Origin of the sequence: Pseudoduganella sp. SL102 (genome assembly GCF_027856995.1) — a bacterium.
GTDB classification, from domain to species: Bacteria; Pseudomonadota; Gammaproteobacteria; order Burkholderiales; family Burkholderiaceae_D; genus Rugamonas; species Rugamonas albidiflava.
In genome coordinates, this window is record NZ_CP115554.1 from 3,729,056 (window position 1) to 3,786,726 (window position 57,671).

Annotated in this window: 46 protein-coding genes and 1 pseudogene (2 of these 47 running past the window's edge); 17 read left to right on the forward strand and 30 right to left on the reverse strand. The window is 67.9% G+C overall.

Annotated features, from left to right (window positions below):
* Nucleotides 1-1,757 carry the 3' portion of a xanthine dehydrogenase family protein molybdopterin-binding subunit gene (locus OU994_RS15775; RefSeq protein ID WP_281606618.1) on the forward strand. It extends 433 nt beyond the left edge of the window, so only the last 1,757 of its 2,190 coding nucleotides appear in the window; its start codon lies beyond the left edge, outside the window; its stop codon occupies nt 1,755-1,757.
* Nucleotides 1,758-1,933: 176 nt separating this feature from the next.
* On the opposite strand, the gene OU994_RS15780 is transcribed toward OU994_RS15775, so the two are convergent.
* Complete coding sequence (locus OU994_RS15780; protein WP_281606619.1) at nt 1,934-3,571, reverse strand: catalase; 1,638 nt, start codon at nt 3,569-3,571, stop codon at nt 1,934-1,936.
* Nucleotides 3,572-3,692: 121 nt separating this feature from the next.
* Here OU994_RS15780 and OU994_RS15785 point away from each other — a divergent pair, with 121 nt between their 5' ends.
* Nucleotides 3,693-5,876, forward strand: a complete 2,184-nt coding sequence (locus OU994_RS15785) for an NHL repeat-containing protein (RefSeq protein WP_281606620.1) — start codon at nt 3,693-3,695, stop codon at nt 5,874-5,876.
* A 42-nt stretch (nt 5,877-5,918) separates the two neighbouring features.
* On the opposite strand, the gene OU994_RS15790 is transcribed toward OU994_RS15785, so the two are convergent.
* From OU994_RS15790 to OU994_RS15855, 14 genes and pseudogenes are all read right to left on the reverse strand, one after another.
* Nucleotides 5,919-6,935 (reverse strand): IS110 family transposase, encoded by a 1,017-nt coding sequence (locus OU994_RS15790; RefSeq protein WP_281606621.1) that lies wholly within the window; start codon nt 6,933-6,935, stop codon nt 5,919-5,921.
* 363 nt (nt 6,936-7,298) lie between these two features.
* Nucleotides 7,299-8,258, reverse strand: a complete 960-nt coding sequence (locus tag OU994_RS15795; RefSeq protein ID WP_281606622.1) for a diacylglycerol kinase family protein — start codon at nt 8,256-8,258, stop codon at nt 7,299-7,301.
* 96 nt (nt 8,259-8,354) lie between these two features.
* A complete protein-coding gene (locus OU994_RS15800; protein WP_281606623.1) occupies nt 8,355-10,193 on the reverse strand; it encodes a rhamnogalacturonan lyase in 1,839 nt (612 codons plus the stop codon).
* 308 nt (nt 10,194-10,501) lie between these two features.
* Nucleotides 10,502-12,007 carry an amidohydrolase family protein gene (locus tag OU994_RS15805; protein WP_281606624.1) on the reverse strand — a complete coding sequence of 502 codons (1,506 nt, stop codon included), beginning with the start codon at nt 12,005-12,007 and terminating at the stop codon, nt 10,502-10,504.
* On the reverse strand, nt 12,004-12,939 hold the full coding sequence (locus OU994_RS15810) for a MurR/RpiR family transcriptional regulator (protein WP_281606625.1): 936 nt from the start codon (nt 12,937-12,939) through the stop codon (nt 12,004-12,006). The genes OU994_RS15805 and OU994_RS15810 overlap by 4 nt, the downstream gene beginning before the upstream one ends.
* Nucleotides 12,940-12,947: 8 nt before the next feature.
* Nucleotides 12,948-14,276 (reverse strand): amino acid deaminase, encoded by a 1,329-nt coding sequence (locus OU994_RS15815; RefSeq protein WP_307731705.1) that lies wholly within the window; start codon nt 14,274-14,276, stop codon nt 12,948-12,950.
* The gene (locus OU994_RS15820) at nt 14,273-15,322 is read right to left on the reverse strand and encodes an ABC transporter ATP-binding protein (RefSeq protein WP_281611648.1); all 1,050 of its coding nucleotides are present in this window, start codon (nt 15,320-15,322) and stop codon (nt 14,273-14,275) included. Before OU994_RS15820 ends, OU994_RS15815 begins: the two co-directional genes overlap by 4 nt.
* Nucleotides 15,323-15,375: 53 nt before the next feature.
* Nucleotides 15,376-16,425: an ABC transporter ATP-binding protein gene (locus tag OU994_RS15825; RefSeq protein WP_281606626.1), complete on the reverse strand. Its 1,050-nt coding sequence runs from the start codon at nt 16,423-16,425 to the stop codon at nt 15,376-15,378.
* On the reverse strand, nt 16,422-17,255 hold the full coding sequence (locus OU994_RS15830) for an ABC transporter permease (protein WP_281606627.1): 834 nt from the start codon (nt 17,253-17,255) through the stop codon (nt 16,422-16,424). The genes OU994_RS15825 and OU994_RS15830 overlap by 4 nt, the downstream gene beginning before the upstream one ends.
* 9 nt (nt 17,256-17,264) lie before the next feature.
* Nucleotides 17,265-18,209: an ABC transporter permease gene (locus tag OU994_RS15835; RefSeq protein ID WP_281611649.1), complete on the reverse strand. Its 945-nt coding sequence runs from the start codon at nt 18,207-18,209 to the stop codon at nt 17,265-17,267.
* 355 nt (nt 18,210-18,564) lie between these two features.
* Nucleotides 18,565-19,950, reverse strand: a pseudogene (locus OU994_RS15840) (ABC transporter substrate-binding protein); the annotation flags it as partial.
* Nucleotides 19,889-22,615, reverse strand: coding sequence for a TonB-dependent receptor (locus OU994_RS15845; protein WP_281606628.1), 2,727 nt, complete (start codon nt 22,613-22,615; stop codon nt 19,889-19,891). The pseudogene OU994_RS15840 and the gene OU994_RS15845, both read right to left, overlap by 62 nt.
* A 270-nt stretch (nt 22,616-22,885) precedes the next feature.
* Complete coding sequence (locus tag OU994_RS15850; RefSeq protein ID WP_281606629.1) at nt 22,886-24,598, reverse strand: beta-N-acetylhexosaminidase; 1,713 nt, start codon at nt 24,596-24,598, stop codon at nt 22,886-22,888.
* Nucleotides 24,599-24,700: 102 nt separating this feature from the next.
* Entirely contained in the window at nt 24,701-25,096 is a 396-nt protein-coding gene (locus OU994_RS15855; RefSeq protein ID WP_281606630.1) for a RidA family protein, read from the reverse strand.
* Between the two features lie 321 nt (nt 25,097-25,417).
* On the opposite strand from OU994_RS15855, the gene OU994_RS15860 reads away from it, so the two are divergent.
* Together OU994_RS15860 and OU994_RS15865 are read left to right on the forward strand one after the other, a co-directional pair.
* Entirely contained in the window at nt 25,418-26,614 is a 1,197-nt protein-coding gene (locus OU994_RS15860) for an acyl-CoA dehydrogenase family protein (protein WP_281606631.1), read from the forward strand.
* Between the two features lie 9 nt (nt 26,615-26,623).
* Nucleotides 26,624-27,751 carry an acyl-CoA dehydrogenase family protein gene (locus OU994_RS15865; protein WP_281606632.1) on the forward strand — a complete coding sequence of 376 codons (1,128 nt, stop codon included), beginning with the start codon at nt 26,624-26,626 and terminating at the stop codon, nt 27,749-27,751.
* 239 nt (nt 27,752-27,990) lie between these two features.
* On the opposite strand, the gene OU994_RS15870 is transcribed toward OU994_RS15865, so the two are convergent.
* The 14 genes from OU994_RS15870 to OU994_RS15935 form a co-directional block, all read right to left on the reverse strand.
* A complete protein-coding gene (locus tag OU994_RS15870; RefSeq protein WP_281606633.1) occupies nt 27,991-28,569 on the reverse strand; it encodes a prepilin-type N-terminal cleavage/methylation domain-containing protein in 579 nt (192 codons plus the stop codon).
* A 53-nt stretch (nt 28,570-28,622) separates the two neighbouring features.
* Complete coding sequence (locus OU994_RS15875) at nt 28,623-29,336, reverse strand: hypothetical protein (protein WP_281606634.1); 714 nt, start codon at nt 29,334-29,336, stop codon at nt 28,623-28,625.
* Entirely contained in the window at nt 29,336-30,097 is a 762-nt protein-coding gene (locus OU994_RS15880) for an ABC transporter permease subunit (protein WP_281606635.1), read from the reverse strand. Before OU994_RS15880 ends, OU994_RS15875 begins: the two co-directional genes overlap by 1 nt.
* A gap of 131 nt (nt 30,098-30,228) precedes the next feature.
* The gene (locus tag OU994_RS15885) at nt 30,229-30,942 is read right to left on the reverse strand and encodes a prepilin-type N-terminal cleavage/methylation domain-containing protein (RefSeq protein WP_281606636.1); all 714 of its coding nucleotides are present in this window, start codon (nt 30,940-30,942) and stop codon (nt 30,229-30,231) included.
* A 31-nt stretch (nt 30,943-30,973) separates the two neighbouring features.
* A complete protein-coding gene (locus tag OU994_RS15890) occupies nt 30,974-31,693 on the reverse strand; it encodes a hypothetical protein (RefSeq protein WP_281606637.1) in 720 nt (239 codons plus the stop codon).
* On the reverse strand, nt 31,683-32,147 hold the full coding sequence (locus tag OU994_RS15895; RefSeq protein ID WP_281606638.1) for a hypothetical protein: 465 nt from the start codon (nt 32,145-32,147) through the stop codon (nt 31,683-31,685). Before OU994_RS15895 ends, OU994_RS15890 begins: the two co-directional genes overlap by 11 nt.
* Nucleotides 32,144-32,833, reverse strand: a complete 690-nt coding sequence (locus tag OU994_RS15900) for a hypothetical protein (RefSeq protein ID WP_281606639.1) — start codon at nt 32,831-32,833, stop codon at nt 32,144-32,146. Before OU994_RS15900 ends, OU994_RS15895 begins: the two co-directional genes overlap by 4 nt.
* On the reverse strand, nt 32,821-34,413 hold the full coding sequence (locus OU994_RS15905) for a hypothetical protein (protein ID WP_281606640.1): 1,593 nt from the start codon (nt 34,411-34,413) through the stop codon (nt 32,821-32,823). Before OU994_RS15905 ends, OU994_RS15900 begins: the two co-directional genes overlap by 13 nt.
* A 1-nt stretch (nt 34,414) precedes the next feature.
* Nucleotides 34,415-35,620, reverse strand: coding sequence for a type II secretion system F family protein (locus OU994_RS15910; protein ID WP_281606641.1), 1,206 nt, complete (start codon nt 35,618-35,620; stop codon nt 34,415-34,417).
* Nucleotide 35,621: 1 nt separating this feature from the next.
* Entirely contained in the window at nt 35,622-37,316 is a 1,695-nt protein-coding gene (locus tag OU994_RS15915) for a GspE/PulE family protein (protein WP_131146039.1), read from the reverse strand.
* A gap of 5 nt (nt 37,317-37,321) precedes the next feature.
* The gene (locus OU994_RS15920) at nt 37,322-39,217 is read right to left on the reverse strand and encodes a tetratricopeptide repeat protein (RefSeq protein ID WP_281606642.1); all 1,896 of its coding nucleotides are present in this window, start codon (nt 39,215-39,217) and stop codon (nt 37,322-37,324) included.
* Nucleotides 39,214-41,154 carry a pilus (MSHA type) biogenesis protein MshL gene (mshL, locus tag OU994_RS15925; RefSeq protein WP_281606643.1) on the reverse strand — a complete coding sequence of 647 codons (1,941 nt, stop codon included), beginning with the start codon at nt 41,152-41,154 and terminating at the stop codon, nt 39,214-39,216. The genes OU994_RS15920 and mshL (OU994_RS15925) overlap by 4 nt, the downstream gene beginning before the upstream one ends.
* A gap of 208 nt (nt 41,155-41,362) precedes the next feature.
* Complete coding sequence (locus tag OU994_RS15930; protein WP_281606644.1) at nt 41,363-42,301, reverse strand: ExeA family protein; 939 nt, start codon at nt 42,299-42,301, stop codon at nt 41,363-41,365.
* Complete coding sequence (locus tag OU994_RS15935; RefSeq protein ID WP_281606645.1) at nt 42,298-43,014, reverse strand: ABC transporter ATP-binding protein; 717 nt, start codon at nt 43,012-43,014, stop codon at nt 42,298-42,300. Before OU994_RS15935 ends, OU994_RS15930 begins: the two co-directional genes overlap by 4 nt.
* Nucleotides 43,015-43,181: 167 nt before the next feature.
* Here OU994_RS15935 and OU994_RS15940 point away from each other — a divergent pair, with 167 nt between their 5' ends.
* The 10 genes from OU994_RS15940 to OU994_RS15985 all read left to right on the forward strand — a co-directional run bounded on the left by OU994_RS15940 (nt 43,182) and on the right by OU994_RS15985 (nt 54,083).
* On the forward strand, nt 43,182-44,885 hold the full coding sequence (locus tag OU994_RS15940; RefSeq protein WP_131146035.1) for a GspE/PulE family protein: 1,704 nt from the start codon (nt 43,182-43,184) through the stop codon (nt 44,883-44,885).
* Nucleotides 44,885-46,111 carry a type II secretion system F family protein gene (locus OU994_RS15945; RefSeq protein WP_131146034.1) on the forward strand — a complete coding sequence of 409 codons (1,227 nt, stop codon included), beginning with the start codon at nt 44,885-44,887 and terminating at the stop codon, nt 46,109-46,111. Before OU994_RS15940 ends, OU994_RS15945 begins: the two co-directional genes overlap by 1 nt.
* Nucleotides 46,111-46,629, forward strand: coding sequence for a hypothetical protein (locus OU994_RS15950; RefSeq protein ID WP_281606646.1), 519 nt, complete (start codon nt 46,111-46,113; stop codon nt 46,627-46,629). Before OU994_RS15945 ends, OU994_RS15950 begins: the two co-directional genes overlap by 1 nt.
* A 71-nt stretch (nt 46,630-46,700) precedes the next feature.
* Nucleotides 46,701-47,159: a type II secretion system protein gene (locus tag OU994_RS15955; protein ID WP_281606647.1), complete on the forward strand. Its 459-nt coding sequence runs from the start codon at nt 46,701-46,703 to the stop codon at nt 47,157-47,159.
* Between the two features lie 124 nt (nt 47,160-47,283).
* Complete coding sequence (locus OU994_RS15960) at nt 47,284-47,757, forward strand: Tfp pilus assembly protein FimT/FimU (protein ID WP_281606648.1); 474 nt, start codon at nt 47,284-47,286, stop codon at nt 47,755-47,757.
* The gene (locus OU994_RS15965; protein ID WP_281606649.1) at nt 47,754-48,305 is read left to right on the forward strand and encodes a hypothetical protein; all 552 of its coding nucleotides are present in this window, start codon (nt 47,754-47,756) and stop codon (nt 48,303-48,305) included. The genes OU994_RS15960 and OU994_RS15965 overlap by 4 nt, the downstream gene beginning before the upstream one ends.
* A gap of 8 nt (nt 48,306-48,313) precedes the next feature.
* Nucleotides 48,314-49,171, forward strand: coding sequence for a prepilin-type N-terminal cleavage/methylation domain-containing protein (locus OU994_RS15970; RefSeq protein ID WP_281606650.1), 858 nt, complete (start codon nt 48,314-48,316; stop codon nt 49,169-49,171).
* A gap of 101 nt (nt 49,172-49,272) precedes the next feature.
* Entirely contained in the window at nt 49,273-49,758 is a 486-nt protein-coding gene (locus OU994_RS15975) for an agglutinin biogenesis protein MshP (RefSeq protein ID WP_281606651.1), read from the forward strand.
* Nucleotides 49,759-49,774: 16 nt separating this feature from the next.
* Entirely contained in the window at nt 49,775-52,942 is a 3,168-nt protein-coding gene (locus OU994_RS15980) for a DUF6701 domain-containing protein (RefSeq protein ID WP_281606652.1), read from the forward strand.
* Nucleotides 52,943-53,129: 187 nt separating this feature from the next.
* The gene (locus OU994_RS15985; RefSeq protein WP_281606653.1) at nt 53,130-54,083 is read left to right on the forward strand and encodes an agglutinin biogenesis protein MshI; all 954 of its coding nucleotides are present in this window, start codon (nt 53,130-53,132) and stop codon (nt 54,081-54,083) included.
* Between the two features lie 46 nt (nt 54,084-54,129).
* Here OU994_RS15985 and OU994_RS15990 read toward each other — a convergent pair whose 3' ends face one another.
* Nucleotides 54,130-54,387: a hypothetical protein gene (locus OU994_RS15990; RefSeq protein ID WP_281606654.1), complete on the reverse strand. Its 258-nt coding sequence runs from the start codon at nt 54,385-54,387 to the stop codon at nt 54,130-54,132.
* A gap of 398 nt (nt 54,388-54,785) precedes the next feature.
* On the opposite strand from OU994_RS15990, the gene gspM reads away from it, so the two are divergent.
* The 3 genes in view from gspM to mshL (OU994_RS16005) are tightly spaced (at most 23 nt apart) and all read left to right on the forward strand, a layout consistent with a single transcriptional unit that may run on beyond the window.
* The gene (gene gspM / locus OU994_RS15995; protein WP_281606655.1) at nt 54,786-55,535 is read left to right on the forward strand and encodes a type II secretion system protein GspM; all 750 of its coding nucleotides are present in this window, start codon (nt 54,786-54,788) and stop codon (nt 55,533-55,535) included.
* Nucleotides 55,520-55,921: an MSHA biogenesis protein MshK gene (locus tag OU994_RS16000; RefSeq protein ID WP_281606656.1), complete on the forward strand. Its 402-nt coding sequence runs from the start codon at nt 55,520-55,522 to the stop codon at nt 55,919-55,921. The genes gspM and OU994_RS16000 overlap by 16 nt, the downstream gene beginning before the upstream one ends.
* 23 nt (nt 55,922-55,944) lie before the next feature.
* A protein-coding gene (mshL, locus tag OU994_RS16005; RefSeq protein WP_281606657.1) for a pilus (MSHA type) biogenesis protein MshL crosses the window boundary here: on the forward strand, nt 55,945-57,671 show its 5' portion. 49 nt of this gene lie beyond the right edge of the window; 1,727 of the gene's 1,776 nt are visible here — the first part of the coding sequence; its start codon is at nt 55,945-55,947; its stop codon lies off the right edge, out of view.

Below are 57,671 nucleotides of genomic sequence, written 5' to 3' on the forward strand. Positions count from 1 at the left end.
TGGAGATGGCCCCGGACGACGAGCCCGAGGTCGTCACGGAGCGGGGCGACCCGGAGGCCGCATACGAGCAGGCTGCCGCACAGGTCGATGAAACCTACCGCACGCCGGTCGAAACGCACAATCCGATGGAATTGCACGCCACCGTCGCCCGCTGGGAAGGCGACCGGCTGACGGTCCATGAAACCACGCAGGCCGTCGTCAACCACCGCGGCGTGCTGGCCGCCATGCTGCAGGTGCCGGAAGAGCGCGTGCGCGTCGTCACGTCATACCTGGGCGGCGGCTTCGGCGGCAAGCTGTGGCCCTGGACCCATTCGCTGCTGGCGGCGCAGGCGGCGCGGGTGGCGGGACGGCCCGTCAAGCTGGTCGTCACGCGGCAGATGATGTTCCGTAACGTTGGCCACCGCACCAATACGCAGCAGCGCATGCGGCTTGCCGCCGGCGCGGATGGGCGGCTGCTCTCGCTGCGCCAGGATTTCCTGTACCACGACTCGCGGGCCGGCGTTTCCGAGGAATCGTGCGGCGAGGCGACCGGCTACCTCTATTCCACGCCGAACCTGCGCGTGACGGGGGCATCGTGCCGCCGCGATCTCGGCGTGAACACGGCGATGCGCGGACCCGGCGTGGTGCCCGGCATGTACGCGGTGGAATCGGCGATGAACGACCTGGCCGACCGGCTGGGCATGGACCCGCTGGCGCTGCGGCTGCTGAACGACACGGCGCGCGACGAATCGAAGGACGTGCCGTTCTCGTCGCGGCACCTGAAGGAATGCCTGGAGCTGGGCGCCCGGCGCTTCGGCTGGGAGCGCCGCGGTCCGGGCATCGGCGCAATGAGCGACGGGGCTACGATCCTTGGCTGGGGCATGGCCAGCGCCACGTGGCCGGGCATGCGGACCAGGGCGCAGGTGTCGATCAGCCTGCACGACGACGGCACCGTGCGGGTGCGCTCGGCCACGCAGGACATCGGCACCGGGACGTACACGGTGCTGGCGCAGATGGCCGCGCACGAGACGGGCGTCGACATCGCGCGGGTCAAGGTGGAGATCGGCGATACCGACTTCCCGGCCGGGCCGGTGTCCGGCGGTTCGATGGCCACCGCGTCGCTGGTGCCGGCCGTGGCGATGGCGGCGCGCCATGCGATCCGGCAGCTGCTCGACGTGGCGGCCCGCCTGGACCCGGATGGCGAGCCGGCATTCGAAGGCGGGCGGGTGATGCCCGCCGGGCTCGCGTTCGGCGAGGTCCTGCGGCGTGCCGCTGTCGAGGTTGTGGAGGGGCAGGGCATCTCGAAGGGCAGCTCGGCCGACCCGCAGGCCAAGGCCGTGTCGATACGGTCGTTCGGCGCCCATTTCGTGGAAGTGGGCTGGCAGCCGTCCATCGCGCGCCTGGCCGTGCGGCGGGTGGTTTCCGTGATCGACGGCGGCAGGATCGTCAACGCCCGCACCGCGCGCAACCAGATCGAGGGCGCCGTGCACATGGGCGTGGGCATGGCGCTGTTCGAGGAAACGCATTACGACCCCCGCTACGGCGCGCCCGTGAACGGCAACCTGGCCGACTACCTGATGGTCACGCACGCGGATGCGCCCGACGTCGACGTGACGTTCCTCGATTATCCCGACACCGCGCTGAACGAGTACGGTGCGCGCGGCGTGGGCGAGATCGGGCTGGTCGGCGTGGCGCCGGCGATCACCGCCGCCGTCTACCACGCCACGGGCAAGCGCATCCGCTCGCTGCCGGTGAAGATCGAGGATTTGCTGGAATAGGTTTCCGGGACAGGGGCGGACACGAGCAGAGTGCTGTCGCCGATGTACTGAAATCTAGATATCGCATGCCTGCACCCCAACGGCAAGCGCTGGGGTCTGACCCGTCGGGTCAGACCCCAGATTTTGCACCTGGGGTTGGCTTATCGAAACGGCATTTTAGCCGCCCCCTCGGCATCCTACTTCGCCGGCGCCTCCTCCCGCGCACTTTCTTCCGGTTCGCCATCCGTATAGGTCGGCACCGGCCGGTGCTGGTTGGGCGCCGGCTTGCCGGCCAGCGGCGGCAGGGCGCGGGCCCGCTCCAGGTCGATGCCGGCGGCTTCGGCCACGCGGCGGCCATAGTCCGCGTCGCAGTGCCAGAAGTGCCACACCATGCGCAGCGCGATCGGCTCGGGGCACTGGCGCAGGTCGTCGCCCAGGTTCTTCACCAGTTCGTCGCGTTCCCAGTCCTCGAAGGTGCGCCAGCGCTCGCCCGCCTGGCGGTAATCGTCCAGCGTGCGGCTGGTCTGGTAGCGGCCCAGGTGCCCTTCGACCCATTGCCGGTATTCCCTGGCGGGCCGGGGCGCTTCCTGGAGGCCGCCCATGCTGCTGGGTTCATAGTTGATGTGCCGGTCGAGTTTGCCGCCGTTGCCCGCATCGTCGACGTAGTACGCCATCTGCGCGTCGCGCTGGTTGGTGCGGGGCCTGGCCGCTTCCTGCGGCGCATTGATGGGCAGCTGGAGGTAGTTCGGCCCCACGCGGTAGCGCTGGGTATCGGAGTAGGACAGGGTACGGCCCTGCAGCATCTTGTCGTCCGAAAAATCGACGCCGTCCACCAGCACGCCGGTGCCGAAGGCCGACTGCTCGGTTTCCGCGAACACGTTGTCCGGATTCCGGTCCAGCACCATGCGGCCCAGCGGCAGCAGCGGGAACTGGTCTTCCGGCCAGCGCTTGGTATCGTCCAGCGGGTCGAAGTCGAGTTCTGGATGGTCGTCGTCGCTCATGAGCTGCACGCAGAATTCCCACTCGGGGAAGTCGCCGCGCTCGATGGCTTCGTACAGGTCCCTGGTGGCATGCCCGGTGTCGTTTGCCTGGATCTCGGCGGCCTGCGCGGCGGTGAGGTTGCGCACGCCCTGTTTCGGCACCCAGTGGAATTTGACCAGGTGGGCGACGCCTTCGTCGTTGACCAGCTTGTAGGTGTTCACGCCCGAGCCTTCCATCTCGCGGTAACTGGCGGGAATACCCCACGGGCTTTTCACCCAGGTGACCATGTGCAGCGCTTCCGGCGAGTTGGAGACGAAATCGTAGAAGCGCCACGGCTCCTGGCGGTTGGTCACGGGGTCCGGCTTGAAGGCGTGGATCATGTCCGGGAACTTGACGGCGTCGCGGATGAAGAAGATCTTGAGGTTGTTGCCGACCAGGTCCCAGTTGCCGTCGACGGTCTTCAGCTTGACGGCGAAGCCGCGCGGATCGCGCGCCGTTTCCGGCGAATCCTTGCCGCCGATCACGGTGGAAAAACGCACGAACACGGGGGTGCGCACGCCGGTTTCCGTGAGCACGCGGGCGCGCGTGTACCGGGCGGCCGGCTCGTCGCCGATCTTGCCGTAGGCTTCGAAGTAACCGTGCGCGCCGGTGCCGCGCGCGTGCACCACGCGCTCCGGAATGCGTTCGCGGTCGAAGTGCGTGATCTTTTCGATGAACTGGTAATTCTCCAGCGTGGCCGGGCCGCGTTCGCCGACCGAGCGCAGCGCCTGGTTGTCGCGCACGGGGTGTCCCTGGCGGGTGGTGAGGATGGGGCGCTCGCTGCCGGCTCCCTCTGAAGTTGGCTTGCTGCTCATGGCTTTCCTTTCAGTGTGATTGACTGTGCGGGGCGCCCACATGCTACCTTCGGCCGCCGTGCTCCGGCGCGCGCATGGCGTTCCTGCTAAGCTTGCGCTTCCTGTAACGAAGAGCGCTCTCGTGAATCGAAAACTCATCGTCGGCATGCTGTCCGGCGCCCTCCTGCTGGCCGGTGCCGGCGCCCTGTATTACACCCTCCAGCCCGCGGAGCCCGGCGGCAAGCCGGCCGCCGTTCTCGCGGTGCTGACGCCGGCCCAGGCCCGCACCGAACGGTTCTGGAGTGCGCGCGTGGCCACGCTGGGCGGCATCGGGGCAGCCGGCTTCGCCGATGGCGCCGCGGCGCGCAGTGCCTTCGCCGACCCGTTCGGCGTGGCGGCCGGGCCGCGCGGCACCGTCTACGTGGCCGACGGCGGCGACAACAACCGCATCCGCACCATCGCTCCGGACGGCACCGTGGCCACCCTGGCCGGCGGCCGGGAAGGCTACGCGGATGGCAAGGGAGCCGCCGCCATGTTCCACACGCCATCCGGGCTGGCGCTCGACCATGCGGGCAACCTGTACGTGGCCGATACGGGCAACCACGCGATCCGCCGGATCGCGCCGGACGGCACCGTGACCACGCTGGCCGGCAATGGCCAGCCCGGCTACGTGGATGGCCGAGGCAATGCCGCGCGCTTCAATGGGCCGGTGGGCATCGCGGTGGACGATACCGGCGTGGTGTATGTGGCCGACACCTACAACGACCGCATCCGCCGCATCGCGCCGGACGGCACCGTGACCACGGTGGCGGGCAGCGGGCAGCCCGGCCTGCTCGATGGACCGGGCACCGCGGCGTCGTTCGACACGCCGAGCGGCATCGCGGCCGCGCGCGACGGTACGCTGTTCGTTGCCGACACGGGCAACCATGCGGTGCGGCGCATCGATGCCGCGGGCACCGTGTCCACCGTGGCGGTGCCGGCGGAAGGGGAACGGCGCTCGCCGCTGCGGCGCCCGGTGGGCATCGCCGCCACGCGCGACGGCTACCTGTACGTGACGGCGGGTTCGGGCCGTGTGCTGCAGGTCACGCCGGAAGCCACCTTCCAGCCGCTGGCCGACTTCGACAGCCCGGCCGAACCGGGCTACGGCAGCGATGGCACGGTGAACCTGTCCAGCCCGCGCGGCGTGGCCGTGGCGCGCGACGGCAGCGTGATCGTGAGCGAGGGCCTGGGATTCACCGTGCTGCGCCTGGCGCCCGCGGTCGATGGTGGTGCCGCACCGGTACGCCGTGCGCGGGCGCCGGCGCCGCGCCGCGAACAGCCGATGCCGTGGCCGGTGCTGCCCCAGGATGGGCCGCACGAGGTGGTGGGCGTGATGGGCGAGGTGCGCGGCAATTTCGAAGGCGACAGCCGCGACCACTTCCACATGGGGCTCGACGTGCGCGCCGACGTGGGCGCGCAGGTGGTGGCCGTGGCGGCCGCGAAGGTGACCGACCCCTATCCGAACTGGGGTTACGCCAGCCTGAGCGAAGGCATGACGGTGGGCACGCTGTCCTACATCCACATGAAGGTCGGCCGCGACAGGCGCGACAAGCCGCTCGATGCGCGCTTCACGGTGCTGCCGGACGCGCGGGGCAAGCCGGCGCGGGTGCGCGTGCAGCGGGGCACCCGCTTCGCCGTGGGCGACACGCTGGGCACCATCAATGGCATGGCCCATGTGCACCTCGACTATTTCCCCACCGGTGGCGTGGAAAACCCGTTGACGCTGCCGTTCGCCGGCCTGCGCGATACCGTGCCGCCGCGCATCCAGGGTGTGGTGCTGCTGGCCGGCGGCGGCAAGCGGCTCGGCGCCCCTCCGGTCGCGCGCGGCAAGAAACGCAAGGCTCCGCCGCCGCCGCGCCGCGTGACGGTACCGCGCGCGGTGGGCGAGGTGGACATCGTCGTCGATGCGTGGGACCAGATGGACGGCAACCTGGCGCGGCGCCGGCTGGGCCTCTACAAACTGGGCTACCAGTTGCTGAAGGAAGACGGCTCGCCGGCGCCCGGCTACGAGCAGCCCCGCATCACGCAGGTGTACGACCGGCTGCCGCGCAACCAGGATGCGGTGAAGGTGCTGTATGCGGCCAGCAGCGGCATCACCGTGTACGGCAGCAAGTCCACCCAGTTCGCCTACGCGTTGAACAATACGCTGGCGGACGGGCAGGTCAGTCCCGGTGCCTGGGATGTGTCGGGCATCGCGCCGGGCAACTACACGCTGCGGATCTACGCGGCGGATTATGCGGGCAACGTGGCGGTGGAGGGGCGGGACGTGGCGATCACGGTGGAGTGAGGATCAGGCCCGGGAGGATAAACCTCAGTGCAGAATCCGGGGTCAGATACCGTCTTGTTTTGCAAGGCCCGAATTCAAAAAATTCGGGTCGAATGGCTTGCCAGAGCAAACCACGCCGTAAATCAGATGAACCAGCTTGCGCATGACGGCGCCGGTGACGGCCTTGGGAGCCATGCCATTGGCGCTCAGGCGCTCGGCAAAGGTCTTCAGCAAGGTGTTGTACCGCTTGGCGACCATGCCAGGCATGTACAGTGCACTACGCAGATCATTGTTGCCGATCTTGCTCATGCTTGTCCGACCGCGCACTGATGTTCCAGAGCTTTTTTGCTTTGGACTGACTCCAATAAATGCCGCAAGTGCCTTGGCCGATCCGAAGCGCCTAATGTCACCAATGTGGCCCAGGACCTTAGCTATCGTAGTGCTGCCAATGCCCGGAATACTGCGCATCAGATCGGCGTCATGTTTCAGGCCAGGATGCCTGTCGATGTGATCGTCGATCTCCTTTTCCAGCTCGGTGATCTTTTGATCGAGCCATTTTACGTGCTCATCGACGTTTTTCACCAAGTCGGCCTGACCGGCAAAATCATGAGCTTCCATCCGGTTCTTTTCCTGTTGCCTGATGTCCTTGAGCGCAAGCAGCCGATCGCTCAAACCCTTGAGTTCACGCTGTTCCTTTGGAGGTGGCACCCAAACTGGCGGCCTCTTCGCAGCACAGAATCGGGCGATCAGCCCGGCGTCAATTTGATCGTTTTTGTTGCGGATGTTTTCGGACTGCCCAAAACCTTTGATGCAGCCTGGATTGATGACGCTCACCATGATGCCCGCATCGTGCAACCACAGAGCAAGCGGCTCGCTATAGACACCGGTCGCTTCCAGACACACGTGAGCGCTGTCTGGAGAGACCTTCTGCTTGACCAACCATTGAACCAGTTCCTGGTAACCCTCCGGCGTATTGCTGAGCGTCTTCGATTTCGCTTTGCCACTGACCAGCAGAACAATATCGAGCTTCTTCTTACTCACATCAACGCCAACTACCGGGGTTACTGCCATTTCCATCATTTCCTCTCTCGTATGCGGGCTTAGCGTAAGAACGCCGTCCCAAGATACCGTACGGACTTCAATGAAAAAACAGGCAAGGCCACCTATCTGACCCACAGGCTCGAAGCCTTAATCCCGAGCGGTGTGACCTTGCCTGGCCGGAACTGCAGCGGAAGTATCCACTGAATTGTCGGTATGCTCAAGATACGAGACCCACCGGGGTGAAGCAGGGGTTTCGCGAAGCATGCTTCGCGCCTGCGGAACGATGCTGGCATGCAGGCCAGCATTCCTTCCTGACCCCAGCCCTTCGCTTTGGGGTGAATGCTTGCGCTTTCATGTGCTGGGTAACGCCTAACTGAACGGCATTGGGGTACGTCCCCATTTTTACGACAATGCTTCCGCAGGGGAGCCCGATGGCACCAGCAGCCGCAGCCGTCCGTCGAGTGCCTCGAAATGCAGCGGGGTGGACAGGGTCAGCACTTCGCCGTCGACGGCGGCCTTGATGCGCTTGCGGCCATAGAACGGCGTGCGCACCGTCATGCGGCGGAAGCCGAAGGTGACGACGTCGCCCGTGTCGCCCAGGCGCCCCAGCACGCCGTTGAGCACGATGCCCAGCATGCCCAGCTTGCCGGCCGGCTTCGGCGCCACGGCGGCCAGTTCGCCATCGGCCACGTCGGGCGCCTGTTCGGTCAGCCCCACCTGTTCCATCTGCAGCCGATTGTTGCCCACGAAGAGGGTATGGGTGCGCAGGTGCAGCGTGCGGTCTTCCGCCTCCAGCGTGAGGCGCAGGCGGCGGTGCGGCAGGAAGATGGTCTTCAGCGCGGACAGGAAGGCGACCACGCGGCTGCGGCCATAATGCCGCTTGTCCTGCTCGCGCTCCTCGAGCAGCTTCGGGTACAGCCCGATGCTGGCGTTGACGAGGAAAATGCGGCCATTCACGGAACCGATCTGCACTGGCCGGATCGTCGCCCCCAGCAGCGCATGGACGGCTTCCGTGAGGTCTTCCGAAATGCCGTGCGTGCGGCCGAAATAATTGAAGGTACCCTGCGGCAGCGCGCCGAACGGGCAGCCGTGCAGGACGGCCTGGCGGGCCACGGCGTTGATGGTGCCGTCGCCGCCGGCGGCAACCAGGATGCCGCCGTTGGCGCAGGCCTTGCCGGCATGGGCGATGGCCGCTTCGTCGAGCTCGCCGCCATCTTCCACCAGGTGCAGGTGAAAACGCCGTCCCGCTGCGGTCAATACTTCCTCGATGGCGGCGCGGCGTTCGTCTTTTTCGGACGCGCCGGAACCGGCATTCAGGACGATGTACAGCGGCGCGTCGGCGGGTAGCGTGGTCTCGGTCATGGTGACCAACTGTAACACCGAGCGGGCCGCCACGCGCGCACGAACGGCTGAGCGTGGCGGCCGCGCATCGGCGGCGATGGCGCCGCGGGCCCTGGCTTACCGCGCCACTTCCACCGTGGCCGCTGCCGCCGGCGCCGCCCCTTCACCCAGGTAGAAACTGGTGTGCGGCGGCTGGTTGTAGCCGGCGTTCTGGCCCGCCACCTGCACGCGGTACTGCGCATCGTGCATCAGCGTCGGGATCCGGTGCGCGGTCGGGATGGTGGTGGAAAACACCAGCAGTCCGGTATTGTCCGCCGTGCGCCACACCACTTCCTCGCGCCAGTCGCCCAGGATGTCGGCCGACAGCACCGGGGTGGCCTTGGTGCCGTTGTTCGACGCCGCGTTGTACGCCGCGCCGTCGAGCAGGTTCTCGAAGGCGAAGGCGGCCGGATTCCACTTGGCGATCGCCACGCCGTCCAGCGATTCGCGCAGCAGGTCGCCATCCCACCAGCTGGCGAAGTTCATGCTGCCCGGCCGGTTGGTGGAGATCTGCTGGCCGCTCACGTTGAACAGGCCGCCACGCGACGCCCAGCACTCTGCGCCCGGATAGGCGGGATCGATGTCGTAGCACACGCCGCGGCCCACGTCGACGGTGGCCGGGGCGCCCCACAGCAGCGCGCCGGTGGCGGCGTCATGGAAGCTGGCGCCATTGCCCTTGTAGCAGGAGGGGCTCTCGTGCACCATGTAGATCTGCTGGCCGGGGCGGGCCGGATCGAGCTTGCCCACGTGCAGCGCATCGCCGTGGCACAGGCCGGTGCTGTACATCAGGTGGCCGTCGCTGCCGATGGTGGCCGCGCCATAGACGATGTCGTCCTTGCCATCCTCGTTCACGTCCGCCACCGAGAACCAATGGGCGCCCTGGCCGCGCGCCTCGGCGCCTTCGTGGTCGGTATCGAACACCCAGCGGCTGGTCAGCTGGCCGTCGCGGTAGTCCCACGCGGCGATCACGGCGCGCGTGTAGTAGCCGCGCGAGAAAATGGCGCTGGGCCGCTTGCCGTCCAGGTAGGCCACGCCACCCAGGAAGCGGTCGACGCGGTTGCCGTAGTTGTCGCCCCACGAGCCGACGGTGCCGCGCGCCGGCAGGTAGTCGGTGGTGGCCAGCGCCTTGCCGGTGCGGCCATCGAAGACGGTGAGGAATTCCGGACCGGTCAGCACGTAGCCGGCGCTGTTGCGGTAGTCCGCGGCCGGATCGCCGATCACGGTGCCACGGCCATCGACGGTGCCGTCGGCCGTCTTCACCATCACTTCGGCCTTGCCGTTGCCATCCAGGTCGTACACCACCATCGTCGTGTAGTGGGCGCCGGCGCGGATGTTGCGGCCCAGGTCGATGCGCCACAGCCGCTTGCCATCGAGCCGGTAGGCATCGAGGTAGGTATTGCCGGTGTGGCCGCTCTGCGAATTGTCCTTGGCATTGGTGGGCTGCCACTTCACCACCAGCTCGTACTTGCCGTCGCCATCCAGGTCGGCCGTGGCGCCGTCGTTCATCTCGTACGTGTACGCCACGCCGGCGGGTGTCACGCCGCCTTCCGGCTGCTGCAGCGGAATGCGCAGCACCGGCTCGCTCCAGGTGGCCAGCGCGTACTCTTCCTGCCCCTTCTTCTCCTTGCCCTCGACCACCGGCCGGATCAGGTAGCGGGCGCCGCTGGTGCCTGCCGTGTCGGTGAAATTACTCGCCACCAGCGGTTCGGCGTTCAGTTTCACGTCGTCGCGGTAGATGTTGAAGCGGGTCGCGGGATCGTCGGTGCCGAGCACGCGCCAGCTGATGAAGACGGTGCCGCCGGTGGCGATGGCGACGGCGCCGCGATCGAGTTTCTCGAGCTGCCTGCCCTGGGCGGCGAATGCCGGCTGCGTCAGCGCGAGCGCCAGCAGTGCGATCGGTGCAAAGGTACGGTTCATTGATTCCCCATTGTTATGGTTGGCGAAAGAGCGGTGATCGGCTGCGCCGTGCGCCGTGCGCATCTGCGTAGCCGTACTGCGCGGTGCTGTGCATCGCCGGCGCGTCTGCCCGCGCCGAGGCCGTGGGTGCTGCCGTGGCCGGCCGTCACGCCGCATGCGCCGGGTCGGCGCATGTTCATTGGGAAGCAGGGCGCGGTGCGCCGTGCTGTCGCCTGGAGTGGGAATCGAGTATCGGGATTGGCCGGACCAGTGTCAATCGAGGGGAACCAAGCACTCACCAAGATGAGCGGGAAGCCGGTAGCGGCCGTTCATGGTGGTGTGTTCACGGGAGTGCGCGGGGTGCGCCCGCGCGGCAGGAAGTGGCCGGCGCGGGCGGGCAGGCACTCGCCGGCGCGATAGGACAGCACCCCGTTGACGAAGACCAGCTCGATGCCGGCACTGGCCTGGATCGGGGCTTCGAAGGTGGCGCGGTCGCCCACCTGCTCCGGGTCGAGCACGACGAGGTCGGCGTGGAACCCGGCCTCTATCCGGCCGCGCCGGTCCAGCCCGAAGCGGGCGGCGGACATGCCCGTCATCTTGTGCACCGCCGTCTCCAGCCCGAACAGCTTCAGCTCCCGGCTGTAGTGCCCCAGCACGCGCGGGAAGGTGCCCCACAGCCGTGGATGCGGGTGGCGGTCATGCGGCAGGCCATCCGAGCCGATCATCGTGGCCGGATGCCGGAGCACGCGCTGTACATCGGCCTCGTCCATCTGGAAGTAGCAGGCGCCGCCAGGCTGCAGGCGTTCGCAGGCCTCGCGCTGGGTACAGTTCCAGCCGGCCGCGATATCGGCCAGGTAGCGGCCCGCCAGCTGCGGATGGGTGTCCGACCAGGTGACGAGGATGTCGATCACATCGTCCACCAGGTCGGCGCGCAGCACGGTGGACCCGGCGACATAAGGATAGGCGTCGAGCCCGATCGACTGGTGTTTTCCCGCGCACTCCACGTACGCCAGCGTCTCGCGGGTACGGCCCCAGTTGGCCGGTCCGGCGCACTTGTGGTGCGACAGCACCAGCGAAATGCCTGCCCCGCGGGCCACTTCCGTGGCTTCCTCCATCGAGGCGAGGATGGCTTCGAACTCGTCGCGCAGGTGGGTGGCGTAGACGCCGCCATGGCGCGCGGCGATCCGGGCCAGCGCGGTAAGCTCCCCCATGTCGGCCGCCGCGGCGGGGCCGTAGAAGACACCGCTGCTCAAGCCGATCGCTCCATCGCGCATGGCGCGGTCGAGCACATCGCACATGGCGTCCAGTTCGGCGGGCAGCGCGGCGCGCGCCAGGTCGGCCACATTGTCGACGCGCAACGTCGTATGGCCCACCAGTGCCGCCACGTTGACGGCTGGCCGCGCAGCGTTGACAGCGTTTGCATACGCGTCCAGGCTGTCGAAGCGGAAGCCCCCGGCGTCGCCCAGCAAGGTCAGTGGCGCAGGCAAGGCGTGATCGGTACCGGCACGCACGAGAGGGGCGAGGCTGATGCCGCAGTTGCCCACGATCACCGTGCAAATGCCCTGGCTGATCTTGGGCAGCATCGCCGGCGCGGTCAGCACGATATGGTCGTCGTGGGTGTGCACGTCGATGAAGCCCGGGGCGATGACCTTGCCGCCGGCATCGAATACCGTCACGTCCGCGCCACGGCTGCCGGCCAGGCCGGGGCCGACCGCCTGGATCCGGCCATGCTCGACCAGCACGTCGGCGCGGTAGCGCGGCGAGCCGGTGCCGTCGATCACGGTACCGCCCCGCAGCAGGATGGCGCCTGGCGGGCGCTGGGCCGGCGGCGTCATGCCGGCTCCGGCGCGTCGGGGTCGTCGCCGGCCTTGTTGAGCGCATTGCGTTCGGCCTGCGACCAGCCAAGCCGCATGGCGGGGTGGTTGCTGTCGATGCCGCGCTCGATCAGCACGTCATGGAATCTGCGCATGCGCGCGATGGCGGCGTCGCCGCGGCGCAGGCCGACGCCCACCATCAGGATCTCCAGGAAGCTCATGTGCGCAAGGTAGGCCTCGGTACTGACCCGCACCACCGCGTCCTCCGGCACGGTCACGGTGATGGGGATGTGCGCCAGCTCCGCCAGCGGGGTATCGGGCTGGGTCAGGGCGATGATCGTGGCGCCCTGTTCCCTGGCCACTTCGACGGCTTCGAGCAGCGACGGCATGCGCCCCACGTGGGAAATCGCCAGTACCGCGTCGTCGCTGGTCAGGGTCGCCGCCGATACCAGCTGCATGTGGGCGTCCGAATAGGCATTGGTGGTGAGCCCGATGCGGAAGAAGCGTGCCTGCGCATCGGTCGCCATGAAGCTGGAGGTGGCGCCAACGCCGTAGCAGTCCAGCCGTTTCGCCCGGGCCAGCGTGGCGATGGCCTTTTCCAGCACGGCCGCATCGAGCTTCTGCTCCAGGTCCACCATCGACGCGACCATGCCGCGCAGGATTTTCTGCGCCACGGTCAGCGCGTCGTCGCTGGCTTGCACGGTGCGGTGCAGGAACGGCGTGCCCACCGCAAGCTGCTGGGCCAGCTGCAGCTTGAATTCGCGCAGCCCTTCCAGGCCCAGTGCACGGCACAGCCGCACGATGGTGGGAGGGCTGACATTGGCGCGCTGGGCCAGCGCATCGACATTGGCCCGCAATGCCCATTGCGGATCGGCCAGGATGGCCACGCCCACCTGGCGCTGCGCGGCCGGCAGCAGGTCCAGCTGGGCCTTGAGAAGTTCGACGACATTCATAGGTGACCTCAGAAAAATGTTTGGATGGCGGAGCGGACGTCGTAGCTGTCGTCGACGACAGGCAGCCACCGCCATTTATCGAAAGTGGTGCAGGGGTGCGAGATACCGCAACCGATCAGGTCGCCAACCGCCGGCGCAGGTCCGGGTGGAAAGCGCAGGTAGGCGTGCTGGTCGTTCATCTTCGCGATGGTCCAGTCCTTGCCGACCGGCTCGCGTCCTGCCGCATTCACCCAGGCGAACGGCATCGGCAGGTCGAGGTCGAACGAGGCGTCACGCTTGCCCAGTGCCAGGATCGCCAGGCCGGGTTCCGGCTGCGACTGCACCTGGCACCAGATTTCCAGCGCCGGCCGCAGGCCCGGGCGCTCCTGCCAGCGTGCGCCACTGCGGGCCCGGATGTCTTCCATGAAGCGCTGGTAAAAGCCCGAATCGTGGGCCAGGTAGCAGCCGCTGCGCAAGATGGTGCGGACGGGACGCGACAGCTGCATGGGCAAGGTACGGGCCACCACATCGAAGGCGGCCGAGCCGCCGGCGGACAGCACGATCTCCTCTCCATGGAACAGGCCTTCCGCATCGCACTGGCGTGCTACTTCCTGTACCACCTGCATCAGGCCGGTCACGGCCGCCGCATCCGTCGCGCTGTGGCCAGTCACCTGCAAGCCTTCGTAGCATTCGATTCCGCTCAGGGCCACGGCGCTGGAACCGGCGATGGCCCGCGCCAGCGCCATTGCCTGCGCGACGCTGCGGCAACCCGTGCGGCCGCCGTCGATGCCGCATTCGATCATCGCCAGCAGGCGGGCATCGTGCGCGTCCACGGCCAGCACGCCCTCGATCAGGGCAAGCTGCGCCAGCGAATCGACCAGCACATGGAGTTCCAGGCCAGGGGTTTCGCGCAGCAGCCGGGCGGCCTGCAGGATATCCGGACGCGCCACCAGCTGGTTGGCCAGGATGACGCGGCGCAGTCCGAGCCGGACCGCCAGGCTGACTTGCTGCATGGTGGCGAGCGTCATGCCCCATGCGCCGGAGGCAAGCTGTTGCGCGAACAGCTGGGGCGCCATGGTGGTCTTTCCATGCGGGGCGATGAGCACGCCGCTCTCGCGGGTAAAGTCGGCCATCCATGCCAGGTTGTGGTCCAGGGCGGAGCGCTTGAGCAATGCCACCGGAAACGGCAGGTCGCCGCGCAGGACGTTCCACCCGGCGCTGCCGATGTCGCGGATGGCGCGCGGCGCCGCGTCGTGCGGATACCCTTTCAGTTCAGGGGTGAGGACGAACTGTTCGATGGTACTCAGGTCGAGCAGGTCGGGAGCGAGCGTGTCTGGAGCGGGCATCGTGTTGATCATGGAAAGTCGATTGGTTGGGACGGTTGGCGGTGAGAAGGCGCCGGTGCCGGAACGATCGCCGGCACATCGGTGCGGAGACACGCGCGCCAGCGCCCTGGTTCGGTTTCGGTCAGCTGCGGTACGTCCCGCGCGCAGGCATCCTGCGCATACGGACAGCGGGTGCGGAATACGCAGCCGGAAGGCGGCATCGCCGGGCTCGGCAGGTCGCCGCGCAAGACGCGCCGCGTGCCCGCCAGTGCCCGCGCGCCGCTCTCCGGACGCGGTGAAGCCGCCAGCAGGGCTTCGGTATAGGGATGCAGCGGGCGCGCGAACAGTGCCGCGGTCGATGCGATCTCCATCACTTTTCCCAGGTAGAGCACCACGACCCGGTCGCACATGTATTCCACCACATCCAGATCGTGCGAAATGAACAGCATCGACAGGTTGAGGCGTTCCCTGAGATCGAGCAGGAGGTTGATGACCTGGGCCTGGATCGATACGTCCAGCGCCGATACCGGTTCGTCGGCAACGATGAAGCGCGGTTCGACGGCCAGCGCGCGGGCGATGCCGATGCGCTGGCGCTGGCCACCGGAAAACTCGTGGGGATAGCGCTGCGCATGTTCCGGGCGAAGGCCGACCAGTTCGAGCAGGGCCGCGATGCGGGCGGGGCGCGCGGCGCCGGGATGCAGGCCATGCGTGCCGAGCGCCTCGCCGATGGCCTGGCCGATACGCAGGCGCGGATTGAGGCTGGCGTACGGGTCCTGGAACACGATCTGCAGGTCCCGCCGCAGCGAGCGCATGCGGCGGGCCGAGGCCTGGCCCAGGTCCTCGCCGAGGTAGCGGACGACCCCTCCGCTGGCTTCCTGCAGGCGAAGGATGGTCCTGCCGATCGTGCTCTTGCCCGAGCCCGACTCACCCACCAGCCCCAGCACTTCGCCGGCGGCCAGCGTAAAACTGACGTCATCCACCGCGCGCACCGGATGGCCGGGCACCTTGCCCGGATAATACTTGCGCAAACCCCTTACCTCCAGAAAAGGCAGGGCATGCGTTCCGGATTCTCGCTTCATGCCGCACTCTTCCCGCTTCATGCCGCTCTCCCGCTTCATGCCGCTCTCCCGTTTCATGCCGCGCTCCGGTCGATGCAGCGCACGCTGCGCCGCGAAGGCAGCGCCACCAGCTCGGGCATGGCGCTCACGCAGGCGTCGCGCGCCAAGTGGCAGCGCGGTGCGAAGGCGCAGCCGGGCGGCGGCGACAGCGGGCTGGCCACCTGGCCGGGAATCGCCTGCAGGCGGCGCTTCGCGGTGCCGTCGGCACCGTCGCCAAGGCCGCGGTTCCGCCCGGGCAGGCATGCCAGCAGGCCGCGCGTGTAGGGATGCAGCGGATGGTCGAAGATCTGCGCGACATTGCCCTGCTCGAGCACCCGTCCGCCGTACATGACGACCACGCGATCGGCGATTTCCGCCACCACGCCCAGGTTATGGGTGATGAACAGGATACCGGTGCCGGTCTCGCGCTGCAGCTTTTGCAGCAGGGCGAGGATCTGTACCTGGATGGTCACGTCCAGTGCGGTGGTGGGTTCGTCGGCAATCAGCAGCCGCGGTTGGCAGGACAGCGCGAGGGCGATCATGGCGCGCTGGCGCATGCCGCCCGACAGCTGGTGCGGGTAGGCGTGCACGCAGCGCGCGGCGTCGGGGATCTCGACCAGGTCGAGCATCTCCTTCGCATGGCGCAATGCGGCGTGGCGATCCAGTCCGAGGTGCAACCGCGTGCTTTCGGCAATTTGCGCACCGATCGTCATCAGCGGGTTCAGGCTTGTCATGGGTTCCTGGAACACCATCGCGATCTCCTTGCCGCGCAGGGCGCGCAGCTGGCCGGGCGGCAGGCCCGCAAGATCGACCGCCACGCCGTCGCGCCGGCGAAACAGGATGCTGCCGCCGACGATGCGGCCCGCCGTCGGAGGAATCAGGCCCATGATGGACAGGCTGGTCACGGACTTGCCAGATCCCGACTCGCCCACCACCGCGAGCGTTTCCCCGGGGAACAGCTCGAAACTGACGGATTCCACCGAGCGCACCGTCCCCTGGCTGGTGAAAAAATGGGTTTGCAGCTGGTCCAGCACCAGCAGGGGCGCGGGCTCGGTGGCGCTCGCGGGCATGGATGCGATGGTCATAGCGATTTCCTCAAGCGTGGGTCGAGCATGTCGCGCAGGCCGTCGCCCACCATCTGGAGCGAGACGGCAGCCAGCATGATGGCCAGTCCGGGGAACAGGACGAGCCAGATGGCCTGGTCGGTAAATGCCTGACCGGAGGCCACCATGGCGCCCCAGGTCGGCACTTCCGGCGGCACGCCCATGCCCAGGAAGGACAGGCCGGCCTCGGCCAGCATCGCGTAGGCGAAGATGAAGCTGGCCTGCACCAGGATGGGCGAACTCATATTGCCCAGCACGTGGACGAAGACGATCCGGATGGTCGGCACGCCCAGCGCGCGCGCCGCCTCCACGAAGAGCATTTCGCGCACCACCAGGGTGGCGGCGCGGACGACACGCGCCACCCGGGGCGTGTAGACGATCGACAGCGCCAGCACCACGCTGCGTACCGAGGCGCCCAGGGTAGCCACCAGTGCGATGGCCAGCAGGATGTCCGGGAACGACATCAGCGCATCGACCACGCGCATGATCGGCGCGTCCAGCCGCGGGAAGAAGCCCGCACACAAGCCGATCAGCACCCCGGCGCCCGTGGAGAACGCCACGACCATCGCACCGATCAGCATGGACCAGCGCCCGCCTTCCACCACGCGGGTGAACATGTCGCGCCCGAACTCGTCGGTGCCGCACCAGTGCCGTACCGAAGGGGAGAGCAGGCGCGATGGCACATCGAGTTCGCCCGCGTCGTAGGGCGAGAGCATGGGGCCGAACAGGGCAAGCGTGGCGAGTACAAGCAGGCTAAGGGCGCCAAACAGCACCAGCTTGCGCTTGCGGCAAAGTGCGATGAACGATCGCATGGCGCTCCTTCAGTAGCGGATCCGTGGGTCGATCGCCATGTACAGCAGATCGATGCCAAGGTTGATCAGGACATAGGTCGCGGCAATGACGAGCAGGGCGCCCTGGATCACCGGATAGTCGCGCCGCAGCACCGCCGATACCACCAGGCTGCCGATACCGGGCAGGCCGAACACGGTCTCGGTCACGGCGGCGCCGCCGATCATCAGGGCGGCCGTCAGGCCGATGACGGTGACCACCGGGACGAGCGCATTGCGCAGCGCATGCCGGACGATGGTCTGGACTTCCGGGAGGCCCTTGGCGCGGGCCGTGCGCACATAGTCGTCGGACAGCACGTCGAGCATCGAAGCGCGGGTGAAGCGGATGATCAGCGACGAATTAAGCACGCCCAGCACCACGGCCGGCAGCACCAGGTGGCGCAGTTTTTCAAAGAAGAGCGGCGCCTCCGGGTTTCCGTAGCCCGCCACGGGGAACCAGCCCAGTTCGACGGCGAACAGCTGCATCAGCAGCATGCCGAACCAGAAGCTGGGCATGCTGGCCCCCAGCATGGCCACGCCGGTGACGGCCTGGTCGACCAGGCGCCCATGCCACACGGCGGACAGGACGCCGCACGGGATGCCGATCGCGCACGCCAGGGTCACGCCCAGCAAGGCCAGCAGCAGGGTGGGTTCGACGCGCGCCAGCAGCGCTTCGCCAACCGGGATTTGCAGGAAGATGGAGTGGCCCAGGTTGCCGCGCGCCACCTCCATGAGCCAGCGACCGAACTGCTCCGGCAGCGGCCGGTCGAGCCCGTACTGCGCGCTCAGGCGCGCCACGTCGGCGGCGCTGGCCTGCTCGCCCAGCATCATGGCCGCCGGATCGCCGGGCGCCAGCCGGGTGATGAGGAACACCAGCGTGGCGACGATCAGCATGACCACCGCCATGCCGAGCAGGCGGGTGCCCAGGTATCGCAGCAGTGCCACGCTCATGCGGCGACCCCGGTATTCCAGAAAAACGGCAGGGCATCGCGACATAGCCACGCAGCGACGCGGCGCAGGCAGCCAGGCTGTTGAAGCTGCCGAGTTTGATGTACGGCACTTCCGTATAGACCAGGGCCTGCACGGGGCCCCATTCCGAGGCACGCCGGGCACCGTCGGCCAGCCCGTTCAGCCGCTCCATGGCCGCCCGTTTGGCCGCGCTGTCCCAGCCGCCCGGCGCGCCGCTGCCCAGCTGCGGCGGCGCCAGCACCGGTTCCGGCAGCAGGACCGAATGGGTGATGTAGATGTCCCACAGTGCGCCCTGGTTGCGGCGCTGGACCAGCGTGGCCCAGTCGACGACCTGCAGGTCGACCAGGAACCCGGCCTTGCGCAGCTGGCTGCCGATGACCATCGCGATCCGGTAGTGGAACTCGTACTGCTTGCTGACCAGCAGGCGCACGGCGCCGCCACGGTAGCCGGACTGGCTGGCCAGGCGGCGGGCCTTGTCCGGGTTGTCCTGGTTGTAGTCGCTTGCCCTGGCGTCGGAGTGAAATGGCGAGCCGGGCGGATAGTGGCTGGCCTCGACAGTATAGAAGCGCCGGTCGCCGAAGGCCGCGGCCATGATGTCGTTCATGTTCAGCGCTGCCTGGACACCCTGGCGCATGGCCTGGTCCGCGAGTATCCCCGCGCTGGTATTCAGGACCGCATAAGGAAAGCCGAACGGGGCGGTGACGACCGGCCGTACCCGGGGCTGCCCGTCGAAGCGCACCAGCTTTTCGACCGGCAGCTGGTCGGCATAATGAAACTGGCCCGACATGGCACCTTCGATCCGGGTGTTCGGATTGGGCACCGGAATGAAACGCAGCTCCGCCAGCAGGGCCCGGCGCCGCCCGGCATAGCCATCGGCCGGTTCGGCGCGCGCGCTGTACCGGTCGAAGCGGCGCAGCAGCACATACTGGTCGGCCCGGCGTTCGAGAAAGCGATACGGGCCGGTGCCGACGAAACGCCGGAGCGGGCCGTCACCGGTGGCCGCCGGCATGATGGCGGCAAAGCCGGCTGGCAGCGCCAGCTGGGCCAGCAAGGGCGCATAGCTGCCACGCAGCACCAGCTCCACGGTGTACCGGCCGGGCGCATGCAGGCTGGCGATTTCGCCGGCGACGGTCTTGCCGCGCGGGGCCAGGCGCATCCAGCGCCGCAGCGAGGCGATCACGTCGGCGGCAACCATCTCGGTGCCGTCATGGAAACGCACGCCCTGGCGCAGCGGGATCGCCAGCTGCCGGCCGTCGCCGGACTGGATCGGCATGCCGGCCGCCAGCATCGGGACCACCCGCCAGCGGGCGTCGAACGTGTACAGGGTTTCGAAGACGTGCTGCATGATGGTGCCGACCAGGTCCGAGGTCGACGCCATCGGGTCGAGCGTCTGCGGTTCGCCGATCATCGCCAGGTTGGCACTGGCGTTCGAGTGCACCATGCCGCCGGACGCGCCCGATGTGCTGGCTGCGCCAGCAGGCAGTGCCAGGCCGGCCAGTGCCAGCAGGGAGCGCCGCCGCGCGGGGCGCGGTGGCGGGCGAAGCTTGTTCAATAAGGTCATCGATCGCTGTTTGGTAGTAACGACTGAATGGGGACGTCTGAAAAAGCGGCGGCGCATACGCCGCCACCCGGGCTGCACTGCGACTAACTTACCACCTGGCGCCGACCCGCACGCCGAACATGCGCGGATCGTTGTAGGAGCCCAGCACATAGCCCGGTTCGACGACCCTGGCAAAGTTCTTCGAGATCGTGTCGCCGGCGTTCTTGACGTACGCTTCGACATGCCACTTGCCGTTTGGCGCTTCGAGCCGCAGGGCCGCATCGACGACGCCGTACGACGGTTCGGCATCGGAGACATGCGAGGTGTCCAGGTTGCGCAGTGTAAAGTACATCTTGTCCTGCCAGCGAGCCGCCAGCCAGGGCGTCAGCGTGTAGCCATTGGCGAGCTCGAAGTCGTGCGCGATGTCGATGCGCACGCTGTGGCGCGGCGCGTTGGGCAGGTCGTGCCCCGTGATATCGACAGGGAACAGGTTGCGCAACGCCGGATCGGTGCCGGTATAGCGCACGCAGGGCGGCGCGCCGGCGCTGGTGCGGATGTTGCAGCTGATGTCGCGGTTCTCGCTGTAGCCTGGATAGGAGCGCACCTTGGCGCGCAGGTAGCCATAGGCATAGTTGATCCGGGTCCCTGGCTGCGGACGGTACTGGCCTTCCAGTTCGAGGCCCGACATGGCCGATTTCGCCGCGTTGGTGGTGCCGTACAGGACGACCACGTCGCAATAGGGCTCGGCGGCACTGCAGGGAATCTTTGGAATGATCTTGCCCACGGTGACACCGCCGGTCAGCTGCATGTCGTCGTAGCGGCTGTGGAACACCGTGGCCGACAGCGACAGCTTGTCGCCGAACAGGCGCCCCTTGTAGCCGAACTCGAGATTGGTGACCGTCTCCGGTTCCCACGGCAGGTTGGTATAGTGGGGACCAGGCGGGCGGTCGGCGCAGTTGCCGTTCAAGCCGTTGGCGCAGATATTCTGCACGTCGCTGAAACCGCCCGCCTTGTAGCCGGTCGATAGCGAGGTAAACAGCATGTCCCTCGGCGTGGCCTGGTAGTTCAGGCCAAGACGCCAGGTCGCCTTCTTCCAGGTACCGGCGTTGTTGCTCACCTGCGGTACCAGCGTCGGGCTCAGCCCGGCCAGCCCATAGTAGGCGCCCATGCCCGGCAGCAGATGGGTGCTGTTGAATGGCTGGTATCCCGGCGTCCCCGGAACGCCCGGGGTATATTGGCCGAGGAAGTAGATGCCGCGATCGCTCGAGGTGCGCGTGTCGTAGTATTCGCCGTTGGTATCGGTGCGTTTGTCGCGGGTATAGCGGGCGCCGGCCGTCACTGTCCACCGTGGTGCGAACGTCCAGTCGGCCTGTGCGAACACGGCCTTGGAATCGGCCTGGCGATCGGTCTGGTGATACAGGTAGGCGTAAGTGGGATAGCCATAGGTGCCGCTCGCGTTGGCAAGGTAGTCCTGGCCGAAGTCGATCGCATTTTTCTCGTGCAGCCAGAACAGCCCGGTCACGTAGCGCACCTGGGCCACCTGGCCGCGCAACTGCAGCTCATGGACACGCGAGACGTACTTGGACGACGTGGTGAAGGTCGCCTGGTCGTTGTACGGCGAGGTGCCGGGACGGTTGACCAGGTCGCTCAACACCGGCTGATAGCCGAGGTCGGTGTCGATGATCTGGCGCCGTTCCTGGGTCGCGTAGGCGGCGTTGTATTCGAGCGTATTGCCGGCGTTGATGTTCCACGACAGCCCCGTGCGCACGGTGCCGATCGACATGTCCATCTCGCCGGGCGTGTTGATGGTGATGTCCCACTGGCTGCCTGGACAGGCATACGGGGTGCCGGCGGCCAGCCTGCAATCCTTGAGCGAGATATCGCCGGCGCCGTCGTTCTGGTACTTCTCGTAGGCCAGGCGCCATTCCAGGTCGTTCGTCACCTTCAGGCGCGACTGCAGGCGGTACGCATACTCATCCTTGTTGTTGTACCACCTGTCCCGGCCGATCGCGGCGTTGTGGCGCTGGTCGACCGCTGGAATGGGCGCGCCATTGGCATCGAGCGCAGGGGTGATGCCCAGGCTGGGAAAGTTCGGCGCGTAGAAGTCGCGGCTCTGATTGAGGTAGCTGTCACGCTGGAGCTTCGAATACGTGGCGCGCAGCGCCCACCGGTCGTTGATGCCGATGTTCTGGACGACGGACACCTGGCGGTGGTTGTAGTTGCCGACCTCCGCCTCGACCTTGCCGTCACGGTTGCCGAATTCCGGCCTGGCGGGGATGATGTTGATGCTGCCCGCGGTGGAATTGCGGCCGAACAGGGTACCCTGCGGCCCGCGCAGCACCTCGACCTGCTCCAGGTCGAACAGCAAACCCAGCGCCGCCTGCGGACGCGGCGAGTACAGGCCGGCGACGTGCAGGCCGACGGCGGGATTGCCGATTTCGGTGAAGTCGTTGCTGCTCACGCCGCGGATGGCGATCTTGACGCCGGAACTGCCGTTCGGCGCGCTGCCGAGCTGGAGGTTGGGGATCTGGCCGCTCAGGCCGCGCACATCGGTGATGCCCTGGCGTGTCAACGCCTCCTGGGTCACGGCGGTCATCGAGACGGGGGTTTTCAGCAGCGAGGTCGAATGCCGCGTCGCGGTCACGATCACCTCCTGGAAAGTGCTGCTCCCGTTGTCCGGCGCGGGTGCGCCGGCCTGCGAGGGCTGCACGGGGCTGCTGGCGGCCTCCGGCCCGGAGGGACCGGTCTGCTGGGCGGTGGCACTGGCCGCCATGGCGCAGCAGGCGCTGGCGATGGCAAGGGTCGTTTTGCTGAGGTTGTAAGGCGATCGTTTCATCTTTTGTACCCGGGTTAACGGCATATGTTTGGATTTTCGGATCACACGAAAGCAGCGCGTGACTGGCGTAACGACAATTGGAACGACGATGCGGACTCGACAGGGCGCAGCTGCCCGGCGTGCACGCAAAGCAGGACACGCAAAGCAGGGCACGCAAAGCAGGGCATGGCACGCCGGGCGGCGCGGCCACGGTGCGTTCGACAGTGGGAGGGGCGACCGGTCAACCTCGATGACGCCCCTGACGCCCCTGGTACCTATTTTCCTGCCGGATTATTTCGGCCAGGGCGGCCCGCCCAGCGGGCGGTAATTCACATGCTGGACCTGCAGGCGCAGCAGGGCTTGCGGCAAGCGTTGCTGGAAATTGCCGTAGTCCTTCAGGGCCTTCGGGGTCCACATGGTTTCGGACAGCGCGAGCAGCCGTGGCCATGCCATGTACTCGACCTGGGCAGGGGTCGGCATGCGTTCGCTCCACAGCTGGCCCTGGCTGCCGAGGATGCGCACCGCGTGGGCGGCGGGCAGGGTTGCCGGGATCGGATCGAAAGCATAGACCTTGTCGAGCAGGTTGAACTTGCGGGCACCGATCGGCTCGCGGAAGGCCGGATCGGTCAGTTCCGCCTGATAATAGTCGAGGTAGGTGCCGCGTTCCGGCGTCATCACCACATCGTGGCCCAGGGCGGCGGCCTTGATGCCGCCTTCCTCGCCGCGCCAGCTCATCACGGTGGCCCCTTTCGGCAAGCCGCCATCGAGGATTTCGTCCCAGCCGACCATGCGCCGGCCTTTCTGCTTGAGGTGGTCGTTCATCTGGTTGATGAACCAGCTCTGCAGGCCGTGCAGGGCGGGATGGTCCGCAGGCTTGCCGTCGGCGCCCCGATAGGATTGCAGTTCCTGCGCCGTGGTGCCGTCAGGAACCAGCTTGAGCTGTTTCATGCGTGCCAGGGCCTTTGGCGAGGCCGCCCATTCGGGCTTGAGGACTTCGTCGCCACCGATATGGATGTAGGTACCCGGGAACAGTGTGAGGACTTCGTCCAGGACGTTCTTGAGGAAGGTGATCGTGCCGTCTTCGACGTTGAAGATCTCGGGCATGATGCCCCACACGCGGCCAACCTGCAGCTGCCGCGCCGGATCGTTGCCCAGCTCCGGATAGGCGGCGATGGCAGCCGTCGCGTGGCCCGGCATTTCGATTTCCGGCACCACCGTGATGTGGCGCGCGGCGGCGTACGCCACGACCTCGCGAATGTCGTCCTGCGTGTAGAAGCCGCCGTGCGGCTTGCCGTCGTAGAGCTGGCGGGCCGGCTCGGGGTTTTTCGGCTCGACCATCGTCTCCCTCCGCCACGCCCCGATCGAGGTCAGTTTGGGATAGCGCTTGATCTCGATGCGCCAGCCCTGGTCATCGGTCAGGTGCCAGTGAAAGACATTGAGTTTTTGCTGCGCCATCAGCTCCAGGTGCCCGAGCACGAAGCTGGCGGGCATGTAGTGGCGCGCAACGTCGAGGTGGCTGCCGCGCCAGCCGAACCGCGGCTGGTCTTCGATGGTGACGGCCGGGATGGACCAGGTGCGCGCCAGGGGCGCCTTGCGGTAGATGTCGGCAGGGAACAGCTGGCGCAGCGTCTGGATGCCGTAGAACAGTCCGGCGGGCTGGGCGGCGGTGATGGTCGCACCGGTGCTGTTGCTGACGAGGCGATAGCCCTCCTTGCCCAGTTTTTCCAGCGCGGGGTCAAGGGCAAGGCGGATGCTGTTTTCACCACCGCTGGCCACGACCGGCAGGGAATAGCCGGTGGTCGGCCGGAGGTAGTCACGCAGCTTGTCCGCTTCGACGGCCGCGGCGCCCGTCGCCACGATCCGGGTTGCGGCGGTGAGCGTGAACGTGCCTTGTCCGCGCTGTATCTGGGCCGGTCGCGGCACGATTTCCTGGGCACTGGCGGGAATCGCCAGGCATAGTGAACCAAGCATCAGGATACAAGACAGCAGGGTGTGCGAACGCATGCGGATCTCCACGCAAGAATGGGCTGGTGCCGGTGGTGCTGGCAGGTTCAGTCGATATGGCCGTTCAGTCGACAGGGCCGGGCGGCGCCTGGACGGAGACCGTCATGTCAATGGCTTGTAGGCGATCGCTTCGATTTCGATTTTCGCGTCCACCACCAGCCTGGCCTGCGTCGTCGACCGGGCTGGCTTATCGCCAGGGAAGAATTCCGCGTAGACGCGGTTGAAGGTCCAGAAGTCGCGTGCATCGTCCAGCCACACGGTGCACTTGATGACATCGGCCAGTTCGCAGCCGGCCAGTGCCAGGGCACGGCCCAGGTTTTCCATGGTCACCCGCGTCTGTACCGCAATCCCCCCGCTGGCAATATCCCCGTGCTCATCCATGGCCACCTGGCCTGAGACATAGACAAAATCTCCGGCCCGCACTGCCGGGGAAAACGGCAATGCCTGCCCGCCTGCGCCGGTGCGAGGGTTGCCGAGATACTGTGCCTGTTGAACCATGACGAACCTTTCGTGGATGACTTGCGTTATGTCAGGAGAGTGAGGTAATTATATTTCACGTTACTTGTGCTATTGGATACCGATTAGGCAATAATTTTCGTAATGTAGGGTTTACGCGACGAAATTCGAACTCTCGCCGCATTCTGCGTGAAATAAAGTTTCATCAATATGACCGTTCGTTGTCATGCCAGCGTGATTTGGCGGAAGGGGGGGCGCTCCGTAAAGCCGGCATCGGCCCGATACACCGCCTCGTGTATGATGAAACGACCGTGCTATTCACGGCGCGGCCAGCATGTCGAACAGCGAACACGAGGAGACAGCATGGACCTGAACTATTCCCACGCGGACGACGCGTTTCGCCAGCAGGTGCGCGAATTCCTCGCGGCGAACCTGCCGCCGGACCTGCGGCGCAAGGTGCGCGGCCACCTGCGGCTCGGCAAGGATGACTACGTGCGCTGGCACCGCATCGTGGCCGCGCAGGGCTGGGCCGCGCCGGGCTGGCCGGTCGAGTACGGCGGCACGGGCTGGAATGCGGTGCGGCGCCATATCTGGGACGAGGAGTGTGCGCTGGCCGGCACGCCGCCGATCCTGCCGTTCGGCGTTAACATGGTGGCGCCCGTCATCATGGCGTTCGGCAGCGCGGCCCAGAAGGCCCGTTTCCTGCCGCGCATCCTGCATTGCGACGACTGGTGGTGCCAGGGGTATTCGGAACCGGGCGCCGGCTCGGACCTGGCCTCGCTGGCGACCACCGCCGTGCGCGACGGCGGCCATTACGTGGTGAACGGCCAGAAGACATGGACCACGCTGGCCCAGCACGCCGACATGATCTTTTGCCTGGTCCGCACGGATCCGGCGGCGCGCAAGCAGGACGGCATCTCGTTTCTGCTCATCGACATGAAGAGTCCCGGCATCACGGTGCGGCCGATCGTCATGCTCGACGAGGAGCACGAAGTCAACGAAGTCTTCTTCGACAACGTGCGCGTTCCCGTGGAGAACCTGGTGGGCAAGGAAAACCAGGGGTGGACATATGCGAAGTTCCTGCTCGGCCACGAGCGCACCGGCATCGCCGCGGTGGGCCGCAGCAAGCGCGAACTGCGCTTCCTGAAAGCGCTGGCGCTGCGGCAGCAGCAGGGCGGCCGGCCGCTATTGGAAGATCCGGTATTCGCCGCGAAGGTCGCGCAGGTGGAGATCGAACTGATGGCGCTGGAGGTCACCGTGCTGCGCACCATCGCGCAGGAAGACCGCGCACCCGGCCCGCAGGCATCGCTGCTGAAGATCAAGGGCACCGAGGTGCAGCAGGCCCTGGCCGAGATGATGGTCGAGGCGGCGGGACCGGCCGCGCTGCCGTTCGATGCGGCGCTGGTGGAAGGCCGGCAGGGCATTGCGCACGACAGCGCGGACGAGATGCAGGCCGCGCCGCTGGCCGCGTACTACTTCAACTACCGCAAGACGTCGATCTACGGCGGCTCGAACGAAATCCAGAAGAACATCATCGCCCGGATGATCCTGGGCCTGTAAGGAGGCGGCATGGACTTTGAACCGAAGGAAGAACAGCGCCAGCTTGCCGATGCGCTGCGCCGCTGGATCGAACGCGACTACGGCTTCGCGGCGCGCAGGGACATCATCCATTCGCCGGCGGGCGAGTCGCCGGAGGCATGGCGGATGCTGGTCGAACTGGGGCTGACGGCGCTGCCGGTGCCGGAGGCGCAGGGCGGCTTCGGCGGCGGCGCGGCGGACATGTTCTTCGTCATGCAGGAACTGGGACGCGGCCTTGTCGTCGAACCCTATTTCGCCACGGTGCTGGGCGCGCGCATGCTGCAACTGGCGGGTGGCCAGGAAGAACTGCTCGAACGCGTGGCGGCCGGGGAGGTGAAGCTGGCGTGCGCGCTGGGCGAGGCGCAGTCGCGCCACGACCTGGCCGACATCGCGGCGAAGGTCTCCGGCCCGGTGGACGCGGCCGCGGTATCCGGCGTGAAGACCGTGGTCGAGGGCGGCGGCCAGGCGGACATGCTGATCGTCTCGGCGCGCAGCCATGGCGGCCAGCGCGACCGCGACGGCATCTCGCTGCTGCTGGTCGAGGCCGGCACGCCGGGCCTGGCGATCCGCGATGGCCGCGCGATCGATGGCCGGCGCTGCGCCGGCGTCACGTTCGACCATGCCCCCGCCACGTTGCTGGGCGACCCCGGCACGGCCTGGCCGGTGCTGGAAGCGGCCACGGACTGGGGCGCGGCATTGCTGTGCGCGGAAGCCGTCGGCGCGATGGATGCGCTGTTCGGCGCCACGCTCGACTACCTGAAGACGCGCCGCCAGTTCGGCGTGCCGATCGGCAGCTTCCAGGCCCTGCAGCACCGCATGGCGGACATGTTCGTCCACCTCGAACAGGCCCGCTCGATGGCCATGCTGGCCGCGGCCAAGGCCGATTCAGGCGATGCGGAAGAACGCCGCCGCGTGGTCTCCGCGGCCAGGGTGCGGGTCGGCGAGGCGGCCCGCTTCGTCGGGCAGCAGGCGGTGCAGCTGCATGGCGGCATGGGCGTCACCGACGAGCTGCCCGCAGCGCACTGGTTCAAGCGGCTGACGGCGATCGGGCTGACGCTGGGGGACGTGGACCACCACTTGCGGCGGTTTGCCGGACAGCCGGGGTTCCGGGTGGCGTAGCGGGCGAGGGCGGTGCCGGGGGCATCCGCACGTGGAACGCGCATGCTTTCACCCCAACGGCGAAGGGCTGGGGTCTGGAGGGAGTGCTGGCTTGCATGCCAGCACCGTTCCGCAGGCGCGAAGCATGCTTCGCGAAACCCCTGCTTCACCCCCGGCATCTGCACTTGGGGTTGGGCTTATTAACGACATCTCAGTCTGACCCCGGATTTTGCCCTTAGGGTGGCCTTACACCGCCGGAATCAGAAGAACACGGCGGTGCGCGTGACGATCGTGCCGTTATTGCTGTATGGCCCGGTGGCGCGCACGGCGCCGGTGTCGGGTTTGCCGTCGTCCAGCTTGACATCGATCTGTTCGGCGAAGCTGTCGGGCAGGTTGTCGAAGCGGATGCCGTTGCCGCCGCGCCCGGCCACCACGTCGTTGAACACGTACACGGCGCCGCCGTGCGCGCTCGTCATGAAATCGGTGGTGCCGTTGAACGAGCCGGTGATGAAGCCGCCCAGCGCCAGGTGTTGCGGGGCGAGCTGGTACTCGGCGATCTGGCCGTCGCCATTGCCGTTGCCGCTGGTGCCCGGCACGTGCGCGGTGGCCTGGGCATCGTCGCCGGGCAGGGCGCGGAACTTGTCCTGGTAGGCATTGACGGCCGCCTGCAGCGACGTCGACTGCTGGATCACGTTCTTGACCTTGGCATTGTCGATCAGGCTCTGGCCCTTCAGCACGCCACCCAGCAGCAGGCCGATGATGACGAGCACGATCGCGATTTCCACCAGCGTGAAGCCTTGTGCGCGGCGGCGGATCCGCGGCATGTGAAAGGGTTGCAAGATTGTTACTCCTTGATGCTTTACGTGGTTTACATCTTACAGGCCCGGCGGCGTTAACGCACCTGCCCGTGTGTGCCGTGCGATGCGGCCCGTTCCAGTTCGCGCAGCCTGTCCTCCAGGAAGGCGATGTCGTTCTGGTGCGTGATCGTGCCGCTGGCCAGCAGCGCGCCGGCGACGGCGCGTGCGCTGTCGAGCTCATTCATGTCCTGCAGGATGAACAGTTCCAGCTGGCGCGCCCAGGCCGGCGCCAGCGGCGCGCGCAGGCGCAGCGCCTGGGCATAGCGCCGCGCCAGCGCCATGTCGTGCAGGCGGTGGCGTGCCAGCAGCGCGGCCTGCACCATGTCCGGCCAGCGGCGCGCCGGATCGGCCGCGAAGGCCCGTTCGACGACACCGAGCATGATGCGCACCCGCGCCGGATCGGCCACCGCGCCGTAGACCTGTGCCGCGGCCACCAGCGGCTGCCTGCTGCGCGGATCGAGCGCCAGCGCCGCCTCGAGCCAGCCGGCCAGGTGGCCGTAGTCGAGTTCGCGCAGCGGGATGCCGGCGTCGGATGCATGCAGGTACAGCATGACGAGCCGCGCGGCGGTGGGGCCGTCGCCCAGGCTGGCCAGGCGCAACGCGGCATCCGGCAGGGGCGGACCGGGCGGCGGCATCGCGAAAACCGGCGCCGATCGCGCAGGCACGGGCGCCACGGCGTGCAGCGCGCACTGGGCGGCCAGCGCGGCCAGCAGCAGCGCGGCGATGCCGGCGGGCGCGCGGCGGGCCATCAGAATTCCTTGCGGTACAGGTCGAACAGCGCGGCGCCCGCCAGCAGCGCCACGTACACCAGGCTCTGGAGCGCCACAAACCCCAGGTCGGCCGCGGTGCCGGTACCGTACAGCAGCCAGTCGCTGCGCGCGAAGGCATCGAGGCGGGGCAGCACGAATGCCAGGAGGTCGGTGCCGGTGCCGATGACGCGCTGGCCGGCATCCGGCAGCGCGCCATGGCCGGCCTGCTGCAGCGCCGTCACGCTGCGCGCCAGCACGTAGAAGCCGGCCGTGGCGCACAGCGACGGCAGTGCATGCTGCAGCGTGAGCGTGCAGAACACGGCGAAGGCAGCGACGATCCACAGCTCGCCCAGAAGTGCCACGGTCCACAGCGCCGCCTGGGCCGGTGGCGCCGCCATGGCGACCAGCAGGCCGGCCACGCCCGCCGGCAGCAGCGCCAGCAGGGCGCAGCCGGCCAGCCGGCCGAGCAGCCAGGTGGCGCGCGGATACGGCAGGGCAAGCAGCATCTCGACCTGCTTGTCGGCATGCTCGCGCACGATGGCCGTCACCGCGAAGGTGGCCACGATGCCGGCGCCGGCCAGGCGCAGCAGGGCGGCCAGCAGCGCCGTATTGGTGGCGCGGCCCTCGGCCGGCACCACGGCCTGCAGGAAGCCGGCCAGGCCGACGGCGGCCAGCGCCAGCACGGCCAGCAGCAACAGCAGGCGGCTGCGCAGCGCTTCCTTCAGCGTGCCGGTGGCGATCGAGCGCACGGCGGTGTTCACGGCGCAGTCCTCATCGGCTGGACCTCATCGGCTGGACCTCATCGGCGCGGCATCCTTGGCCGGCCACCGCCGGCGCGAATGGACCGGGGCCATGCATCCTGCCGATGCATCGGGAGGCGTCGCGCGGGACATCATGGCAGGCGGCCGGCCGCGATCAGGCGGTTGAACAGCACGTTCGGCGACACCCACACCACCAGGTCGTCGTAGGCGCCGCCCGGCAGGGCCGCATTGTCGCTGGCCCCGCGGGCGATGTAGGCGGTGCCGGCCAGCGACATGTTGGCCTTCTCGTCGGCGTTGCCGGCGCCGGCATCCGCCGCCCGCACCCCCAGGTCCGAGAAGCCGCCGTAGCCGTTCTTGCCCATCGACAGGATCACGGCGGGGATGTCGTTCGGCGCGGTGGCCGGCACCAGGTTGCCGGTCGCGTCGCGCGTGCCCACCGTGATGTCGCGCGGGGTCGCCAGGCGGAAGCGGTCCCCGCTGTCGGCGAAGGCGGGCGTCACGCTGTACATGAAGATATGGCCCCAGCTGTCGAGCTTGGGCATGCCCAGCGTGGCCCAGGGCAGGAAGCCGGCGCGCCGCTCGCCCGCGCAGCGCTCGCCGTCGCGCGCTTCCAGGCCGTTGGCGGCCGACACGGCGGGGCAGGGCAGGTAGCCGTTCAGGGCCGCGAAGCCGACCAGCGCCTCGCGTGCCTCTTCCATCGCGCGCTGGGTATCGGCCACGCGGCGCTGTTCCAGCTGGGTCGACAGCGGCGTGATCAGGCCGCCGACCAGCAGGCCGACGACGACCAGCACGATGGCGATCTCGACCAGCGTGAAACCCGGTTGATGGTGTGCAGGATGGGTCATGGTGGGTGTGTTGGGAAGGATGCGCGGCGGGTCAGGGGAGCGTGCGTGCCGCGGCCATCCGGGCGTACAGTGTGTACAGGGGAACCGCGACCAGCAGGTCGTCGAACGGACCGCCGGGCGTGGCGGGATCGGCCGAACCGGCGCGCCGGATGAAGTCCGTGCTGGCCAGGTCGTTGTTGATTTCATCCAGGTTGCCCGGGCTGCCATTGGCCTGCGGCAGCCCGGCGACGCTGGTGCCGAGGTTGTTGCGGCCCTGCGAAAACACCACCGCGGGCAGGCATTGGGCGTAGATCAGGCACTCGGCCTGGCCGGCGTCGTAGCGCAGGTTGCCGGCGCCATCGCGGGTCAGCAGGCGCTTGGTGGCGATGGCGGACAGGCGCCGCACCGGGGTCAGCGTGTACTCCGGCGTGACGCTGTAGCGCAGCCGCTTGCCCCAGCTGTCGGCGCCGTCGACACCCAGCGTGACCCACGGCAGGAAGCCGCTGCAGCCCGCTTCGTCGGCGCAGGGCTCGGCGCGCTCGTTGCCGTCGGTGGCCGAGATGGCCGGCCGCGGCAGGCGCCCATGCGTGCTGGCGAAGCCCACCAGCGCATCGGCCGCCTGCGCCAGCACCGCCAGCGTGCGGCGTTCCCGCACGCGTTCCACGTCGCTGCGGCCGAACGCCGAGATCAGCACGGCGGCAAAGCCCACGCTGGCCACGGCCAGCAGCAGCAACAGCGCCGCGCCTTGCTGGCGCCGCGGGTCAGCGCGCATCCGGCGGCGCGCCATCGTTCGTGCCGATGTTATCGCCGGGCTTGACCAGCACGCGGCCGCCGGGCGTTTCCACGGGAATCGCGCTGCCCGGCCGGTAGCGGCCCAGCGTCGTTTCGCGCGGCTCGCCGTCGATCCACACGGTGGCCCGGCCGTCGCTGCGGCGTACCACGCCCGTCAACCGCGACGGCACGGGCGGCGGCGGCGCTTCGGCCACGGGCGGCGGCGGCTGTTGCTGCGCCGGCTCGGCGGCGGTGGCGGTGGCCACGGGCGCGCTGGCGCGGTCGCGGTCGAGGCGCATGCGCTCGTCCGGCGCGGTGAACAGGCGCCCCAGCACCGGTTCGGTGTACTGGGCCGCCGCGGGCGCCATCGCGGCGCCGGCCAGCAGGGCGGCCAGCAGGCGGGCATGGAAGGCGGCCGGCAGGGCGATCGGCCGGGCGGGCGGGCGCTTCGTCATCGCGGGCTCCCCGTGGGCCGCGCGCCGCGCCCGGCGGGCGTCAGCGTCAGCCAGTTCAGCGTGCAGTCGGCGGTCAGGCCCGGCGCCGGACCGGGCGCCGCCGGGGCCGCGGCGGTACCCGCCGTGCGCCGCATGTCGCACTGCTGCACCGTGAACACGCCATGCTGCCGCAGGTCGCCCAGGAAGGCGAACAGATCCATCTCGTGCAGCAGGTCCATGTGCAGCGTCATCCGGCTGCCCAGCAGCTGGTAGTCGCCGGTCGGCAGCCGGCCCTCGATCTTGTACGGTTGCTGCGGTTCGATTTCATAGGTCAGCGGCAGCAGCCGGCGGCGCTCCTGGATCTGCCGGATCGCATCGACCCAGTCCAGCCGGCTCTCGGTGCCGACGAAGTGCCGGCGCTGCAGTTCCACGAACAGCGGCTGGTAGGCGCGGATTTCCTGCTTTTCCGATTCGGCGTACAGGAAGCGCTTGCGCGCCGCGTCGCGCATCGCATGCGCCTGCCGCTCGTCCTCGCGGGCCTGCTCGAGCTGCAGGTAGCTGGCCAGCACGCACGTGAAACTGATGCCGGCCGTGATGACGAAGGTCATCACGGCGGGGCGTACCAGGGCGAAATCGCGCACCCAGTACGGCAGCGGCAGGCGGATGCCGGCGCTGCGCGCGGCGGCGCGGGTACTCAGGGCGTCCATGTCAAGTCCAGGGTGAATTTGTTCTGTTCCTGGCCGGCGGCGGGGGCCCCGACGGTGCCGGACAGCTTCTGCGTGGGCCGGATATCGAACGGCAGCTGCACGATCTCCACGGTCACGTTCGGAATGCTGGCCAGCCGCTGCGCGAACACGTTCATTTCGCCGAGCACCTTGCGGTAGTCGTTGCGCGCGGACAGGACCTCGGCCTCCACGCGCAGCTTTTGCGGCGGCGACTTCGGGATGCCCAGCGCCAGCGACGAGGTGGGCGCGGCCAGTGCCGGCGTGCCGGCCGTGCCGCTCGCGCCGCCCGCGCCACCCACTATCGGCCCGCGGGGCGCGCCGGGCACGTCGGCGCGCCAGTCGAGCCGGGAGATGCGGACCTGCGGCGACTGCTCGAGCGCGCCGCTGACCATGCGCATCATGGCCACCGGCCACGGGCCCTGCCTGGCCACGGTACGGTCGATCGATACCGCGGCGCGCATGTTGGCGGTCTTGTCGGCGGCCGGCGGCATGCTCGACATGCTGCGGTCGTAGTTGGCGCGGTAGTGCGCGGTCTCGGAGCGGAAGCCCTCGGCACTGCCGTGCGCCAGCGTGTAGCTGGCCAGGTTCAGGATCGACCAGACTACGCCGGCGGTGGCTAGCACCGCGCTCGATGCGTACAGCGACAGGCGGGCCTGCAGCAGCCGGTAATAGTTGCCCGCGGCGCCGGTCGGATAGTGGCTGGCCGGCGGATTGCGGGCCAGCATGGCCAGCAGCGTGGGCTCGGCCACGTGCGCCGCCACGCCCTGCGCCGCGCCGCCCACGTGCAGCGCGGTGGCCGCCGTGTCCAGGGGCACGATGTGGTAGATCGTTTCGGCCGTGTTGGTGCATTCCGCCGCCAGGCGCTCGACCTGGTCGGGCGCGGCCAGCACCAGCACGTGCAGCACGTCGCCGCGCGCCAGCAGGCGCACGCTGCCCAGGAATTGCTGGGTGCGGGCGGTCTGCGTGGCCACGGCATGCAGCTGCGCTTCCTCGGGCGTGGCCTGCACCAGGCGCGAGAACTTCACGGCGCCGCGCAGGAAGTAGGTCTGCCGCAGGCCGGCCGTGTGCCAGCTCGCCAGCAGCACGTGGCGATGGCGCATCGCCAGCCGGTGCAGCACGTCGCGGCCCAGCATGGCGCACGAGTAGATGCCGGCCAGCGGCGTCTGCATCAGCTCCATCGCATCCACCCACGGCGTCAGCAGCAGCGGGTTGGTCAGCGCGGTGAACAGCACCTCGTCGTCGCGCCGGCCTTCGTCGCTGCGCCCCTGCACCAGTGCGGCGCGGTAGGGCGTGTCGCGATAGTGCTGGACCAGCCGGCGCTCGCGCAGCTTGCGTCCCGCGCGGCCGCGCACGTGGGGCAGCAGTAGCCGCGTGTAGTCTTCCTCGATCAGGTCGGTCAACAGGTAGCCGGGGCGGTTGCCGTGCCGGTCCAGGTAAGCGAGGAAATCGTTCAGGCCCGCCCGGGTGGCGGGGAAGATGTGCGGCCCGAACAGCGTATTGCGCTGCCATTGCCAGGCATGCAACTGGTCGCTGGTGAGATAGAAAAGCTGTTTGGCCAACATGTCAGATCCTGATCGCGCTGATCGTGTCGTAGATCGGGCCGAGCACGGACAGCATGATCCAGCCCAGCAGCAGGCCCAGCACCACCGTCATGGTCGGTTCGATCATGGCCTGCACCCGTTCGATCTGTTCGCGCACTTCGCGATTGTAGAAGTAGGCCACGTTGCGCAGCGCGCCGTCGAGCGCGCCGGTGGCTTCGCCCACCTTCAGCATGCGCACCACCAGCGGCGGGAACAGGCCGGTATGGCCGAACGCGCCGCTGACGCTCTGGCCCTCGGAAATGAGCTGGGCCACGCGGCGCAGCGCGGCCGCCACGGCGCGGTTGCCGGCGATCCCCTCGGACAGCCGGATGCATTCGAGGATCGTGATGCCCGAGCCGTACATCATGGCGAAGAAGGTGGCGAAGCGCGCCAGGATGATCTTGTGCAGCACCGGCCCCACCGGCCAGGCGCGCAGCTTGGCGCGGTCGAACGCGAACGCGGCCCGTTCGTCGCGGCGCAGCCACCACCGGCCGGCGAACCACGCCGCCACCGGCGCGGCCAGCAGCGCGAACCAGTAGTCGATGAACACGTTCGACACGGCGATCAGCGCGCGGGTATGCAGCGGCAGTTCCTGCCCCATGTTGCGGATGAAACTGGTCAGCTGCGGCACCAGGTAGATCATCAGGAAGAACGTGACCGCCGTGACCACTACCAGCACGATGGCCGGGTAGGTGACGATCTTCTTGGTCTGGGCGGCCAGTTCGTCCTGCCATTTCAGGCTGTCGGCCAGGTTGCGGAACACTTCGTTGACCTTGCCGCTTTCCTCGCCCGCCCGCACCAGGCTGGTGAAGGTCTGGTCGAACGCTTCCGGGTAGTTGCCCAGCGCGGCCGACAATGGCACGCCGCCCTCGATGTTCTCGATCAGGTCGGTGATGATCTCGCGGAAGCGCGGATGGTCCATCGATTCGCGCAGGTCGTTCAGCGCATCGAGGATCGGCACGCCGGCGCTGGACATCTGCTCCATGTGGAAGCAGAAATTGATCAGGTCGCGCCGGTCGATGCGCCGGCGCCCCAGCGCGATGACCTTCTGGCGCGACTGCCGGTAGTCGATCAGGTCCAGGTCCATCCTGGACAGGCGCAGCTCCAGGTCCGGCACGTTCAGCGCATCCATATTGCCGGGCACGATCTGGCCGGCGGTATCCATGGCACGGTAGATGTACTGCGGCATGTCAGGCCAGCCTGTCGGTCAGGTCGACCACGCGCGAGATCTCGTCGATGGTCGTGGCGCCCTGCAGCACACGGCGCATGCCGTCGTCGACCAGCGAGCGGAAGCCGGCGGCGCGCGCGGCGGCGCGCAATTCGCGCACGGCGGCGCGGCGCGCGACCAGTTCGTCGAGCTCGGCGTTCATCTTCAGCAGTTCCATGATCGCCACGCGGCCCTTGTAGCCCTGGTGGGCGCAGCGCTCGCAGCCCACCGCCCTGTAGATGGTCGCCGGCGGATCTTCCTCGCCGAGCCCCAGCAGGCGCCGTTCCAGCGCATCGGCTTCGAAGCCTTCGCGGCAATGCATGCACAGGCGCCGCACCAGGCGCTGGGCGATGATGCCGATGATGTTCCCGGCCAGCACGTCGGCGATCACGCCGATGTCGAGCAGGCGGGGAATCGCTCCCACCGCGGAGTTGGTGTGCAGTGTCGAATAGACCTGGTGGCCCGTCATCGCCGCCGCGAGCGCCATGTCGGCGGTTTCCTTGTCGCGGATTTCGCCGACCAGGATCACGTCCGGGTCCTGGCGCAGGATCGAGCGGATGCCGTCGGCGAAGCCCAGCTTGGCCGACTCGTTGACCGAGGTCTGGCGGATCATGTTCATCGGGTACTCGACCGGGTCTTCCAGCGTCATGATGTTGACGCCCTCGGTATTGATGTGGTTCAGGATCGAGTACAGCGTGGTGGTCTTGCCGCTGCCGGTCGGGCCGGTGACGAGGATCAGGCCATCGGGGCGGGCGATCATCAGGCGCAGCAGGTCCAGCTCGTGCTCGGCCAGGCCAAGGCCATCGAGCGGCACGATGCCTTTCTGGCGGTCCAGCACGCGCAGCACGAAATTCTCGCCGTGCGTGGTCGGCTGCGCGCTGGCGCGGAAGTCGATCTGGCGGCCGGAAAACTTGATGGAGATGCGGCCATCCTGCGGCGCGCGGGTCTCGGCGATGTTCATGTTGCTGATCACCTTCAGCCGCACGGCCATGGCCGGCCAGTACGACTTGTGCAGGCTGCGGATCTGGCGCAGGATGCCGTCGATGCGGTAGCGGATGCGCAGGAAACTCTGTTCCGGCTCGAAGTGCACGTCCGACGCGCCGTTCTGCACCGCGTCGGCTAGCAGCGCGTCGATCAGCCGTACCATCGGGTGGCTGTACTCGTCGGACGTGCCCTGGTACGTCACGTCGCCCGTCTCGATCTCGTGCAGGATGCCGTCGATCGACAGTTCGAAGCCGTAGTACTGGTCGATCGCGCGGGCGATGTCGGAGTCGTTGACCAGCAGGGGCGTGATCGTGATGCCCTTGACCAGCATCGCGTGGATCTGGTCCAGCGCCACGATATTGCTGGTGTTGGACATGGCCAGCACCAGGTTGTCGCGCTCGCGCTCGTAGACGATGGGGAACACGCTGTAGCGCTTCGCCACGTCCTTGGGAATCAGCTTCAGCGCGATGGCGTCGACGACCAGGCTGTTCAGGTCGGCCGACTGCGTGTTGAGGTTTTCCGACAGCGCTTCGCGGATCGTGGCCTCGGTCACGAAGCCCATGCCGACCAGCAGCTTGCCGAGCGGTTCGCGTTCGCGCTTTTGCTCGATCAGTGCGATGCGCAGCTGGTCTTCGCTGATGACGCCCTTGTCGATCAGCAGCTTGCCGATCGGTTGCTTGATGCGTTCCGCCATCGCGCTCAATTCCCCGGAGCGGCCGGCGCGGACGCCGGTGCGGGGGCGGACGCCGGTGCCGGGGCGGCCATGGCGGCGGGATCGGCCGCCGCCGCCGTCGCGGGCGCCTGGGCGGCGGACAGCTCGGCCAGCCGGCGCTGGACCGCGGCGCGGTCGAAGGCGGCGGCGCCGCTGGCGGCCAGCGCCAGCGCGCGCTGGTAATACTGGCTGGCCAGGCGGGCCTGGTTCAGCCGGTCCAGGCCCACGGCCAGGTTGAACGCATAGTCGGCGTTGGCGGGCGCGGCGGACCAGGCATGGAAATACGCCTGCTGTGCTTCCTGCCAGCGGCGCTGGCGGGCATACAGATTGCCGAGCGCAAAGTGCACCGGCGCGGCATCCGGATTGTCGCGCAACACGCCTTTCAGGCGCACCTCGGCACGGTCGCCATCGCCCGGCCGCAGCGCCGTCAGGCCGGCGATGGCTTCCGCGTCGCGCGGATTGTTTGACAGCAGGCGCAGGTAGGAACGCGCGGCATCGTCGTCGCGCCGTTCACGCGCGGCGATGGCGGCACTGCCGAGCAGCGCGTCGCGGTTGTTCGGATCGTTGCGCAGCGCGGTGGCGTACTGCCGCCCCGCGGCGGCCAGGTCGCCGGCCGCGAACGCGGCATAGCCGGCCTGCACCGCGGGATGGATGGCGGGGCTGGATGCGCCGCGCGCCACCTGCACGTCGCCCCGGCCGTTGGCCTCGGCGGCGGCCGGGGCCGTGGACGTGGACGCTGCCGGCGCCGCGGCGGCGCCGTCCGGCTCGCCGAATGCGCCTGCCGCGCCGGGCGCCTCGCCCATCTGTTCCATGCGCCCGGCACGTTCCATAGCGTCGCGCATCGCTTCACGGCGGATCTCGGGATCCTCGATGGCCGCCAGTTGCGCCGGGGTGGGGCCGGCCAGCGGCGCGGGGCGGCTGGCACGCGGCGCAGCGCCCGGCGCCCGCGTGGTGGCCGGCGCCGCCACCACCGGTGCTGCTGATGGCGCTACTGGTGGCGCGACTGGTGCCGGTGCCGGGGGAGCGGCGGGGTCGATGGGCGGCGGCACGGCGGCGGTGTCGGCGGCGGGCGCGGGCGTGCCCAGCGCGCCGAACGGTGCGCCGCTCGGCGCGACGACGATGCCGAGATCGCCGCCGGCCGTGGTGGCGCCGGTGGCGCTGGGCGGCGGCATCGGCACCATGGGCAGGCTGGCGCCCGGTCCCGGGCCGTTGACGGCTTGCCAGTACAGGTAGCCGAACGTGCCGGCGATCATCACCAGCACGCCGGCCAGGCCGGCGATCCGCAGCCGCGGCAGGTCGATGCCCGACGCGGCATCCGCCTGCACCGGCGCGCTGCGCGGTACCGCCCGGCGTTCGGGCGCCCCCGGGCCGCGCCGGGTGTCGGCGCCCACCGGGGCGGGCCGGGGGGCCGCGCGGGCATCCCGGACGGGAATCTCGCCGGCATCGCCGCGCACCCGCCCGCCTTCATGGCGTGCCTGGGGCGGTACCGGATTATGCGATGCCTCGACGGCCGGTTCGATCGCCGGCGGCGGTGGCGGCAGCGGCGGGTCGGCACGCAGGGTATCGGAATGCAACGCTTCCGCCCGCGCTGCTTCGGTTTGCCGTGCTTCGGTTTGCGGTGCCTGGGCTTGCGATGCGTCCGCCCGCGCCGGCGGGGCGTCGAGCGGCTCCAGGCTCAGTTCCAGCGGCCCGCTGGTCGATCCCGGCGCGCGGGCCGGCGGGATATCCGGCATGCCTGCGTCCAGGTCGGGAGTGCGCCGCGGCACGCCGCCCGCCACCGTGTCATCCACGGTGTCGTGTCCGTTGTCCGGCAAGTCTTCTTCCTGCAGGCCGCTTTGCCGTGCGCGCTCGGCTTTCTTCAACGCTTGCATCAGCAGGCTCATGGTGTCCCCGTCGGCACGGCCTGGCCCGCGGTGGGGCCATACGGCGTCTTGTTCAGCGCATCCTTGCCGGGCAGCAGGTAGCGCAGGTCCTGGTAGTCGCCTTCCATGCTGGCGTCGCGCACCACGACGGCGCGCAGGAAGATCACCAGTTCGGTCTTCGACACGCTTTCGTCGCGGTAGGACAGCAGGTTGCCCAGCAGGGGCACGCGCGACAGCAGCGGCAGGCCATCGCGCCTGTTGTCGACCGAATCCTGCATGAGCCCGCCCATCACGGCCGTCTGGCCGCTGTGCAGCTTCATCACCGATTCCAGTTCGCGCGCCTGGATCACCGGCACTGTGCTGGTCACGTCCAGCCGCTTCAGTTCCGGGTTCGGATCCGCCACTTCGCCGACCACGCGCGTGATGGTGGGCCGCACGTTCAGCGTGACTTCGCCGTCTTCGGAGATCTGCGGGGTCACGCTCATCACGAAGCCGACCGGCACGGTCTCCACGCGCGATTCGTAGGTGGCCGGTGCCGACACGCCGCCCGACGAATTGGTGACGGCCGGCGTGACCTTCAGCGTGAAGAAGATGCTGTTGTCCACCACTTTCAACAGCGCTGTCTGGTTGTTCAGTACGGACAGCTTCGGGCTGGAAAGCACGTGGACCTTGCCGTACGATTCCAGCAGCTGGATGGCCGTCCTGATGTTGCCGATGGCGCTCATCGGATTGAAGTAGGTCAGGCTGAACATGCCGTCGAGGTTGGCCTCTCCGCGGGTCAGCGGCAGGCTGTCCGGATTCGGGTTGCCCTGCCCGAACACCGCGCCGCCGCTGGCGATGCGCTGCCAGTTGATGCCCTGCTGGTACTGGTCGGACAGGCGCACCTCGAGGATCGTGGCCTCGATCATCACCTGCCGCTTGGCGGCGGCCTGCAGCGTATCGAGGAACTCGCGCACCCTGTCGTGCTGCCGGCTGCTGGCGCGCACGGTGACGATGCCGCCTTCCGGGTTGACGATCACGGAGGGCGCGGTGCGCTGCGCGGCGGCACGGCCTTGCGCCGCGCCGGCCTGCACGCCGGGATAGCCGGCATCGGCCGGCTGGGTGGCGCCGCCGGCCGGCGAGAATGCCGGCTGGTATGTGCCTGGCTGGCCGTTGCCGAACTGTCCGGCCTGCGGCTGGCCCTGCTGGCCCGGCTGGCCGGCTTGGCCCGGCTGCTGCCCGCCGGGCTGCTGGCCCTGCATGGCGGTCTGCTCGCGCAACTGCGCCAGCGGATCGGCCAGCGGATCGTTCAGGTTGGTGGGCCGCAGCATGTCGCGGATGTTCTTTTCCAGGTTGTACCAGAAATTGTTGTCGGCCCGGTTGGCCACCGAGGTGGTCGAATTGTTGTTGCCCGGCGAGAGCGAGGTGCCCGCGCCGGCGATCGTGCCGGTGCCCGTGTTCGACCCCGTGTAGCTGGTACCGGCGCTGCCGCCGCCCGTGGTGGAAATCTGCGTGGCGATGCTGACGTTGCTGTTGGTGGTGCGCGCGATGTTCACGTAGTCGATGCGGTAGTTGCGCCAGTGCGGCTCGTCCGGCAGCACCAGCAGCGTGGCGCCATCGATCTCGTAGCGCATGTCCACCTGCCGGGAGATCCGGTCCAGCAATTGCGGCAGGGTCTGGTCGAGCGCATTCAGCGTGACCACGCCGGTAATCGCCGGGTGCACGTCGACATTCATGCCGGCATCGCGCGCCAGCGCGAACAGCACCGATTCCACCGGGGCGCGGTGCACGGTCACACTGAACGTTTCCGCCCTGGGCGCCGCCTGGGGAGCGGGCAGCACGGCGCTTTGCTGCACCGGGTCGGGAATCGCGCCGGCGGGGCGCGGCGCTTCGGTGACGTGGGCCGGCGAGACCGGCAGCCTGGGCGCGGCGCATGCGCCAAGCAGCGAACAGAGCACGGTGGCCGCGACTTTTTTCATTGTTATGTTTGCCGGAAGTGAGTTTACAGGGGCGATCATAATCTTATAAAACGAACGGATGTGCAAATACTGGGGGATCGCTCCCGCCATCACGTGCCGCGATCACGTGCCGGCCGCATGCCGCGACCACGTACCGTTCAACAGCCGCGTTCAAACTTGCGCCTCGAAAGCCCGCGCCTCGAAAGCCCGCGCCTCAAAAGCCCGCGCCTCAAAAGCCCATACTCCGCGCCGTGGCCAGTACCGCGGCCGTGGCGACCGCGGCGAGGGCCGCGATGGCAAGCACGATGGCAAGCACCCCGGCTGCGCGGCGGCCGGGAGCCGGCAGCGCCGGGCGGGCCCGCACGAACCCGCATTCCCGCTCGGCCAGCCGCACATGGCGCACCTGCACGGTGTTGGCATCGTCCGCATACGCGGCCAGCAAGGCCTTGTCGGCAAGGACGTTGATACGGCGAATGATACCGCGTGACGCGCGCGCGATGCGCCGCGTTGACGCTGCGGTAAACAAGCCGCCGTCCGGATGGCCGGCGGCGCGCAGCCGGAAGGCCAGGAAAGCGCCGACCTGGTCCGGCGGCAGGGCCGGCACGAAAAAGCTGTGCGTGATGCGCTCGGCCAGCTGCCGCATGCGCGGCAGGGCCAGGTGCGCATCGAGCTCGGGCTGGCCGAACAGCACGATCTGCAGCAGCTTGTGGCGCGCCGTTTCCAGGTTCGTCAGCAGGCGCACCGCTTCCAGCGATTCGAGCGGCATGGCCTGCGCTTCCTCGACCAGCAGCAGCACCTGGCGGCCGTCCGCGTGCCGCGCGATCAGTTCGTCGTTCAGCTGGCGCAGCACCTGGTCGCCGCGCCGGCCCGAGGCGTCGAGCCCCAGTTCGGCGGCGATCGCGTACGGCACCGCGCCCGGCGCCAGGCTCGGATTGACCAGCCACAGCACGTCCACGTGGGGCGGCAGGCGGCGCTCGAGCATGCGGCACAGCATGGTCTTGCCGCTGCCGACCTCGCCCGTGACCTTGACGATGCCTTCGCCCTGCGCCACCGCGTACAGCAGCGCCGCCAGCATGTCGCCGCGCTGGTTGCCGCCATAGAAGAAGGCGGGGTCGGGCGTGATCGAGAACGGCGCCTGCCGCAGGCCGAAGTGGGTAAAGTACATCATGCAACCGCGTCCAGGAACGCCGCTTCCAGGTCCGCGGCGCCGAACTGGCCGATGCATTCCGCGGGCGTGCCGGCAAAGCGGATGCGCCCGCCATGCAGGATCGCGATCCGGTCGCACAGTTCGCCGAGATCGGCCAGCGCGTGCGAGGTGAGCAATACTGCGGCGCCGGCCGCGCGGCGGGCCAGCACGGCGCGCTTGAACAGGGCGCGCGCCTGCGGATCGAGGCCGCTGGCCGGTTCGTCCAGCACGTACAGGCGCTTGTCGAGCAGCAGCGTGGCGGCCAGGCCCAGCTTCTGCGTCATGCCTTTCGAATAGTGGCGCGCGGTGCGGCGCAGCGCGGCGGCATCGAGGTCCAGCGCACGCAGCATTGCCGCGGTGGCGCCGGCATCGGCGCGCTGGCCATGCAGTGCCTGCACTTGAGTGAGGAATTCGCCGCCGGTGAGGTGGGCGGGCGGATTGAAGCGCTCGGGGAGATAGGCCAGCGGCTGGCGCGCGGCGGGCCGCGCATGAGGAACGCCGAAGATCGCGATGTCGCCGCTGTCGATGGCGCAAAAGTCCAGCAGGCAGCGCAGCAGCGTGGTCTTGCCGGCGCCGTTGACGCCCGCCAGGCCGAGGATCTCGCCCGGCGCCAGCGCCAGGTCGACGCCGGCCAGCACGGCGCGGCCGCCTTGCTGCCGGGCGACGTGCCGGAAACACAGGGCGGGTTCGGGCATTCGATGGGATTGTGACATGGACGCTGACATTGACGATTCGGCACTGTAGCAAAGAACCGACGCCGCACGCCAGTGCCGGACCGGTATTTTCTAGCCCATGGGCAACCTTTCGTTCTACAATCGACGGTTAATTACTTGATGTACCGCAACATGGGAGATGCGCGCATATGGCAAGGCCGGAAAAGGTAAGGCTCGGGGAAATTCTGGTGCAGCAAAAACTGCTGTCCGAGGAACAGCTCGGCCTGGCACTGGCGGAGCAGAAGCGCAGCGGACGCAAGCTGGGCCGCGTGTTCATCGACAGCGGATATGTCACGGAAGAGCAGATCGCCGGCGCGCTGGCGCGCCAGCTGAACATTCCGTACATCAACCTCAAGTTCTACAACATCAACCCTGACCTGGTGCGCCTGCTGCCGGAAACGCAGGCGCGGCGCTTCCGTGCGCTGGTGCTGGAGCAGCGCGATTCGGGCATGCTGGTGGGCATTTCAGACCCGACCGACCTGTTCGCGTACGACGAGATCGCCCGCATCGTCAAGCAGAACGTCGAACTGGCCGTCGTCAACGAAACCGAGGTGCTGGCCGCGATCGACCGCATCTACCGCCGTACCGACGACATCACCGACCTTGCGCGCGAGCTGGAAGAAGAGATGGGCGATGTGTCCGTCGACTTCGGTGCGCTGGCCGCCAATCCGGGGCTGGAAGAAGCGCCGGTGGTGAAACTGCTGCAATCGGTGTTCGACGATGCCGCCCAGGTGCGCGCCTCGGACATCCACATCGAACCGCAGGAAGCCCGGCTGCACATCCGCTTCCGCATCGACGGCGTGCTGCACCTGCAGACCCAGGCCGACATCAAGATCGCGGCCGCGCTGGCGCTGCGCCTGAAGCTGATGTCGGAGCTCGACATCTCGGAAAAGCGGCTGCCGCAGGATGGCCGCTTCGCCGTGCGCGTCAAGAATACCCGCATCGACGTGCGTATCTCGACCATGCCCACGCAGTACGGCGAATCCATCGTCATGCGTCTGCTGTCGCAGGGCAGCACCAACCTGCGGCTCGATGCGATCGGCATGCCGCGCCCGCTGATGGAAAAGTTCCGCGCCATCGTGCAGCGGCCGAACGGCCTGGTGCTGGTGACGGGGCCGACCGGTTCCGGCAAGACCACCACGCTGTACAGCGCGCTGGCGGAACTCAATTCCGTGGAAAAAAAGCTCATCACCGTGGAAGACCCGGTCGAGTACCGGCTGCCCGGCATCAACCAGGTGCAGGTCAATGAGAAGATCGAGCTGAACTTCGCCCGTGTGCTGCGCTCGGCGCTGCGGCAGGATCCCGACGTGGTGCTGGTGGGCGAGATGCGCGACCAGGAAACGGCGCAGATCGGCCTGCGCGCCGCCATGACGGGCCACCTTGTGCTGTCCACGCTGCACACCAACGATGCCGCCAGCACGCCGCTGCGCCTGATGGACATGGGCGTGCCGCGCTACATGGTGGCCAGTTCGCTGCAGGCCGTGCTGGCCCAGCGCCTGGTGCGCGTGATCTGCGAAAGCTGCACGGAACCGTACACGCCGACGCCCACCGAGCGCGAATGGCTGAGCCTGGAACTGAACGACAAGGTCGACATGGCCCGCTATTTCCATGGCAAGGGTTGTTCGCATTGCAATGGCATGGGCTACCGCGGCCGGACCGGCGTGTATGAACTGCTGGAAATGACGAACGCCGTCGTCGATGCCGCCAACGACCCGGACCCGGCGCACTTCCTGAAGGCGGCCGCCCGCGAAATGGCGGGGCAGACGCTGCGCCGCCATGGCGTGCAGCTGGTGGTGCAGGGCCGCACCACGATTTCCGAAGCCATGCGGATCAGTAACCAGCAAGAGGATTGATGCCTTATTTTGCCTACAAGGCGCGCGATACGCGCGGCGAGCTGATGCAGGGTGTGCTGGAAGCCGTCGATTCGGCGGCCGTGGCGGACCAGCTGATGGGATCGGGAGCCACCCCGGTCGACATCTCGCCCACGCGCGCCCCGGCCAAGGGCGGCGGCCAGTCCACCTGGGCCCGGCTGCGGGAAAAAAAGGTCACGCCGCTCGACGTGCAACTGTTTTCGCGCCAGATGTACACGCTGCTCAAGGCCGGCGTGCCGATCATGCGCGGCCTGGCGGGCCTGCAGGAATCGGCCGTGTCGCCCGCCTTTGCGAAGGTGATCCGCGACCTGCGCGAATCGCTCGACGCCGGCCGCGAACTGTCGATCTCGATGCGCAACCACCCGACCGTCTTTAATAATTTCTATCTGTCCATGGTGCGCGTGGGCGAAATGACGGGCCGGCTCGACGAAGTCATGCTGCGGCTGTACGACCACCTGGAATTCGACCGCGACATGCGCGGCAAGGTGAAAAGCGCGCTGCGCTATCCGATGTTCGTGGTGATCGCGATGGTGATTGCCATGTTCATCGTCAACATGTTCGTGATTCCCCAGTTCGTGCAGGTGTTCCAGAGTTTCAAGGCCGAGCTGCCGCTGATGACGCGGATCCTCATCGCCACGTCGAACTTCACCACGCAATACTGGTACATCATGCTCGGCGCGGCTGCGGTGGCCGGCTTCGCGCTGCGCGGCTGGGTGCGCACGCCGCTGGGTTTGCTGCGCTGGGACCGCTGGAAGCTGAAGCTGCCCGTGGCCGGCAAGATCATCCACAAGGCCACCATGGCCCGCTTCGCGCGCAGTTTCGCGCTGTCGTCCAAGAGCGGAGTGCCGATCGTGCAAGCCCTGACGGTGGTGTCGCAGACCGTCGACAATGCGCACCTGAGCCAGCGCGTCGAGAGCATGCGCGACAGCGTCGAACGGGGTGAGAGCATCCTGCGCACGTCGGTCGCGGCCGGCATATTCACCCCCATCGTGCTGCAGATGATCGCCGTGGGCGAGGAATCGGGTTCGCTGGACGACCTGATGGACGAGATCGCGCTGCTGTACGAGCGGGAAGTGGACTACGAACTGAAGACACTGGCCGCGCAGATCGAACCCATCCTGATCACCTTCCTCGGTGTCATGGTCCTGATCCTGGCGCTGGGCATCTTCCTGCCGATCTGGAACCTGGGCAAGGCCGCGCTGCACTGATGGTGGCCGCCGCCGTCCAGCGGGCGCGCGGCGCCACGCGCTTCGAATTCGCCATCTGCGCCATGGTGTTCAGCGTGCTGGCGGGCGTGCTGCTGCATTACGTGCTGCGCTACCGGGCCGAGGCCGAACTGGCCGGCGTGCGATTCCAGGTGGCGGCCATGCGCACGGCCCTGGCCGGCAAGATCATGGAAGCGGCCCTGGCCGGCGACACGGGAAGGCTGCAAGCCCTGGTCGGCAGCAATCCGGTCGCGCTTCTTGAACACGCACCGCCAGGATATGTGGGTGAGGTGGATCAACTAAATGGTCGAAACATCCCCCGTGGCAGCTGGGTTTTCGACAGAAAACAACAGATCATTGTGTATTTGTTCAGCGGAAACAAAACTTTTTCCACACGTCACTATACACATTGGAGTTACCGTGTAGAATCACTTTGCTTGCCCACGAACAACGCCAAGCCGCCAGGAACGACAGCAGATGTAGCGAAGCTGAGCGTTGCCCTTACCCAGGTAGACGGTTGAACAGAATGTAAAACGCATCCTCGTGTCGCTTCCGTCACAAACACATTCTTATTGTTACGTTGGAGATTCTCATGCAATTCAAACAAGCTTCGCTCTCGCAAGTTTCCCGTGGTCAAGGCGGCTTCACCCTCATCGAACTGATCGTCGTCATCGTGATCCTGGGCATCCTGGCCGCGACGGCACTGCCGAAGTTCGCCGACATGGGCAGCGACGCACGCCGCGCCAAGATGCAGGGTGCCCGCGGTGCGGTCTCCAGCGCGGCAGCAATCACCCGTGCGCAGTGGCTGGTTACCGGTACCACCAGCAGCCGCTCCGTGACGCTCGATGGCGTGGCGATCGCGGTGAACGACAAGGGCTACCCGGATGCGAGTGCGACCGGCATCGCCCTGGCGGCCGGCCTGGATGGCACCGTCGATTACGAGATCACCGGCACCGCGCCAGTCACGATCGCCGACAAGAAGACGACCACCTGCGCCTTCACCTACAATCCGGCCAACGGTACGGTGACCGCCGTCTCCGGTACCTGCTGATCCGGCGGATAGTGGCATACTCGGCGTCGTGACGACCGACAGCCCTATCCGACCACAATCCCGGCTGCCCCGACTTCATGCGGGGCAGTTTGGGTTTACGCTGGTCGAACTGGTCCTGATCCTGATGATCGTCGGGATCCTCGGCGCCGTGGCCGCGCCGCGCTTCTTCGAACAGCGCACGTTCGACGTGGCTGGTTTTTCCCAGCAGACCACCGCACTGATCCGTTTCGCCCAGAAGCAGGCGATCGCGCAGAACCGCAACGTGTATGTGCGCCTCGATGGCGCGAGTGTTGCGCTGTGCTACGACACGGATTGCAACGGCAAAGTCGGGGCGCCGGCGCGCAGCAACAGCGGCAGCGCCACCACCCTGGCGCGGTGCGGCAATCTCACCACCTGGGCCTGCGAAGGCATTCCCAACGGGCTGGCGATCACGGGGGCTCCCATGTTTTATTTCGACCCTGCCGGAAAACCGTTCAACGCCGCCGATGGCGACAGCGTGGTCAATTCCACCTTCGTGGCCCGGCTGGCGGTGCGCGTCAGCGGCGGCGGCATCAGCCAGGACACGGTCATCGAACCGGAAACGGGGTTTACCCGATGACGGCCCGGCGGACCATGCGCCGCCAGCGCGGCCTGACGATGATCGAACTGGTCATGTTCATCGTCATCGTCAGCACCGCCGTGGTCGGCGTGCTGGGCGTGATCAGCTACAACACCCGGAGCAGCGCCGACCCGATCCGGCAAAAGCAGGCGATGGCGATCGCCGAGAGCCTGGTCGACGAGATCCGCGCCGCGCGCTTTTCGTGGTGCGATATCAGCGATCCCGATTTCCTGACCGCCACGTCGGCCGCCGCTTGCACGAAACCCGAAGGTGCCGGCCAGGAAGCGGGTGGCGGCCTGCGCCCGTTCGACAACGTCAACGACTACGTGGGCACGTACGGCGTACCGCAAACCTACGCCACCGATGTGATCGGCACGCCGTTCCCGGCGGGCTACACGGCCACCGTCACGATCACGCAGGCCGGCTTCGGCCCGGCCGGCAGTGCCGTGCCGGGCGACGCCGGCCTGCGGATCCAGGTGACGGTCAATTATGACAACAGCGCGGTCACGCTGGAAAGCTGGCGCAGCCGCTACGCACCGAACAACTGAACATGGACATGGCGCGCAGACAAGGCATCGAAGTGGGCAGGCGGGCTGCCAGGAGCGGCGGCTTCACGCTGGTGGAGGCGGTGATCGTGATCGTCATCACCGGCATCGTCGCCAGCATGGCGGCGCTGTTCATCCGCGTGCCGGTGCAAAGCAACCTGGCCACCGAGGCGCGTGCCGACCTGGCGGACGCGGCCGACCTGGCGCTGCGGCGCATGAGCCGTGAATTGCGGCTTGCCGCGCCGAGGACGGTCACCATCCTGAACGGCAACCTGGCGATCCAGTTCCTGCTGTCGAAGACCGGCGCCCGCTATGTCAGCGTCAACGACAATCCTCCCGCGACACTGCTGCCGCTCGATTTCGTCGGCGGCAGCAGCAGCTTCGACCTCATCGGCGCGCCGCCCGCGGGCCGGCAGGCCATCGTGCCGGGCGACTACATCGTGTTCGGCAACCTGGGCTTTGCGCCGTACGACGCCTACCAGTTCGGCAAGGGCGCCGCCAATATCTCGCGGGTCGGCGCCATCAACGGCAGCCGCGTTACCTTGCAGACGAATTACTTTTCCGGCGCCGAACCGGCCGGACAGATGTTCCAGGTCGTGACGGGCAAGGTGACCTTTGTGTGCACGCCTGGCGCCAATGGCGGCGGCACGCTGCAGCGCTTCTTCAACGCGGCGGACCTGACGCCGGGGATGGGCGCGCTGGGCACCGGTGCCGTGCTGACCGACAAGGTCGCCGGCTGCATCTTCGGTAATACCCTGCTGCCGGGGGCGAACAACGGTTCGCTGATGACGCTGGTGCTGTCGCTGCAGCATGCCAATGGCGAGGGGGCGCAGATGGTGCGCCAGACCCAGCTCGACAATCCAACTTGAACCGAGCCGACTTGAACCGAGCTGCCACGAACCAAGCTGCCACGAACCAAGCTGCCACGAACCAAGCTGCCATGAACCAAGCCGCCATGAACCGAGCCGCCATGAACCGAGCCGCCATGAACCGGGCTGCCGTGATCCGTACTGCATCGCACCGCATCGACCCGCGCCTCGTGCGCCGCCACATTCGCAGCCGCGGTGTCAGCATCGTCACGGCGATCTTCCTGCTCGTCGTTCTCAGCGGCGTCGGCGCGGCCATCGTCACCACCGCCACCACGCAGCGGCAGTCCGCCACCATCGACCTGCTGGGCACCCGCGCCTACGAAGCGGCACGGACCGGCGTCGAGTTCGGCTTGTACCAGTTACTCCAGAACAACGGCACCTGCCCGAACACGAGCTTCACGGCGCCCGGCGCACTGTCGGCGATGACCGTCACCGTCACCTGCGTCACGGTCGGCACCGAAGGCGCGCCGGCGCTGACGCAAACCCGCATCACGGCCACCGCCTGCAACGCGCCGGCCGGCGGCGCCTGCCCGAACGCCGCTCCCGGCGCCGACTACGTGCAGCGCGTGGTGCAGGTGGTGATCTGACATGAAAGCGTTCCACATGCTCCGACAATCTTCCCGCCGCGCGCTGTGCGCGGCCACCCTGGCGCTGTGCGCCGCGCCGGCGCTGGCCGATACGCCCATCGTGCTGTTCAAGAGCTTCGCCGGCAATGTGACCATGACCGGCACGCAAAAGTCGCTGCGCACCAAGTCGAACAACGACGATCCGTGCGCGACGACGACGGCGGTCGACATGAACCTGTCGGGCCTGCCGTCGGGCGCCCGGGTACTGGCCGCCTACCTGTACTGGGCCGGCTCCGGCGGCAGCCCCGATTACTCGGTCACGTTCGATGGCAAGGCGGTCAGCGCACCGGCCACCCGGCGCTACACGTCCTCGACGGTCGGCTACAACTATTTCGGCGGCGCCGCCGACGTGACCGAGCAGGTCAAGGCCAAGGGCAATGGCACGTATTCGGCCAAGGACCTGGCCATCGACAAGAGCCTGTTCTGCGCCGTGTCGGGCGTGCTGGGCGGGTTCCAGTTGCTGGTGATCTACAGCGCCAGCGACCAGCCGTTCCGCGTACTGAACGTCTATGAAGGCTTCCAGTACATCCGCTATTCGTCGCTCGAGCTGACGCTGGCCAATTTCCTGATCCCCAACCCGCCCGGCACGGGACGGGTGGGGCACATCACCTGGGAAGGCGATACCACGCTGTCGGGCGGCGGCGAGACGCTGCGCTTCAACGGCGTCGAGCAGGCCGACACGCTCAACCCGACCGGCAACCAGTTCAATTCCGTCAGCGGCGTGAACGGCGACAAGGCTTCCTACGGCATCGATTTCGATGTCTATACCGTCAAGGCACCGGTGATCGCCAGCGGCCAGAAGTCGGCCAAGACGGTCTACACGTCCGGGCAGGACCTGGTGCTGCTGAACGCCGAGGTGATCGCCGCGCCCAACGTGTCGGCCACCGACCGTGGCGTGACGATGACCCTGGATGGCCCGCTGATCCCTTCCGCGCCCACCACGTACACGATCAGCGTCGTCAACAACGGCCCGATGGACGAGGGCGGTCCGCTGACCGTGACGGGTACGCTGCCGGCTTCGCTGATCTTCGACGAGGGCGCGGGTACCGGCTGGAGCTGCGGTGCCAGGGGCCAGCTGGTGACCTGCACATACAGCGGCCTCGTGAAGGTCGATACGACCCTGCCGCCGCTCAAGCTGACCGTCACGCCGGCGGCATCGGCCAGCGGCCTGGTGTCGTTCGGCGTTACGGTGGCCGGCAAGCTGTTCGACTATTACGACGGCAACGACACGTCGACCGTGAGTACCCGCGTGGGCAACCAGAATTTCACGCCGGTGTTCATGTTCACGGACGAGCCTTGCGAGCACAACAAGCCGTTCGGCCACCCCAACCAGCCCTGCAAGCCGCTGACGCTGGAGCACATGCAGGCGAATACGGATTTGAGCACCTACATCTCCTATGTGGTGAAGAACGTGCCCACCGCGCTGGCCAGCGGCAACACCACGCTGCCGATGCGCTTCGCGATGAGTTGCCACGATCCCAGCACGAACGCCGGCGTGCGCGGCACGTATGCGCTGCGCAGCAATACGGTGACCCTGCCGCTGTGCGCGGCGAACGGCGTGATTCCGCCGCAGGACTCGGTAGCCTGGAGCGCGGCCAGCAACGTGCTGTTCCCGGGGGGCTCGCCATCGAGCCAGGCCACCACCACGAAGAACCGGGGCGAGTCCGACGACTTCCTGCTGCGCTACCAGGACGTGGGACGGATCGAGCTGTTCGTCACCGACGCCGATGCGCGGCTGGGCTCCACGGGTGCCTTCGTATCGCGGCCGGAGAAATTGCTGCTGCTGGCGCAGTCGAGCAACAAGGCCGGCGACCCGGCCAGCGCCACCGACCCCCGCTTCGTCCCGGCCGGCACGCCGTTCACGATGACGGTGCGCGCGCTGATGCAGGGCCTGACGGTGGCGGCGCCCAATTTCGGCCGCGAGACCGAGCCCGAGAAGATCAAGCTGCGCGCGGTGCCGGCCTCCACCGAGGATGGCTCGCCGATCCGGGCGATGGTGGCCGACCGCGAGCCCGGCAAGTATTTCGACCCGGTGGACCTGGAGGGGGAATTCGGGCCGTTCGTCTCCGGCATCGCCACGGGCACCTTCGTGTTCGACGACCTGGGCGTGATCAAGGTGGACTCGATGCTGGCGCCGACCCCGGCGGAACTCGCCGAGAACGCCAGCAGGGAAGTGGGCTCGTACCTGGGTACGGGCAACGTCGTGGGCACCACGATCAACGTGGGCCGCTTCTACCCGGACCATTTCGACACGGTCGTCACGGGCCCGATGGAATGCCCGCCTGCCGTGGCCTGCCCGAAGAATCCCAGCAAGACCACGGTGCCGTCGGTGGAGATCCTGACCATGGCGTATGCCGGCCAGCCGTTCACGGTGGACGTGAAAGCGTTCAGCAGCCGCGGCACGCTGCTCAAGAACTACCGCGACGACCTGGCGCACGATGTGCTGCTGAGCGCGTGGAAGGCGCCCAACGGTACCACCGCGCAAGACGCGCCGCTGGCGGGCACCACCAAGTCCGTGCTGAGCACCGCCACGATCACGGCCGGCACGTTCGATGCCGGCACGGCAACCGTTACGCGGACGTACACGTTCCCGTCGACGCTGGCCTACAACGCCAGCGCGCCGGACGCCAACAACTGGCCGCAGCCCGTCTCCGTGTACCTGCGCGCCGCCGAAGTGGCCAACTTCGACGATGTCACGTCGAAGCGCGCGGCCGCCGTCGAGGGCGGCGTGCGGGTCGCGGCCGGCCGCTGGTTCGTGCCTAAGCAGCAAGGTTCGGCGGCGCTGGCGATGGACGTGCCGGTCAGACCACAGTTCTTCGGCACGCTGAACGGCATGGCGGGCTGGTACTACTCGGAGACTGATTCGGCCACCACGTTCGCCCCGCTGACGGAAGTGAACTTTTCCGCGTGCACCAAGTTGGCGGGCGCGAGTGGCTGCAAACTCGCGCTCACGGTCGACAAGGCCACCGTAGGCAAGGTCAGCGCTGGCGCCGGCACCGTGAAGCTGTTGGCACCGGGCAGCGGCAGCAGCGGCTCGGTATACATGTGGATGACGGGCCCGGCGTGGCTGCCGAGCGTACGGGGGGTGCTCACCTATGGCACAGTATCGATGAGCCCCTACACCTACCTGCGCGAAATCTATTAGGCAGCGGTGCCGGGAGGCGTTTCGCCGGGGGAGGGCCACCTTGCACACGAATCGGCGCTGCCCCGGAACGCGACGCAAAAAAATACGGCAAAAATAGCTTTTTGCTACCGGAACATGCTGGAATCTTGAATATAATCAAGACACTGCATGGTTTTCTGCAAGCATTACCCGATATCGGAACAGGCGCATGGCTTTCTGGCACAAGGCAAGGAAAAAGGATGGCTGGCTGGCGTTGAGCGCCGGTGCGGCCGGCGTGACCGCGGCGGTGGTGCGGCGCGCCGCGGACACCAAGGCGGGCGTCAAGCCGGCCGTGCTGGCGGCGGCCCAGCATCCAGGCAGCCGGGCCGAGGCGGCCGGGCTGGTCGCGCGCATCGGCAAGGAATTCGATGCCGCCGAACACCTGTGCTCGAGTGTGCTGGTGCCCGGCGAGTACCAGCTGCTGGTGCTGGAGGCGCCCAACGTGCCGGTTGCGGAAATGAAGACGGCGGTCGGCTGGAAGCTGAAGGACATGATCGATTTTCCCGTGCTCGAGGCCACCATCGACGTGCTGGACATTCCCGTTGCCCCGAACGGGCCCGCGCACAACCACCAGGTATTCGCGGTGGCGGCGCGCAACGGCATCATCGAGGCGCTGCAGAACCTGTACGTGGAAGCCAAGGTGGACCTGGCCGCGATCGACATTCCCGAAATCGCCCAGCGCAACATTTCGGCATTGCTGGAACCGGAAGGGCGCGGCCTGGCCATGCTGGCGTTCGACGAGCACGGCGGCCTGCTGACGGTGACGTTCCGCGGCGAGCTCTACCTTGCGCGCCGCATGGATATCGCGCTCGGCCAGGTCGAGGGCCCGCAGGAGCAGCGCCAGCAGCTGTACGACCGCATCGCCCTGGAACTGCAGCGTTCGCTGGACAATTTCGAGCGGCAATTCCAGTACGTCGCCGTGTCGAAGCTGGTGCTGGCGCCGACCGGCAGCGCCAGCCTGCACGATTACCTGTCCGCCAACCTGTACCTACCCGTCGACCTGCTCGACCTGGACAGCGTGTTCGACTTCGACAAGGTGCCGGAATTGCGCGACGCGGCGCAGCAGGCGCGCTTTTTCACCGTGCTGGGCGGCGGATTGCGCGATGAAGGTGCGGTGGCATGAGCCAGCAGATCAACCTGTTCAACCCGCGCTTCCGCAAGGAAAAGCGCTACCTGACGGCGCCGGCGCTGGCCATCGTCGTCGGGGTCGCGCTGGCCGGTTCGGTGGCGCTGTCGGTCGCGGCGAGCGGCCGCGTGGCCGTGCTGGAAGACGAATCGGCGCGCCTGAGGGAACAGCTGGCCGAGGCGGAAGCGCGCAAGGCCAGCGTGCTGGCCGGGCTGGTGCCGCGGCCGAAGGATGCCGCCGTGGAAAGCGAACTGGAGCGGGCCGGGCTGGACCAGCGCGCGCTGCGCGGCGTGGCGGACATCCTGGAACAGAACCGGGTCGGCGATCCGCGCGGCTATTCCGCCTATTTCCAGGCCCTGGCACGCACCCGCGTCAGCGGCTTGTGGCTGACAGGGGTGGAAATCGGCGGCGCGAACGCCGACATCGGCCTGCGCGGCCGGGCGCTGCGCGCCGAGCTGCTGCCCGGCTACCTGAACGGCCTGGCGCGCGAACCGGCGCTGCAGGGCAAGGCGTTCGAGCAGCTGGAAATATCGCGGCCGGGGCTGGCGGCGGGCGGCGTTGAAACGCGTCCGGGCGAGCCGCCGCGGCTTGCGCCGCCGCCGATGACGCCGGCCGACGGCGCCGCAGCTGCCGCTGCCCCAGCCCCGCTGCCGCCGCCGTATGTGGAATTCACGCTGCAGGCGCGTGCCGGGGGGCGCGATGAAGGAATTGTGGCTGAAATGGGCGGCCCGCATCGATGCGCTGACGCTGCGCGAGCGGATCATGGCGTGCGCCGCCACGGTGGCGGGCGTGATCTTCATCGCCTACATGGGCTTCATCGAACCGGCCGGGGCGCGCGAGCGCACGCTGCGCACCGCGATCCTGCAGCAGAAGGTGCAACTGGCCGGCATCGACGTGGAAATCGCCGAGAAGCAGGCGGCCGCGCAAGCCGATCCCGATGCCGACCTGCGCAAGCGCCTGGCCGCCGTGCGGGCAGAAAACGACCAGCTGCGCGCCACGCTGCGCACCACGCAGAGCGCGCTGGTGTCGCCGGACAGGATGACGGTCCTGTTGCAGCAGATGGTGCAGCAGAACGGCAAGCTCAAGCTGCTGTCGCTGCGCACGCTGGCGCCGGCCGGCACGACCGATGGCAATTTCGGCGACGCCGGCACCGATGGCAGCCTGGCCGGGCCGGTGCTGCCGCGGGCCGGGCTGTCGACCACGCCGCCCGGCGTAGCGGGGGACAGCGCCGATGGGGAACCGCAAAAGCCGCTGCTGTACCGCCATGGCGTGCGCATCGTGCTGCAGGGCGGCTATGGCGACATGGTGGCTTACATGGCGGCGCTGGAACGCTTGCCGGCCCGGCTGTACTGGGGCCAGGCCACGCTGGATGCCACCGAACACGACAAGGCAACGCTGGCCTTGACCTTATATACGCTGAGCCTGGACCAACAATGGATCGCCCTGTAGCGTGCCTCTTCTTCGACCGCCTGCGCCTCGTGGCCCAGGCTCCGGCCATCGCACTGGCCATCGCACTGGCGTTTCCCGGCGGTGCCCGGGCGCAGGTCGCCGACCCGACGCTGCCACCGCCCGGCCTGGATGCGCTGGCGGCCGGCGGGGAAGCGCCGCCGGTCGCGCCGCCCGGCCCGGAATTGCAGTCGATCCTCGTGTCGCGCGAGCCAGGCGGGCGCCGGATTGCCGTGATTAGTGGCGAAATGGTACGGCAGGGCAGCCGTTTCCAGGGCGCGCTGGTGGAATCGGTGGGCGAAGACCGCGTGGTGCTGCGCCGCGGAAAGGCCCGTGAAACGCTGCGGCTGTATGTCAAGCCCGAAGCCATGCCGGCACGGCAGGAATGAACAACATGAAACAGAAGCGAACCATGCGAACGGAGCAAACGATGCGGACCCTGGCGGCGATGACCTGCGTGGCAATGCTGGCGGCGGGATGCGACAGCGCCAACCGCCGCGATACCTATGACACGATCAGCGGTGAGATGCGCAACGCCACCGCGAAATCGGCACAGCGCCAGCACGTGGCGCCCGATGCGGTCGAAGCGGCGCTGCTGCCGCCGGCCCCGGCCCTGGCCGCCACGCTGCCGAAGGCGCGCGCCGTGCTGGACGAGCGCTTCAACGTCGCGCTCAACAACGTACCGGCCCAGCAGTTCTTCACCTCGATCGCCACCGGAACGCGCTACAACATGCTGGTGTCGCCGGAAGTAACCGGCACGCTGTCGGCCAACCTGAAGGACGTGACGATCTTCGAGGCGCTGGACGCGGTGCGCGAGCTGTACGGCTACGACTGGAAGGTGGAGGGCAACCGCATCTACATCCGGCCGCTGACCATGCAGACCCGCATGTTCAAGGTGAATTACCTGACGGGCAGCCGGCGCGGCGTCTCCAACGTGCGCGTGTCGTCGACCTCGATCAACAGCGTGCCCACGCGCGGCGAGGAGGGCCAGGATGGCGGCCAGCAGAACGCCTCCCAGAGCCAGTCGCAGACGCAGAACGGCTCGCCATCCGGCACCACCTCCGTGCAGGACGATGCCAGCAACGTCAAGATGACCTCCGAGACGGATTTCTGGGGCGACCTGAAGGCGGCGCTGGAAGCGATCGTCGGCACCGGCGACGACGGGCGCAACGTGATCATCTCGCCGCAATCGGGCGTGGTACTGGTGCGCGCGCTGCCGGCGCAGCTGCGCTCGGTGGACGAGTACCTGAAGGCCACCCGGCTGGCCGTGGAACGCCAGGTGATCCTGGAAGCGAAGATCCTCGAAGTGCAGCTGAACAACGGTTTCCAGACCGGCGTCAACTGGGCGGCGTTCCGCCAGGGCGGCAACAGCGCCGGCGGCATCGGCGTGATCGCGCCGGGGACCAACCTGGTGCAGCGCAATCCGCTGACCGGGGCGGTCGGCCAGCAGAGCGGCGGCGACACGGGCTTCGCTTCCACGCCGGGCGTCTCGCTCGGCAGTGCCGCCGATGCGCTGGGCACGATGTTCGGCCTGGCGATCCAGACCAGCAATTTCTCGGCGATGCTGTCGTTCCTGGAGTCGCAGGGCACGGTGCACGTGCTGTCCAGCCCGCGCATCGCCACGCTGAACAACCAGAAGGCCGTGCTGAAGATCGGTACCGACGAGTTCTACGTGACCGGCATCAGCACCACCACCAGTTCGAACGTGGGCGGCAACACCGTCACGCCGAACGTGATCGTCAAGCCGTTCTTTTCCGGCGTGCTGCTGGACGTGACGCCGCAGATCGACGACGATGGCCACATCATGCTGCACGTGCACCCATCGGTGAGCTCGGTCACCACCATCAACAAGACGGTCAGCCTCGGCAGCGCCGGGTCGCTGAACCTGCCGCTGGCGGCCTCGTCCACGTCGGAAATGGACAGCATGGTGCGCGGGCGAAACGGCGAGATCGTCGCCATCGGCGGCCTGATGCGCCAGGCCACGTCCAGCGACCAGTCGCAGCTGCCGGGCGTGGGCAACGTGCCGGTGCTGGGCGCGCTGTTCCGCAACAAGGACAGCGTGAGCCAGAAGCGCGAGCTGGTGGTGCTGATCAAGCCGACCATCGTCGACGATGCCGGCAGCATGGCCCCCGAGATGCA

Coding starts and splice junctions, on each gene's coding strand:
- OU994_RS15780 (WP_281606619.1), bottom strand. CDS start 3,571: ATGAGCAGCAAGCCAACTTCAGAGGGAGCCGGCAGCGAGCGCCCCATC.
- OU994_RS15790 (WP_281606621.1), bottom strand. CDS start 6,935: ATGATGGAAATGGCAGTAACCCCGGTAGTTGGCGTTGATGTGAGTAAG.
- OU994_RS15795 (WP_281606622.1), bottom strand. CDS start 8,258: ATGACCGAGACCACGCTACCCGCCGACGCGCCGCTGTACATCGTCCTG.
- OU994_RS15800 (WP_281606623.1), bottom strand. CDS start 10,193: ATGAACCGTACCTTTGCACCGATCGCACTGCTGGCGCTCGCGCTGACG.
- OU994_RS15805 (WP_281606624.1), bottom strand. CDS start 12,007: ATGACGCCGCCGGCCCAGCGCCCGCCAGGCGCCATCCTGCTGCGGGGC.
- OU994_RS15810 (WP_281606625.1), bottom strand. CDS start 12,939: ATGAATGTCGTCGAACTTCTCAAGGCCCAGCTGGACCTGCTGCCGGCC.
- OU994_RS15815 (WP_307731705.1), bottom strand. CDS start 14,276: ATGATCAACACGATGCCCGCTCCAGACACGCTCGCTCCCGACCTGCTC.
- OU994_RS15820 (WP_281611648.1), bottom strand. CDS start 15,322: ATGAAGCGAGAATCCGGAACGCATGCCCTGCCTTTTCTGGAGGTAAGG.
- OU994_RS15825 (WP_281606626.1), bottom strand. CDS start 16,425: ATGACCATCGCATCCATGCCCGCGAGCGCCACCGAGCCCGCGCCCCTG.
- OU994_RS15830 (WP_281606627.1), bottom strand. CDS start 17,255: ATGCGATCGTTCATCGCACTTTGCCGCAAGCGCAAGCTGGTGCTGTTT.
- OU994_RS15845 (WP_281606628.1), bottom strand. CDS start 22,615: ATGAAACGATCGCCTTACAACCTCAGCAAAACGACCCTTGCCATCGCC.
- OU994_RS15850 (WP_281606629.1), bottom strand. CDS start 24,598: ATGCGTTCGCACACCCTGCTGTCTTGTATCCTGATGCTTGGTTCACTA.
- OU994_RS15855 (WP_281606630.1), bottom strand. CDS start 25,096: ATGGTTCAACAGGCACAGTATCTCGGCAACCCTCGCACCGGCGCAGGC.
- OU994_RS15860 (WP_281606631.1), top strand. CDS start 25,418: ATGGACCTGAACTATTCCCACGCGGACGACGCGTTTCGCCAGCAGGTG.
- OU994_RS15865 (WP_281606632.1), top strand. CDS start 26,624: ATGGACTTTGAACCGAAGGAAGAACAGCGCCAGCTTGCCGATGCGCTG.
- OU994_RS15875 (WP_281606634.1), bottom strand. CDS start 29,336: ATGGCCCGCCGCGCGCCCGCCGGCATCGCCGCGCTGCTGCTGGCCGCG.
- OU994_RS15885 (WP_281606636.1), bottom strand. CDS start 30,942: ATGACCCATCCTGCACACCATCAACCGGGTTTCACGCTGGTCGAGATC.
- OU994_RS15890 (WP_281606637.1), bottom strand. CDS start 31,693: ATGCGCGCTGACCCGCGGCGCCAGCAAGGCGCGGCGCTGTTGCTGCTG.
- OU994_RS15895 (WP_281606638.1), bottom strand. CDS start 32,147: ATGACGAAGCGCCCGCCCGCCCGGCCGATCGCCCTGCCGGCCGCCTTC.
- OU994_RS15900 (WP_281606639.1), bottom strand. CDS start 32,833: ATGGACGCCCTGAGTACCCGCGCCGCCGCGCGCAGCGCCGGCATCCGC.
- OU994_RS15905 (WP_281606640.1), bottom strand. CDS start 34,413: ATGTTGGCCAAACAGCTTTTCTATCTCACCAGCGACCAGTTGCATGCC.
- OU994_RS15910 (WP_281606641.1), bottom strand. CDS start 35,620: ATGCCGCAGTACATCTACCGTGCCATGGATACCGCCGGCCAGATCGTG.
- OU994_RS15915 (WP_131146039.1), bottom strand. CDS start 37,316: ATGGCGGAACGCATCAAGCAACCGATCGGCAAGCTGCTGATCGACAAG.
- OU994_RS15920 (WP_281606642.1), bottom strand. CDS start 39,217: ATGAGCCTGCTGATGCAAGCGTTGAAGAAAGCCGAGCGCGCACGGCAA.
- mshL (WP_281606643.1), bottom strand. CDS start 41,154: ATGAAAAAAGTCGCGGCCACCGTGCTCTGTTCGCTGCTTGGCGCATGC.
- OU994_RS15930 (WP_281606644.1), bottom strand. CDS start 42,301: ATGATGTACTTTACCCACTTCGGCCTGCGGCAGGCGCCGTTCTCGATC.
- OU994_RS15935 (WP_281606645.1), bottom strand. CDS start 43,014: ATGCCCGAACCCGCCCTGTGTTTCCGGCACGTCGCCCGGCAGCAAGGC.
- OU994_RS15940 (WP_131146035.1), top strand. CDS start 43,182: ATGGCAAGGCCGGAAAAGGTAAGGCTCGGGGAAATTCTGGTGCAGCAA.
- OU994_RS15945 (WP_131146034.1), top strand. CDS start 44,885: ATGCCTTATTTTGCCTACAAGGCGCGCGATACGCGCGGCGAGCTGATG.
- OU994_RS15950 (WP_281606646.1), top strand. CDS start 46,111: ATGGTGGCCGCCGCCGTCCAGCGGGCGCGCGGCGCCACGCGCTTCGAA.
- OU994_RS15955 (WP_281606647.1), top strand. CDS start 46,701: ATGCAATTCAAACAAGCTTCGCTCTCGCAAGTTTCCCGTGGTCAAGGC.
- OU994_RS15960 (WP_281606648.1), top strand. CDS start 47,284: ATGATCGTCGGGATCCTCGGCGCCGTGGCCGCGCCGCGCTTCTTCGAA.
- OU994_RS15965 (WP_281606649.1), top strand. CDS start 47,754: ATGACGGCCCGGCGGACCATGCGCCGCCAGCGCGGCCTGACGATGATC.
- OU994_RS15970 (WP_281606650.1), top strand. CDS start 48,314: ATGGCGCGCAGACAAGGCATCGAAGTGGGCAGGCGGGCTGCCAGGAGC.
- OU994_RS15975 (WP_281606651.1), top strand. CDS start 49,273: ATGAACCGAGCCGCCATGAACCGGGCTGCCGTGATCCGTACTGCATCG.
- OU994_RS15980 (WP_281606652.1), top strand. CDS start 49,775: ATGCTCCGACAATCTTCCCGCCGCGCGCTGTGCGCGGCCACCCTGGCG.
- OU994_RS15985 (WP_281606653.1), top strand. CDS start 53,130: ATGGCTTTCTGGCACAAGGCAAGGAAAAAGGATGGCTGGCTGGCGTTG.
- OU994_RS15990 (WP_281606654.1), bottom strand. CDS start 54,387: ATGTCCGCCACGCCGCGCAGCGCGCGCTGGTCCAGCCCGGCCCGCTCC.
- gspM (WP_281606655.1), top strand. CDS start 54,786: ATGAAGGAATTGTGGCTGAAATGGGCGGCCCGCATCGATGCGCTGACG.
- OU994_RS16000 (WP_281606656.1), top strand. CDS start 55,520: ATGGATCGCCCTGTAGCGTGCCTCTTCTTCGACCGCCTGCGCCTCGTG.